Origin of the sequence: Aquimarina rhabdastrellae, assembly GCA_947387485.1 — a bacterium.
Classification (GTDB): domain Bacteria; phylum Bacteroidota; class Bacteroidia; order Flavobacteriales; family Flavobacteriaceae; genus Aquimarina.
Genome location: CANDNT010000022.1, coordinates 1 through 57,671, shown reverse-complemented (window position 1 = coordinate 57,671; position 57,671 = coordinate 1). Strand labels below are relative to the sequence as shown.

The following is a 57,671-nucleotide window of genomic DNA, read 5'->3' as shown; positions in this document are numbered from 1 at the left end:
TAGCAAAAGATATCAGCGAAGGTTTCGCTAGAAATGTAATATCTGCAAAATTCAACGATACAACCATTGAAACCTCTACCCAACTTACCACCGATGGTAATCTTGTTTTATATACATGGAAAGATGATGAGGGTAAAACTGCCTTCAGACATTCTTCATCTCATGTTTTGGCGCAAGCCCTTGAAGAATTATACCCTGGTGTTAAACTTACTATAGGCCCTGCAATTGAAAATGGTTTTTATTATGATGTAGATTTAGGTGAACACTCTATATCTGATAAAGATTTTAAGCGTATTGAGGATAAAATGTTAGAAATTGCTAGAGGAAAACATGATTTCAAAATGCGTTCTGTTACAAAAGCAGAGGCTTTACAATTATATAAAGATCAAGATAACGAGTTCAAAGTAGAACTTATTGAGAATCTAGAAGACGGCACTATTACTTTTTGTGATCACGATACTTTTACAGATTTATGTCGTGGTGGACATATCCCTAATACAGGCTTGATCAAAGCCGTTAAGATTATGAGTGTAGCAGGTGCATATTGGAGAGGAGACGAAAATAAGCCTCAATTAACTCGTATCTATGGTACTTCTTTTCCTAAACAGAAAGAATTAAAAGAATATTTAGCACTTCTAGAAGAGGCTAAAAAACGTGATCACAGAAAATTAGGTAAAGAACTAGGTCTTTTTACATTTTCTCAAAGAGTAGGTCAAGGACTTCCGTTATGGTTACCTAAAGGTGCTGCTTTACGTGATCGCTTAGAGCAATTTTTGAAAAAAGCTCAGAAAAAAGCTGGTTACGAAATGGTAGTAACGCCTCATATTGGTCAAAAAGAGTTATATGTTACTTCTGGTCATTATGCTAAGTATGGAGAAGATAGTTTCCAACCAATAAATACTCCTGCAGAAGGTGAAGAGTTTTTATTGAAACCTATGAACTGTCCTCATCACTGTGAAATATATAAGAGTGGGCCTTGGTCTTATCGAGATTTACCAAAACGTTTTGCCGAGTTTGGTACTGTTTATCGTTATGAGCAAAGTGGAGAGTTACACGGATTAACACGTGTAAGAGGTTTTACTCAAGATGACGCACATATTTTCTGTACTCCAGATCAATTAGACGAAGAATTTAAAAAGGTTATTGACCTTGTATTATATGTTTTTGGATCATTAGGGTTTGATAACTTTACAGCTCAAGTATCTGTTAGAGATCTATCTAAACCAGAAAAATATATTGGTGATGCTGAAAACTGGGAAAAAGCAGAAAATGCTATTATCAATGCTGCCAAAGAGAAAGGGTTAGATTATGTTATCGAATCTGGCGAAGCTGCTTTTTATGGTCCAAAACTTGATTTCATGGTGAAAGATGCTTTAGGAAGAAGTTGGCAATTAGGGACTATACAAGTAGATTACAATTTACCAGAACGTTTTGACCTTACTTATAAAGGCGCTGATAATGAGTCACACAGACCTGTAATGATTCACCGTGCACCTTTTGGAAGTATGGAGCGTTTTATAGCTATTTTACTAGAACATACAGGTGGTAATTTCCCGTTATGGTTAATGCCTGAGCAGGCTATTATTCTCTCTCTCAGCGAGAAATATGAAAAATACGCCGAAAAAGTTTTAAATTTGCTAGAAAATGACGAAATTCGCGCCCTTACAGATCATAGGAATGAGACTGTAGGTAAGAAGATTAGAGAGGCAGAAATCAATAAATTTCCTTATATTATAATTGTAGGGGAACAAGAAGAAAAAGATAACACTATCTCTGTACGTAAACACGGAGGTGAAAATATAGGATCGATTTCAGTGGAAGAGTTTTCAGAATTAATTAAAAACGAAATTAACAGTACACTTAAATCATTTAGATAATTAAATACGTTTAACTAAAATTTTATAGCCATAGCAATAAGAAGAAAAAAAAGCCGGAAACCTATAAGACAGGTAAAAGAAGATCCGCACAGAATTAATCAAAAAATTCGCGTAGACGAGGTGAGATTAGTAGGTGATAATATAGAAGTAGGTATTTACCCTACAAGAAAAGCATTAGCTCTTGCAGAAGAGCAAGAATTAGATTTAGTAGAGATCTCTCCTAAGGCGGTACCTCCTGTTTGTAAAATTATGGATTATAAAAAATTCCTTTACGAACAAAAAAAGAGAGAAAAAGTTCTTAAATCTAAAGCTAGTAAAGTAGTTGTTAAAGAAATTCGTTTTGGTCCTAATACAGATGATCATGATTATGAATTCAAAAAGAAACATGCTATTAAATTTTTGCAAGAAGGTGCAAAATTAAAAGCTTATGTTTTCTTTAAAGGTCGTTCTATAATTTATAAAGATCAAGGGCAAATTTTACTTCTTAGACTAGCACAAGAGCTAGAAGAATATGGTAAAGTTGAGCAAATGCCTAAACTAGAAGGTAAAAGGATGATTATGTTTATTGCACCTAAAAAGGTAAAATAGTATAATCACTAACAATAGATGAGTGAGATTTTTATCTAAATACAGAGCACACAATGCCTAAAATGAAAACTAAATCCAGTGCAAAGAAGCGTTTTAAGCTTACTGGTACTGGTAAAATTAAAAGAAAGCACGCTTTTAAAAGTCACATCTTAACAAAGAAGTCTAAGAAGCGTAAATTAGCTTTAACTCATGCTACATTAGTACATGAGAGTGATGAAAACAGTATCAAACAACAATTACGTTTAAAGTAATTCTATTTTTGATACCGATTTTCGGTTAAAATTATTGTAAACCCAGGAGTTAGGCTCAATTAAAGTATCTTAAATTAATTATAAGAGATCGCCTACTACTAAAAAATTTAAATTATGCCTAGATCAGTAAATTCTGTTGCAAAAAGAGCTAGAAGAAAAAAAGTTCTTAAGCAAGCTAAAGGTTACTTTGGACGTCGTAAAAACGTTTGGACAGTAGCAAAAAATGCGGTTGATAAAGCAATGTCATATGCTTATAGAGATCGTAGAAACAAAAAAAGAACTTTCCGTGCTTTATGGATCACTCGTATTAACGCAGGTGCTCGTTTACACGGTATGTCTTACTCTCAATTTATGGGAAAAGTTAAAGCTAATGACATCGAGTTAAACCGTAAGGTTCTTGCTGACTTAGCTATGAACAATCCTGAAGCTTTTAAAGCGATTGTAGAGAAAGTAAAGTAATTTTTTATAACAACAATAATTATCTCACTTATATAGAAATCCGCTCAATTGAGCGGATTTTTTATCTTTGCACCCTATGTATAAACAGATTAACAGTACTCAAAATTCTCACATAAAATTTCTTTCTACTTTAAAAGAAAAATCACGAATTAGAAAAAAAGAAGGATTATTTCTAATTGAAGGACAACGAGAATTAAGTTTAGCATTAAAAGGTGGTTATGAAATCACTCAACTATTTTTTTGCGATGATTTGATCTCGATCGAAGATCTTAATGCGCTCTTAGTAGATTCTCATTCTTCTATCGAGAAAGTTATAATTTCAAATGAAGTTTATCAAAAATTAGCTTTTAGAGGTACTACAGAGGGTATTTTGGCCGTTGCCAAAACTAAAGAACTTCATATTTCTTCGGTTGAATTATCAACTAAAAAGCCGTTAATTCTAGTTGCTGAAGCTCCAGAAAAACCTGGTAACATAGGAGCTTTATTACGTACTGCAGATGCAGCTAATGTCGATTTGGTATGTATCGCCAATCCTAAAACAGATATGTATAACCCTAATATTATACGTTCTAGTGTAGGTTGCTTGTTTACTACTCCAATTGCTGTAGGAACTACAGAAGAAATATTGGATTATTTAAAAGGTCATAATATTAATATTTACGGTGCTGCACTTCAAGCATCTGTAGCATATCATACTCTTGATTATACTAAACCTACCGCAATTGTCGTTGGTACAGAAGCTACTGGACTCAGTTCTAAATGGATAGACAACACTACTCAAAATATTATTATCCCAATGAGTGGTGCTATTGATTCTATGAATGTTTCTGTGGCTGCTGGGATTTTAATTTTTGAAGCCAAGCGACAACGTAATTTTACTTTTTAAAAACATCTAGACTAACATCCTATCATGAGCGCATCTACCCTTTTTTATATATTATTAATTATTATCATTATCGTTCATTTTATAGATTCTATTCTTGACGTTTTTAATGCTAAACATTTCTCTAAAAAAATTCCTCATGAACTCGCAGATGTATATCCAAAAGATGAATATCAAAAATCTATAGCTTATAAAAAGGTTAATTTTAAATTTAAATTAATCACTTCTTCTATTTCATTATTTACCATGTTGGCTTTTTTAGCTTTTGATGGTTTTGCCTTGCTCGACAATTTTGTACGAACTTTTTCTAATAATGATATTCTTGTAGGACTATTATTTTTTGGTTTTATCATAATCGGTGGTGAAATCATTTCTCTCCCCTCTTCTTATTATCAAATTTTTGTAATCGAAGAACAATTTGGTTTTAATAAAATGTCACTTAAAACCTTTTTTGTAGATAAACTAAAAAACCTTCTCATGCTAATGTTATTAGGAGGAAGTATTTTAGCAGCTATTATTTGGTTTTATAATTTTACAGGCCCTTCTTTTTGGTTGTATGCATGGGGACTTGTTATAATTTTTAGTTTATTAATGAATATGTTCTATGCCAGATTTATTGTTCCTTTATTCAACAAACAAACTCCTCTTGAGGAAGGTGAACTTAGAACTCATATTCAAGTTTATGCAGAAAAAGTTGGTTTTAAACTTAACAACATCTTTGTTATTGATGGTTCAAAACGCAGTACAAAAGCCAATGCTTATTTCTCTGGTCTAGGAAGTGAAAAACGTATTACATTATACGATACATTGATTAAAGATTTAGAAGTTGATGAAATAGTTGCTGTATTAGCTCATGAAGTTGGTCATTATAAGAAACGCCATATCATTTATAATTTAATACTTTCTATTTTATTGACTGGATTCACTTTGTGGTTATTATCCATATTTATTAATTCTCCTTTATTAGCTGAAGCTTTGGGAGTTTCTCAACCTTCATTTCATATTGGTTTAATTGCTTTTGGTATTTTATATACCCCTATTACAGAAATTACTGGCTTGTTTATGAATATGGTATCTAGAACATTTGAATATCAAGCAGACAACTATGCAAAAAACACTTTTAATGCTCCTGCATTAATTCGTAGTTTAAAAAAATTATCAAAAAATAGCTTAAGCAATTTAACTCCTCATCCAGCATATGTTTTTATGCATTACTCACACCCTACTCTGTTACAACGAATTAAAAATTTAGAACAATAACGAATAAGCCTATCACTTGTTTCTTACAATTCTTAATTGTATTTTTATTTGATGACGGAAACAGAAATAGAAGAAGAAAACAAAAAAATTGCGAAGGAATACAAAGAACTGCTTCGGATAAGTTATCGCGACCTAAGTACTGACGATAAAAAATTAATTCGTCAAGCTTTTGATGTTGCTGTTGACGCCCATAAAGAACAACGAAGAAAAAGTGGAGAAGCTTATATTTTCCACCCTATAGCTGTAGCTAAAATTGTAGCAAGCGAAATAGGTCTTGATGCCACTTCTATTGCTGCAGCTTTACTTCATGATGTTGTAGAAGATACTGATTATACTCTTGAGGACATTGAACAAATGTTTGGAGAGGTTATTGCCAGAATTGTTGATGGTTTAACAAAGATTTCTTATCTCAATAAGGATAAAGACATTTCATTACAGGCTGAGAACTTTAGAAAAATGTTACTCACGCTTAATGATGATGTACGAGTAATCATTATCAAAATTGCTGATCGTTTACACAATATGCAAACGATGGACTCAATGCGTCCTGATAAGCAGGTTAAAATTGCATCAGAAACACTTTATATCTACGCACCTCTGGCTCATCGTATTGGTTTATACAATATCAAAACAGAACTAGAAGATCTAGGATTAAAATACACCGAACCTGATGTATATAAAGATATTTTAGAAAAAATAAAAGATAGTAAAGAAGAGCAAGATGCCTATATCAAACGCTTTTCTGACAAAATATGTGAAGGTCTAGATAAAGAAGGCTTGTCATATGATATTAAAGGGAGACCTAAATCTATCTATTCTATACGCAGAAAAATGGTCAAACAGAATGTAAGCTTTGATGAAGTTTATGATAAGTTTGCCATTCGTATTATATATCGTAGTGACCGTGCTAATGAGAAATTTATTGCATGGAAAATTTATACTATAGTTACTGATTACTACCGTCCTAATCCGATTCGTTTACGTGATTGGATTTCACAACCCAAATCCACAGGATATGAAGCTTTACATATTACTGTAATAGGACCTGATGGCAAATGGGTAGAAGTACAAATACGTAGTGAACGTATGCATGAAATAGCAGAAAAAGGATATGCTGCTCACTATAAGTACAAAAATACTAACGAGAAACAAGATCAAGGTCTAGATGGATGGCTTAATCGTTTGCAAGAGGCTCTAGAAAACTCTGAAACAAATGCTGTTGATTTTGTTGAAGAATTTAAACTTAATCTATATGCAAAAGAGATTTTTGTCTTTACACCTAATGGTGATTTAAAATCATTACCTAAAGGCGCTACTGCTTTAGACTTTGGTTTTAGTGTACATACCGAGGTAGGTTTACGTACAAGAGGGGCACGCGTCAATGGTAAATTAGTCCCCTTAAGTCATGTTTTAAAAAGTGGTGATCAAGTAGAAATCATTACTTCAGATAAATCTAAGCCTACTTCAAACTGGTTAGATTATGCTACAACTGCTAGAGCTCGTGCAAAAATTAAATCTTCGTTAAAAGAAGAAAAGAAACAAATTGCCGAGGAAGGAAAAGTTATACTTAAACGTAAATTGCGTTCGCAAAAAATCACTCTTAATGAAAAAGTAGTAAACGAACTCGTTCTCTATTTTAAATTAAAAACTAGTCTAGACCTATTTTATCGTGTAGGTATTGGTACTATCGATAATCAAAAAATAAAGGAGTTTGCTACTACACGTAGTAATGTATTTATGAATTTTATCAAAAATAAAATTCGTAAAGGCAATACCGAAGAGGTTCATAAAGAAGAAATCACTTCAAAATACGATTTATTAGTATTTGGAAAAGAAAGTGAAAAATTAGAATATAAACTCGCTAATTGTTGTAATCCTATCCCTGGCGATGATGTTTTTGGTTTTATTACTGTAAACGAAGGTATTAAGGTTCATAAAAAGAACTGCCCTAATGCACTTCAACTACAAAGTAATTATGCTTATCGCATTATGAGTGCAAAATGGATAGATTCTACTCAAGAAGAGTTTAGAGCCGTAATTAAATTAAATGGTATTGATAATATTGGTGTTGTTAATGAAGTAACTCAAATTATTTCAAACAATATGCACCTTGCTATTTACAATATGAATTTTGATACTAATGATGGCGTATTTACTGGAAAAATCACTGTTGGGGTAAAAAATAATAACACCTTAAAAACTGTTATTCAAAATTTATCTAAAATAAACGGTATCGATAAAGTTACAAGACAATAAAAAATAATGTAAATTTGCTTTTTTAAGCGTATGAGCACACAGAACACTTCACAAGACGATCAAGAGATAGTAAAAGGAGTATTTACCAAATTCTTAGAAGAAAATGGTCATAGAAAAACTCCAGAACGTTATGCTATACTTCAAGAGATATATGATAGTGACGATCATTTTGATATAGAATCTTTATATATTAAAATGAAAAACAAAAATTATCGTGTAAGCCGTGCTACACTTTACAATACTATTGAATTATTAATGGATTGTAAACTAGTGCGTAAACATCAGTTTGGGCAAACTCAAGCACAATATGAAAAGTCATATTTTGACAGGCAACACGATCATTTAATTTTGACAGACACAGGAGAAGTAATGGAATTCTGTGATCCACGTATACAATCTATTAAGAAAACTATAGAAGAGATTTTTGATGTTGAAATCACTAATCACTCATTATATTTTTACGGAACCAAAAAGCAACCAACAAACTAAAACACACTAATGGCTGTAAATTTATTACTTGGTCTTCAATGGGGAGACGAAGGTAAAGGTAAGATTGTAGATGTTCTTACTCAAAATTATGACATCATTGCTCGATTTCAAGGTGGTCCTAATGCAGGGCATACTTTAGAATTTGACGGTATTAAGCATGTTTTACACACTATACCTAGCGGTATATTTCATGAAAAAGCAATTAATCTAGTAGGAAACGGAGTTGTAATCGATCCTGTGATTTTCAAGAAAGAATTAGACAATCTTGAAAAATACAATATTGATTATAAATCTAAATTATTGATTTCTAGAAAAGCACACTTAATACTTCCTACACATCGCATTCTTGATGCAGCTTCTGAAGCCTCAAAAGGTAAAGCAAAAATAGGATCAACACTTAAAGGTATAGGTCCTACTTATATGGATAAAACGGGTAGAAACGGTATTCGTATAGGTGACTTAGAACTTAGTGATTGGAAAGATCGCTATCGTTCTTTAGCAGATAAACATGAGGCTATGATTGATTTTTATAATGCTAAAATAGAATACAATTTAAAAGAACTAGAAGAAGAATTCTTTGAAGCTATTGAAACTTTAAAAACATTAACGTTTATCGATAGTGAGGAATATCTTTTTCAAGCTCAAAAAGAAGGTAAATCTATTCTTGCAGAAGGGGCTCAAGGTTCTTTATTAGATATCGATTTTGGGACATATCCATTTGTAACTTCGTCAAATACTACTGCAGCTGGAGCTTGTACTGGTTTAGGTATTGCTCCTAATAAAATCAAAGAGGTTTTTGGGATTTTTAAAGCTTACACTACTCGTGTTGGTAGTGGACCTTTCCCTACAGAGCTATTTGACAATGATGGAGAAACTATGGCTCGTGTAGGTCATGAGTTTGGAGCTACTACAGGTAGACCACGTAGATGTGGTTGGCTTGACCTTGTAGCTTTAAAATATGCTATTCAAGTAAATGGTGTTACTCAATTAATGATGATGAAAGGTGATGTTTTGAGTGGTTTTGAAACTATCAAAATATGTACTGCATATAATTACAATGGAGAGACAATTACTCATTTACCATATAATATAGAGCCTCAAAACCTTGAACCTATTTATACTGAGATGAAAGGTTGGAAAGAGGATCTTACACAAATGACTGAGGCTTCTCAATTACCTAAAGAAATGAATGATTATATAGCCTTTTTAGAAAAAGAGCTTGAAACTCCTATCACTATTGTTTCTGTAGGTCCAGATAGAAAACAAACTATTAAAAAATAATTTTTCTAGTTTTAAAATAGTAAAGGAGGTCTATCGACCTCCTTTTTTCTTATTCTTTAATAAACTTAATTGTTTGTTCTTCGTCTAATGTCATCAAATATATTCCGCTTTTTAAAAGTCCTAATTGGTGAGATATATCTATTTCATCATTATCCTGCTGATTTTCTTCTATATCAAATAACGTAATTAAGCGTCCTGAATAATCGTATATTTTGATTTGTTTAAAAACTTCTTGAGATACAAACTTCAAACTTGCTTTATTTTTTATTACTGTAGGATATAATATAGCTTTTTGTTGTTTTTTATCTTCTAATAAACTATTTCTCTGAGTAAAATCTTCCTTGTTTAACTGTCCTTTAGCAAAACCTGAGATTAATGATCTTTTAAAACTATTATCTTTTTCAGCATTTAAAAACATACTATAAACTCCATCTTCTAATTGGCTTATATCATAGCTATACTTTCCATTTTTCTCTTCAAATTCAACTCGTTTATAATTTTCTTCAACGTTTTCTCCTGTTAAAGTTGATTTTCTAATTAATATTGCTGAAACATTAACTGAAGTTATATCAAGGTTTTTCTCTTCTTTTTTGAAATCAATTTCTACTATTTCATTTATTTTATGCTCAAAAGTCATCTTGACATCATTGATTTGTTTCAATATTCCTAGATATCTAGTATCTCCTTCTATTCTAGACATACCTTTTTGAATAGGAATTACTGTTTCATTTAAACCTTTTCTATACTTTTTTTGATCTTCTATTTTCTCATTAAAATCATTATATACAGTAAAATCGGCTTGTTCGTTTTCGTGTAACAGATATAAAACTCCATTTTGGCTTTTCTCGTCCAAAACAATGTTCTTATTTTCGCCTGAAGAAGTTATTATATAATAATCACTTTCTATCTGTTTATGCTTTTGAGCTTTCTTATATTCTAGATTACTATTACTTCTATTATCGTTATCTAAAAATGTTTTAATATACGACCAACTAAACTGTCCCAAAGCTACATCTACATGATCATGAATTGCTCTTGAATCATTCTTACTATATACATAGGTTGCTCCTGGTCTTAATGTACTATCATATGGTGCAACACCATCATTAACTCCTTGAGCTGCTCTTAAAACACCTCCTGTAGCTAACATTATTGGAGCTGCTAATGTAGATCCGTTATAAAAACCTGAGGTTCCTAATACTACAAATTTCTCAGGTTCATTATCTGGATGATTATCAAAATATGGCCTAACTACATCTTCGCAATAGTATGTAGTAGATGTTCTAGATCCTTCACTCAAACCAGTAAGTCTCCATGCCCAATTTAGTAACGGAAATTCTGCAATATTAGCTAAATACGTTCCCCAAAAAGGAGTTCCTAACGCAAAAACCTTTTTCACTTTATCTTTCTTTCCATAATGATACATTGCTGCTTCGGCAGCTTTTCCTCCATTACTATGCGCTACAATATATACATCTGTAACATGGTATTTTGTTGTAATTCTATCTATAGATTCTGCTAGTAACTCTCCATTTTTCCAGAATCCTTCTCCTCTAGTTGTTGCTACAAATACTGCTTGATAACCTTCTTTATAGGTTTCTTCATAAAATGAATTATTAAATAAAAACTGTGTTTGATTAAGATCTATATATCCATGATTAAAAAGGATTACCTTCCCGTTATAATTAGGAGGTTTAGCTCCAAAATGAATTGTAGATTTTGTTATTGGCCCTATAAATAAAGAACTTACTCGCTCAGGTATGGGTAATTGGACTTCAACAAAAGATTGTGAATACGTAATGACACAACATAATAGTAGTATCAAGGTAAGTTTTAATTTCATATAAGTTGTATTTAGTTTGTGTTGTACTAAAACTAAATAATCAACTTCTTTTACTTGTTAAAAAAATACTGATTTATAGTTATTTTAACATTTCTAAAGTGTTTTACTTAAAAAATCTATTCTCCTAAATAAATAAAACTATTAATTACCAGAAATGGCTGATATCTTTCAAAAGCCTGATCACCTCCTCCACTATTGACAGTCACATTATGACTGTGATTTCCTGTTCTAGAAGTATTAGTATTTCCTCCTGATCTCATTACATTCAAAAAATTATCAGCTCTGTTAATCAACTGAAAGTTCTGGAAGATTCCACTTATTGAATGTCTATGATTTCCTCCAGTTGTAGTAGTCCCGTTAAAATTAATATCAGGTAAGTTCGCTCGTGTCAATGTTGTTGTTGCTTGCCCTCCAACATCACCTATAGTTTCTCCTCCTCTAGGATGTTTTAATACTCTATCACTAGCATTGGGCAGACTCGATGTAAATCCCAAATCTATAGCTGCTGTTCTTGCATTTGTGGGCAACGTATTTATCGCTCTACCATTTAAAACATACCAGCCATTATGATCTGTATTACGAACACTATATTTAATATCTCCTGTTATATCTCCAGATGAGCCATTTCCTATGGCTTCCCAAATAGTACCGTTCCATCTATAAACATTCTTATCATCTGTATTATAGACCACCGCTCCTTCATTAGCTCTTGTTACAGCTAGCATTTCTGCTGTCGTTGCAACAGGCAAGCCTAATACACTATTCTCATCTATCTGAGCATAACCTAATTGTCCACATACCAATATTAAAAAGAATAGTTTTTTTATCATCTTGTCTAAATATTTACAATCTTTCTGATAAGATTTACGGATACATTTTACGGTAAAACCATAATTCAAAAGCTAAAATACATCTTATTATATAATCACTTTTTAGAAACTCATCCAATAAATTATTTTATATCAAATTGACATTTTTTACTACTTTATTTACCATAATTGTCATTTTATAAAGCTATATACTCCTATTTTAAATCATTTTATAAATTAAAATTTTTATGTAGATCTAATTTGACAGTTATCATTTGTTAATGCATTTTTCTTTATAAATATTTTAATTTAAGCACTCTTATATTTCTATATACAACACAATCATTTGATACATTTTTCGTTATTTTGCACACAAATACAATTAGCTTGAAAAATATTTTTCTAATTATATGTGCCATATTCCTATTTCACAATTTAGGAATCGCTCAAGAAGTAAAAAAAATCAATATTACATCAGACAGGACTATCAAAGATGAAGAGAAATATCCTGGTGCGACTATCTTGGTTTCTATAGACAAACAAATTTATATGGAACATGATGGTGTTGAAATCTGGTGTGATCAAGCCATTTATTATGACCAAAGTAAATTTGTAAAAGCTTCTGGTAATGTAAAAATGAAACAAGGAGATACTATCTCTATGAAAAGTAAATATGCCGAGTATAACGGAAATACCAAATTTGCTTTTGCTAGTGATGATGTTTTTCTTGAGACACCTAATAATACTTTAAAAACTGACACCTTATTTTTTGATCGTATCAAACAACAGGCTTATTATAGAAGCGGTGGTATAGTTAAGGATTCAACAAAAACATTAACAAGTGTTATTGGTCGTTATTTTATGGATCGTAAACAATATTCTTTTTACTCAGATGTAGAAGTAATTGATCCAGAAAATAAAGTAAATTCTGATCGTTTAGATTATTTTTCAGAAAATGGTCATATCTATGTTTATGGACCTACAACTATTAAAGGTAAAGAAAGTACTGTTTATTGTGAAAGAGGATTTTATAACTCTAAAACTAGTATTGGCTATGCTATAAAAAAAGCTAGAATAGATTATGATAATAGAACTGTAAAAGGAGACAGCTTGTATTTTAACAGTACAACTAATTTTGCTTCTGCTACAAATAACATTAAAGTTATTGATACTGCTAACAATAGTATTATAACGGGGCATTATGCCGAAGTTTTTAAAGATAAAGATTCTGTCTTCATTACTAAAAGAGCTCTTGCAGCTACTTTACAAGAAAAAGATTCTATTTTTATACATAGTGATACTCTAATGGTTACAGGTAAACCTAACCAACGTATTATGAATGGTTTTAGAGATGTTCGTATCTATAAAAAGAATATGAGCGGAAAAAGTGACTCTATTAATGTAAATCAGATAACGGGATATACCAAGCTTTTAGGTAATCCGATATTATGGGCTCAGGGAAACCAAATGACCGGAGATACTATAACGCTTATATCTAATACAAAAACAGAAAAATTAGATTCTTTACATGTTTATCCTAATGCTTTTATTGCTCAAGAAGACACTCTAAAAGCGGGTTATAATCAAGTAAAAGGTCAAGCTCTATATGGACTCTTTAAAGACAATGAGTTATATCAAGTTGATATTGATAAAAATACCGAAACTATATTTTATCAACGTGAGAGTGAAGGTGATTTAAAACTAATTGGTATTAATAAAGTGTTATCCAGTTCAATAAAACTCTTACTTAAAAATAGAGATATCGAAGATATTTATTATTATCAAAATGTAGACGGAACACTTTATAGAGAGCAAGATTTACCTGAAAATGCCAGAGAACTTTCTGGGTTTCATTGGAGAGGGGATGAAGAAATTTTATCCAAAGCCGATTTATTTAAAGGTGAAGCACCTCCTAAATTAATTAAAATAAAAGGCTTACCGCTACCAAAAGATGAGGCAGATTTCTTTGATGAAGAAACCGTAAAACGATTAGAAGAAAATACTTCGGATAAATCGCGATTACAATCCAAGGATTATAAAGATGCTGATCAAAATTTAAAAAAGAAAGAGAAAAAACCACTCTCTTTAGATAAAAAATCACCTAAGAAGATTAACGAATAACTTATTGCTCTTTACCAATGCCCTTAAAAGACGATTTTTTTCAATATCAAGCGCAAACATCTCCTCATCCTCTTGCTATGGAAATTTCTCATGCAGAAGGTAGTTATATTTACGCAAAAGATGGTTCAAAATATTTAGATTTTGTAGCTGGTGTTTCTGCTTGCAGTTTAGGTCATAAACATCCTAGAGTTATACAAGCTGTAAAAGAGCAATTAGATAAATATTTGCATGTAATGGTTTATGGTGAATATATCCAAGAACCTGCAGTAGCACTAACAAAATTATTAGCTCAGCACTTACCTGCTCCTTTAGAAAAGACTTATTTAACCAATTCGGGAACAGAAGCGATTGAAGGTTCGCTAAAACTCGCTAGAAGAGTTACAGGAAGAAGCGAAATTATTGCTGCAAAATTAGCTTACCATGGTAATACTATGGGATCAATGAGTGTTATGGGGTATGAAGAACGTAAACAAGCTTTCAGACCTTTACTACCCGATGTTTCTTTTATTGAGTTTAATAATGAAGATGATTTAAATTTTATCACAGAAAAAACAGCTGGAGTTATTCTTGAAACTATCCAAGGTGGGGCTGGTTTTATAATACCTTCTGATAATTATTTACAAAAAGTACGTAAACGCTGTGACGAAGTTGGTGCTGTAATGATTTTGGATGAAATCCAACCTGGTTTTGGACGCATTGGAACTCTATTTGGTTTTCAAAAATACAATGTTGTTCCAGATATTGTAGTTATGGGTAAAGGTATGGGAGGAGGACTTCCTGTAGGTGCTTTTACTACTTCACCTCAATTAATGGATCAATTGCAAGATAATCCCAAGTTAGGTCATATTACAACTTTTGGTGGAAACCCTGTCATTGCTTCAGCTTGTCTGGCAACATTACAGGAAATTACAGAGAGTGACTTAATGGCAGCTACTCTGCAAAAAGAGCAATTATTTAGATCCTTATTAATTCACCCTTTAATTACAGAAATACGAGGTGAAGGATTAATGTTGGCCTTTATGACTCCTTCTGCCGAAATCACTAATCAAGTCATTTTGAAGTGTCAAGATCAAGGTTTAATCCTGTTTTGGTTACTTTTTGAACCTAAAGCAGTACGTATTACTCCTCCGTTAACTATCTCTGAAGAAGAAATAAAAGAAGGTTGCCGTATAATTTTATCCGTTTTGGATCAAATTGAGGCATAAAAACTACTCATGGTACATATTTTGTTAATTAGTTTGTTAACAACAATTGATTGCATAGGTTAACATTTCTAGTTTTCATTCGTAAATTTAGAATAGTAGAAATCAGTAATATCTAATTTATGTACTCGGGAAAGCGAATTAAAAATCCTGTTTTCTATTATTTATATTTACACTGGGTTGTGTTGTTCATAACTATATCTAGAAGGTGTAACATAAATGTCTATTTTTACTTCGCTCCAAAAACAATGTTTAATATCATAATCAAACGTGCATGAACTATAACCATGAAGAAGAAGAAGCAAGTCTTTCACTCAATCGTTTTGAATCCATGTTGAAGTCAAACGATGTGAAATTCTTTGATTCAAATGAGTTTGAATCGATTATTGATTATTACATCGAAAATGGAAAAATTGCTAAGGCAAAAAAAGCTTTATCTCTAGGATTATCTCAACATCCTTCCTCTATAAGTCTACGCTTATTACGTGTAGAAGTTATGGTTTTTGAAAATCAGCTTGATAAAGCCGATGATCTCTTGGCAGAATTACATGCTATTGAACCTAAAAACGAAGAAGTCTATATTCAAAAAGCAAATATACTTTCTAAACAGCACGATCATAAAAAAGCTATTCAATTATTAAAAATGGCTTTGGGTTATACCAAAGATCCAGCTGATGTTTATTCTTTATTAGGAATGGAATATTTGTTTCTTGATGATTATGAGCATGCAAAAATTAATTTTATGTATTGTCTAGAGAATGATCCTGAAGATTATTCTTCTCTTTACAATATTATTTATTGCTTTGATATATTAGAACAGCATACCGAAGCTATTAAATATTTAAATGCTTTCTTGGACAAAAATCCTTATTGTGAAGTTGCTTGGCATCAAGTAGGTAAACAATATTACGATCTTGAATTGTATAAAAAGGCACTTACTTCTTTTGATTTTGCTATCATAAGTGACGAATATTTTATTGGTGCTTATCTAGAAAAAGGTAAAGTATTAGAGAAATTAAAGCGTTATCCTGAAGCTATAGAAAATTATAAGATCACTCTAGAATTAGATGATCCTACTTCTTTTGCTTTGTTACGTATTGGTAAATGTTATGAGCAATTAGGTCAATATGACCTTGCTATTCAATATTTTTCACGCACAGTACATGAAGATCCTCTATTAGACAAAGGGTGGATTGCTATTACTGATTTTTATATGCGAAAGAAAAATTTTCAAAAAGCTTTATACTATATCAATAAAGCCATAAGCATTGATAGTGAAAACGTATTATACTGGAAACGTTATGCCACTATAAACAATCGTTTATCTTTTTTTGAAGAAGCAGAAAGAGGTTATAGAAAAGCTTTGGAACTAGGAAATTATGAATTAGAAACCTGGCTTTCTCGTTCAGATATCTTAAAATTTCTAGGTGAATATGAGGCCGCGAGACACAATCTTTTTCAAGCTATAGAATTTTATCCAGAAAATGTAGAGATACTCTATCGTCTTGCAGGTTTATTTTATGAAACTCAAAACTTTGAAAAAGGTGAGAATTTCTTAAAGCAAGCGCTATCTATAGACACTGAATATCATATTATTTTAGAAGAACTATTTCCTCGTGTGTATACCTTATCAATAGTACAGAATATCATTAAAACTTATCTTTAAATTTTAAGTTTATACATAACAAGATCGTCATCTTTTGCTTAGGTAATTCCATTTAAAATTACCTACATTTGTTATTAGTAATGACTTGGTGATATTAATATCTCGAATTTACTCATTTGTAAAAAACGATACTTATGCAAAAAAGTCTAAAGGACTATTTCTTTATTGCTATTAAAGGTTTAGCAATGGGAGCTGCAGATGTAGTTCCTGGTGTTTCAGGAGGTACTATTGCTTTTATTTCTGGTATTTATGAAGAACTAATAGAAACTATCAATAAACTTGATCTAGGCTTTTTTAAGGCTTGGAAAAAAGAAGGTTTTAAATCCGCATGGAATTCTTATAATCTATCTTTTCTTTTAGCTCTTTTCTGCGGAATTGCTATAAGCATCTTATCTCTAGCAAAAATTATTAAATGGTTATTATTTAATCAACCACTATTGCTATGGGCTTTTTTCTTTGGCTTAGTGTTAGCTAGTATTATTTATATAGGAAAACAGATAACTTCATGGAATATTAAAACTATTATTCCTTTATTAATAGCATCTGTCCTCTCCTATTTTATTACTATTGTAGAACCGATAGCTTCTCCAGATAGTAATCTCTATTTATTATTTTGCGGATTTATTGCTATTATTGCTATGATTCTACCAGGGGTGTCTGGTGCATTTATTCTTTTACTTCTAGGTGCTTATCAAACATTCATCGATATTCTTAATCAATTGAGAGATGGTATTTTTAAATTTGACCTAGACCTTTTATGGAATGCTATAGTTAAAGTTTTAATTATAGCTGTTGGTGCTGTTTTAGGTTTAAAACTTTTTTCAAAAGCATTAAACTGGATGTTTAAAAATCATAAAAATACGACCTTAGCCTTATTAACTGGATTTATGATTGGTTCACTTAACAAATTATGGCCATGGAAAAAAGTATTAAGCTGGAGGTTAAATTCCCATCAAGAAAAAGTTCCTTTATTAGAAAAAAGTATTTTCCCCGACCAATATAAAAATGACCCACAAATTATGATGGTTATTATATTTATCATTATTGGGTTCTTATTAATTTTTAGTTTAGAACGTATAGCTGCACAAAAAGGAAAATAATATATGCCACATAACACGAGAACGATAAGCGATAAACTTTTATTAATTATTAAAGGAATTGCTATGGGAGCTGCAAACAAAGTTCCTGGTGTTTCTGGTGGTGTTGTTGCTTTTGTTGCAGGCTTTTATGAAGAGTTTATCTATTCTCTTCAAAAAATGAATGGCAAGGCTTTTAAATTGTTGATTAATTTAAGGTTTTCTAGTTTTTGGAGATATATCAATGGTAAATTTCTAGGCTTTCTTATTCTAGGAATGCTTATTAGTTACTTTAGTGTTTCTAAACTACTGGATTATTTGATTATTCATTATGAACTTTATGTATGGTCTACTTTTTTTGGGATGATCATAGGTTCAATTTTATATATCTTAAAGGATTTTAATGATTGGAGCGTTCGCAATATCACTGTTCTCATATTAGGTATTCTTGCAGGTGTAAGCATAAGTTTATTAAATCCTGCCACAGAAAATGATAACCTATGGTTTGTATTTTTTTGTGGAATCATAAGTGTTTCAGGAATGACTTTACCTGGTCTATCAGGGTCTTTTATTCTTATTCTTTTAGGTAATTATGTTCTTTTATTAGTGGATTCTGTAAATGCTTTATACGATACTATTTCTAATTGTATTCAAGGAGATTATTCTTTTATCGATAATCCAGAACGTATTCGTTTATTAAAAGTATTAGTTGTATTTACTCTAGGATCTGCATCTGGTCTGGTAATCTTATCACATGCATTGGGCTATTTATTAAAACATTACAAAAACATTACTTTTGCTCTAATCATAGGTTTTATTGCAGGTTCATTGGGAGTCGTATGGCCCTGGAAAACTAAAGTTTTTAAATTAGATGTTTTAGGGAATACCTTATACGATACAAAAGGAAATCCTATTTTGGATAATTATGATCGTTTTTTTCCTGATTTAAGTTTAGGACAAACTTATATAGCAATACTTTATATAATTTTAGGGTTAGGAATTGTTTTAGGATTAGAATGGTACGGAAAAAGTAGGATAAAAAAGCCACATTAAATTCTTCTATATATTTATTATTAAAATACATACATTGTGAAAACATACGGATTAGTAGGTAAACAAATTAGTTATTCTTTCTCAAGAGGATATTTTTCAGATAAATTCTCTAAAGAAGCTATTGCTTCGACTTATGTAAATTTTGATATTCCTGTGATAGCTGATATTCAAACTGTTTTATCAAATACCGAAATAGGAGGATTAAATGTAACCATTCCGTATAAAGAACAGATTATTCCATATCTTGATAGTTTAGATCCAATTGCAAAGAAAATTGGAGCTGTAAATGTTATCAAGTTTGATCCTAATGGTAATCGAATTGGTTATAATAGTGATTATTATGGTTTTAAAAATTCACTAACACCTCATTTACATTCTAATATCAAAAAAGCTTTGATATTAGGAACTGGTGGAGCATCAAAGGCCATAGCCTATGCTTTAGAGTCTTTAGGTATACAATATACCTTTGTTTCTAGAAACCCAGATGAAGATCAATTAGCTTATCATCAACTAGATCAAGATATTATTCATGATTACAAATTAATTATTAATTGTACTCCTATAGGTACACATCCTAATACAGATCATTACCCAGATATTCCTTATGAATATCTCACTACCTCTCATATTCTATATGATTTAATTTATAATCCAGAAACCACTACATTTCTAAAAAAAGGAAAAGAAAAAGGAGCTACAATTATCAATGGGTTAAAAATGCTGATTTTACAAGCAGAAAAAGCTTGGGAGATTTGGAACTCATAAAAAACACATAATTTTCTTATATAAAATTAACATATTTTGATTAAATAATATATGTTAGCTTCAAAACTCATTATTCTCTTTTGAGTTTTTGTAAGATGTTAGTATCTTACGCATATATTAATTATCAGTAAACTAAAACATTTAATAAAATGTCAACACAGGATAACCTGCAACAAGCAGATGGAAACAGCAAGGAAAAAGAAGAAACAATCATAAATGCTACCACAGAAGAGCAAAACAATGCTACATCTGATCAAGATCATATCCAGAATCAGATGGACGAAGCTGTAGCAGAAGATAGTGAAGATGAAACTGCTGCCGAACGTTTTGACATTGAAAAGAAAGATTATCATGCCATGAGCAAAGATGCCTTGGTTTCTGAGTTCAAAAACTTACTGAATTCTCATAAAGTTCAAGCGATAAAAGAACATGTTGAAGAAATCAAATACGAATTCAATGCTAAGTTTAATGAAGAGCTTGAACAAAAAAAAGAAGAATTTCTTGCTGAAGGAGGAAATATTATAGATTTCTACTATTCAACTCCTATTAAAAAGGAATTCAACTCAGTTTACTTTGATTATAAAGAAAAAAGAAATAATTATTACCAGAATTTAAAGAAAGATCTACAATCTAATTTAAATAAGCGATTAGAGATTATTGAAGAGCTAAAAGGTTTATTAAATTTAGATGAAAACATTAGCTCTACATATAATCACTTTAAAGAAATTCAAGAGCGTTGGCGTAATGCTGGTCCTATACCTAGAGATCGTTACAATACTGTATGGAATACTTATCATCATCATACAGAAAACTTCTATGATTTCTTACATCTTAATAGAGATTTTAGAGATTTAGATTTTAAACATAATCTTGAACAAAAATTAAAGATCATTGATCGTGCTACAGAATTAGCTCAAGAAACAGATGTAAATCGTGCATTTAGAGAGTTACAATTACTTCATAAAATGTGGAAAGAGGATTTAGGTCCTGTTGCTAAAGAGCACAGAGAATTGATCTGGCAAAAATTTAGTGAATTAACAAAACAAATACACGATAATCGCCAGCAATACTATAAAGAAATTGATAAAGTTTATGAGCAAAATCTTGATGTAAAAAGAGGTATTATTGCTAATATTATAGAAGTTAGTAAAGACCAACCTAACAACCATAAAGACTGGCAAAACAAAATTAAAGAAATAGAAGCTTTAAGAGAATCTTTCTTTAATGCTGGAAAAGTACCTTCTAAAGTTAACGAACAAACATGGAGTGAATTTAAAACTGCAGTTCGTGATTTTAACCGCAATAAAAATGCGTTCTATAAAAATCTCAAAAAGGATCAGTTCGAAAATTTAAATAAAAAACTAGAGCTTATTCGCATCGCCGAAGAAAATAAAGACAGTGATGACTTTGAAGTTGTTACTCCATTAATGAAAAAAATTCAAGCAGATTGGAGAAAGATTGGTCACGTTCCTAGAAAAGAAAGTGATAAAATATGGAAACGTTTTAAAGATGCTTGTAATTCTTATTTTGATAAAATCCATGCACAACGCAATGAATTAAATAAAGAAGAAGAAGAAGCTTATACTAAAAAGCAAAATCATCTTAGCGCTTTAAAAGAGTTAGAATTAAGCGGTGATCCTAAAGTTGATATAGACGTTATTAAAAGTAATATCAATACATGGAAATCATTAGGAAGAGTACCTTATAATAAACGTTCTATCGAAACTGATTACAATAAAGTTCTTGATAGTTTATTTGAAAAACTTAACATGAGTCGTAAAGAAACTGAGATGGTTAAGTTTGAAAACAAGGTTAATTCTATGACTAACCAAGGTGATGATAGAGCATTGCGTAACGAACAAAATTTCATTCGTAAAAAGATTGATGAAGTTAAAGGTGAAATTCGTCAGTTAGAAAATAACTTATTATTCTTTAAAAATGCTAAAGATGATAATCCTCTAGTAAAAGAAGTACGTAAAAACATTGCTAAACATAATGATGCTTTGGATACGTGGAAAGATAAATTAAATAAATTAAAACAATTAATGTAGTCGCGTTACTATCATTAATTCAAAAAAAGCCTCTTGATTAATCATAATCAAGAGGCTTTTTAAATTTCTATTTAATATTATATCAATTGAGCATTCCTTATATATCGCATATATTCGCTAGGAGTCATATCATTTTCTTTCTTAAAAGATTTATTAAAAGTCACCTTATTATTAAATCCAACTTCGTAAGCTATTTCTATTATACTCAGTTTTTGAGTTTGATTATTCTTTATTATATCCATAGCTTCCTTTATTCTATAGCTATTTATGAGTTCAAAAAAATTAAGCCCAAAATGCTCATTAATAATCTGTGAAGTATTATGTCTACTTGTCCCCAATTTATCCGCTATTATAGCTAAGCTCACATTATTTAATCTATACACTTTATCTTCTTCTAAGAGCTTATTCAATTTTTCTTTTAGTTCTTTGGATAAATCTTCGGTTAACCCTGATTTTTGATATTTAATATTCTCTACATTCTCATTTTTTATGCTTGAAGCAATAACGACTTTATTTTCATTTTCTGAATTTTCACTATTTAAAAGCTTTCGTTTCTTGAATAGTATAGGATGAATATAAGAAGTACAGCCTACATAAAACACCAGTAATGCCATTGATGTCACCTGCACGTGAAACAAAAATCCACTAAAAACTCGTTGAACAATCAGTATTCCATAAATAGCATAAGAAATTACATAAATCACATTAAATATTAATATTCTTTTTTGCCAATTCTTATGTGCTAAATCATGTTTATATAACATAATACTTTCTTTTTTATATACGTTATAAACTAGATACATATAAAAAAACAATGATATAAACTTGGTTAATGTGATATAATACAAATATGGACTAGTATCTATATCACTGATACCTAACATAATTTCCATTTTTTCTTCCTTTGTCAACGTATATATAGGTATTAAACATATTGTAATAATTGCAGACGGGATTAAATGTAGAACATCGCTCCATTTAAATAAGTATTTCTCTTTAATTCTTTTAAAATAGAAATACAATAATGGTCCATATAAAAATGAAAATGATGTAGACATTAAGAAAGTATCTGGTGCTTTGAAATTTAAATTTGTTAATTGTACACAGATATGGGAAATAAAAAATGAATGTATAAAGACATATCCACTAATCAACAAAGTAGCTATTCTATCCACATCACTTTTAAGATTTAAAACTAATGCTATAAAGAAGCCTATAAATGCCGTATAGATATAAAATACAGTCCAAGAATCAACCTTAAAAAGGTATTTTTCTTTTAATTTTTGATACGCATCAGTATCATGAATACTTACAAACTTACTATGCTCAATAAATGTTATATCTAAACTTTTTTCAATATATTTTTGAATATAAAAAGTAGTTTTTTCAACATTATTTTCTGTTAAACTCTCGAAAGCTAATTTCTCGTATTTATGAATAGAATCTATTCGTTCTTTATTTAATGTTCTTTGTAATGATTTATTCAATCCAGAAGCTAAGTCCGATTGTAAAAATAAAGCACTACCAAAAGCATCAAAAGAAGAACAACATATTAAAATCACTATGTATTTTAATAGTATTTTCAAATGAAAAAAATTATAAATTATACAATTAAAAAATGATCCTCATAGATCCTAATAAGAAAGGAAATAATGATTGATGATGTTTATTGTTGAAAATTAAAATTACAAAAACAACAACAAAACACCTAAAAACAACAACATATTTCCACTGCTTAGTTTTAAAAAATAAAAAATCCATAAAATTTTAATTAAAATTTTATGGATTTTTTATTTAAAATATATCTTTTTACTGTTTTGTAAATCTATATGTAGTTTGAACTGGAGAACCACAATCACTATCTGAATCATCTGTAAAAGTCATCAAAAACTCAGAATCATCATTTAGATCATAAACTGCATTAACAGACGCTACATCAAAGAAATAATTTCCATCACAAGAACAATTTCCTTCTTGACGAGGCACAACTACCTCATTACAAACTAAATTAAGTGTAAAAGGATTATTTACAGAACAAAAATTTGGATAATTCAACGTATTAAACTTTCTAGCAGGTGTTGAACCCTCCTCTACAATTAGTTCAACAACAGTGCCCGAACTTAATGTAGGTCCTGCAATAAATGGTGTTATCTGTTCGATCAAATAATTACCAACAAACAATGTATCTTCTACTGGACATATTTGAAAAACATTTACTGTAGTAGTATTATTATTAGAAGTAGTAATAAAACTATCCTGTTCAATTATTCGTAATACTAAAGTTTCAGGAGTTATTTCAACATCATTATCAACTCCATTAATCGTTAAAATAGCATTATATTCATTCGCTGGAATTGTTACTGTTGAATTAAAACTGTATGAATCTGGATTAGCTGTACTTTCATCACTCAAAATTTCAACTTCAAATGTTCTATCTGATGATGATCTTGTAGTTACATCCAAAATAATTTCTACACTTCCTTCATCATCAATTACAATAGGTAAATCTTCAACTGTCTTTCTAAACGAAATCAAAGTCTGCCCATTATTTCCATCAAAAATAACTTCTTCTCCACCTTTATCACATGATATAAAAGAAATTATAGCTAAAGCACTTATAAATATTTTTTTAATTGTTTTCATAATTTTTTATTCTTTTAATAGCCAGGGTTCTGTTGACTTCTAATATCTTGATTTACATTAAGCTCACTTAATGGAATTGGTAAAGTAAATCTAAAATCTGTTGCACTTAATGAACATGCACCAGTAGCTTCACAATCTCTAGCTGCTCTTCTTATTGTTCTATTTCCTCTCGCACCTAATCTCTTCAAATCCAACCACCTATGCCCTTCATATATTAATTCTAGTCTTCTTTCATCTATAATTGCTCCAAAAGCTTCTTCTTGATTATTAAAAACTGGTAAAGATTGATCAGAACCAAATCGAGCATCTCTTAATTGTTTAATCAATGCAGCAGTAGAATTAGTAGCTCCATTAAAATCACCTGATGCGGCAAGTGCCTCAGCTCTAATCAACAACATCTCTGCTATTCTAAATATTTTTAAATCATTAAGTAAATCAACCCCTCCTGATCCTGAATATTTATTAATTGCTAAAACATCTGTATTTAAATAATCTGCACTTGATTGATAATCTGGATCAATTAAAGAATTAGGATGTACATTAACATCATACCTAATATCTGTAGGGTCTAATTGATTAAATACATCTCTTCCTATCTCGATAAATGGACCTCCTGCTGGAGAACTATTGGTAAAAGCAAATAAACTTCCAGCAGTTCCTCCCCCTCCTGTTCCTTGTCCATCATAAGCATCTCCAGGTTCTCTTTCTAGTTTAAAAATCACTTCTGTATTATTTGTATCTTGATACATACTAAAATACTGAGCTCTCGTTGCTATAGAATATCTAGATAAAATATCTGATGCATATGTATCTGCTTGAGTATATTGTTGTCTATATGCAGCCATTCTAGCTCTAAGTGCAGTAATAAAATCACTAGATACAAAAGTAGGGTCACTATTTCCTACTGGTAATAATCCTTCTGCTCTATCTAAATCTTCGTTTATAAAACTAAATACTTCTCCATTAGTACTCCTAGATCTTGTCTCTCCTAATACAGCCACAAAATCAAGTAATATAACTCCTAGAGCACTATCATCTGTATAATCTGTTGAAAAATAAGCTTGTAACGTAAAATGAGAATACGCTCTCAATGCATATAATTGTCCTAAAACAGAGTCATATAACTCAGTTTCGTCAATTCCAGTTTCAGGATCATCTACTCTTTCAATATTTTCTGCTGCAGCAAGTATTTTATTAATATTTGATATAGTTATATAATGCTGAACCCAAATAGCATTAGGTGTTCCTGACGCTGAATTTAAAATATGATTAAACAAATCTGAAGCTTGCCCTCCATTATCTTTACCTCTAGCTCCTTCATCTGTAAAAATAGCATTGAAACGTATTTCTACAGTAGTATCATAGCTAGCATAAATTCCAAATAAACCTGCTTCTAAATCATTTATTGTTTGAAATGTAACATCACTTATTAAACGTCCTGGTTGATCTATATCTATTGCATCTTGACATGATACTGTAATAAGTACTAGTAATACTATTACTCTTCTTATTATTATATTTATAATATTTTTCATTTTTATTCTCTTTTATAATTAAAAGCTAAACTCAAATCCTACAGAAAATGTTCTAGGGGTAGGATAGCCATTAGCATCATTAACTAATCTTTCTGCATCAAAACCTTCCCATTCAGATAAGGTGAATATGTTTTCTGCATTAACAAATGCTTTTATATTTGAAAAACCTGTGTTTTTTAAATATCTAGCAGGAACATTGTATCCAAGTGACGCAAATCGTAAACGTAAATAGTCTGAATCTCTCAAAAATCGATCACTAAAAATATCCTTATTTGTAGCTCTTAATGATGGCACATCAGTTATCCTATTATCTGGAGTCCAAGCCCTCAACAAATCTCTTGAAGTACTAAAATTACCTATAGAATCTGGATCTAAGAATCCTGCTGCCTGGTTGTCAAATCGATAAACGCCCAAAGTATAATTAAAGTTTGCTTGTAAAAAGAAATTTTTATAATCTATATTAAAACCAAAACTACCTTGAAAATCCGGATAAATATTCTTATCCAACCACACTGCATCTGTATCAGGATCAGGATTTTCTGTCAAATTACCATCTATATCATAAAATAATAAATTTCCATTAGCAGGGTTAACTCCAGCATATCGTACTGCTAGATATTCATTAATAATTCCTCCCTCTCTAAGTCCACTATCTCGATCTTCTCCATTAGGTGTAGGTATATCTACCACTTCTTGTTTATTATAATTAGTTACAAAATTTAATGTTACATTTAAGTCTTCACCATTCCCTTTTATTAAATCATAAGCTAAATTTAAATCAAATCCAGAGTTTCTTAATTCTCCAAAATTTGAGTCTATACTTGTAGTTCCTGTTATAGCTGATTGTCCAACTGGTTGGAAAAGAGCTGACGTATCTCTTATATAGTATTCTAAAGTACCTCTTAATCTTTTATTAAAGACTTCAAAATCTGCCCCTATATTAAAAGAAGTTAATGTTTCCCATTTTAAATTAGGATTGGCAATTTGTGTCAAAAATATAGAGTTTCGTCTACCATAACCACTTCCGAATTCATATAAATCTAAAGTTAAATCAGCAGCTGTAAAATATTGAAATAAATTACCTGCATCTCTAATCCTTTGATTTCCTGCAGTTCCATATGACATTCTCAATTTTAAGACATCAAAAACAGAATTTTCCATAAAACTTTCTTTATAAATATTCCATCTTGCTGCTACTGAATAGAATGTTCCCCAACGATTACTTGCCGCAAATCTATAGGATGCATCTCTTCTTATAGTTCCGGCTAATCCATACTTCTCATCATAATCATAATCTAACTGTCCAAAATATGAGAAAAGCCCTGCATTCAATACTTCTGCATTGGCTACATCTACAAAAAAGTCGTTATTTCCATTATCATCTACAAAACCATCTCCATCTCCTGGTACAAAAGTTCTAGGGTTAAGTCCACTTTGAAAAAAACCAAAATTGCGATAATGTGCTTTAAAATATTCTAAATATGCAGCAGCATCTATAGTATGTTTGTCCCAAAAGGTCTTATGATAATTTAATGATGTTAAAGAATTAAAAGAAAAAACTCTAGTCGATTGTTGGTTTTGACTTCCTGGAGTAGTTACTTGTCTACCTGGAGTATCTGGATCTTCATCATTTGCAAAACGGATAGCATTTCGCGACTCAGGTCCTTCGGCTGTTAAAAAGTCTTCATCTGTATAATCTGCTCCTAAAACTGAATTTATGATTAAATCATTTGTTAATTTATAACTAGTATTTAAACTTGCCAAAATTTTCAACTCCTCATCTACTCTTGTAAATGTTGCTAGTCTATCTATTAGATATAATGGAGTATTAGGGAAATTAAAATCTTGAGCTAGTTCTCGTCCACTCGTATAATCTTGAGGTGTTACATATGGCAATGACTGATATGCCCCAAAAACTAAGTTTCTATTTACAGCTCCAGAACCAATATTATTAGGTTCATCAGATCTTGAATAGTTAATACTAATGTTAGAAGCATATGTAAATTTCTCATTTTCAGACTTACCATTCAAATTATTTCTAACATTAAAACGCTTTAAACTACTTTGTTTTAAAATTCCTTCTTGATCAAAATATCCTAAAGAAGTAAAAGAACTTAAATTTTTACTACCACTACTTAATGTTAATGTATGGTTTTGTGTTATTGCTGTTCTAAAAAAGAAATTTAACCAGTCTGTATTCGCCGCCGCCGCTATTTCTGCATCTGTTAAAGGTCTAGTTTGCCCATTATCATCTATTCCACCAGAGAACCCTCTTCCTTGACCAAAACTTCTTTCTAGAGCTAATGCTTCTTGAGAATTCTGTAAATCATACGAAGCTCTTTGTAGCTTAGAAAAACTAGTTAATCCTGTATAATTAATCTTCAATTTAGAGTCGTATCCTCCTTTTTTCGTTTTAATTACAATAACACCATTTGCTCCTCTATTACCATAAATAGCTGTAGCTCCAATATCTTTTAAGGTTGTTACAGATTCAATTTCATTAGGGTTTAAACTACGAAAGTTATCTTCATCTACAGGTATTCCATCTATAACAAATAAAGGTTCTGTATTACCATTTAACGAAGAAACCCCCCTTAAATTAATCACACTATTGGCTCCTGGTTGTCCACTACTAGTAGTAATATTTAAACCAGCTACTTGCCCTTGTAATGTTTGAACAAAAGATGCATTAGGTCTTGCTTCTATATTTTGAGCGCCTATCGTTATAGAAGAAATATTAGATGTTGCCTTTTTCGTAGTTCTATAAGCTTCTACTACAACTTCTTCTAGTTCGGCTGCATCTGTTATCAATTGGACATTAATAGTTTTTCTATTACCAACTTTTATTTCTTGTGTTTTAAACCCTACATAACTAAATACTAGCACATCATTTGATTCAGCATTAATACTATAATTACCATCAAAATCAGTTTGATTTCCAATTGATGTTGATTTTACAATTACATTAACACCAGGCAAAGGTCCTCCAGTATCATCTGTTACTTTTCCAATTATTGTTTTTCCTTGAGCATTCATTGATACAATACCAAAAATGAAGACTAGAAATAACAAATACTTACAATAATTTGTTTTCATAGATCTAATTTTTCTAAAATTATTTTATTGATTGTTTATCAATCAAAAAGAGTCAAATGAGATTGTGAAGTATGGCTAATTAAATTATAAAATTGAGTTATTTAACGGTCAATTGCATTATTTCTTGTTATCTCACTTAACCTTTTTCGATTGAGTTTACGCATCACTAAATAACCCAAAACAATAGTGTTTAAAGGGAATCCCGATAATATCTTACGTTTCCCGATTAGTTTTTACTTAATTTTTACTATGTAAATAAGTTAGTTTTTTGAGAGTAGTAATATCTCATTAGACTCCTATTTCTTATTGTTATTTTATCCCATTTTCAATAATCAAAAAGTCACCTTTGATAAACACTTTTTATTATTATTTTAGTTTAATTCTAAAAATTTTCATCAATAAGAAAAGCTAGTATTAGTTCTTTTTAAGTTAATACCTATCATTTCTAAAAATATCATTTTTATGACAAAATCATTAGAAAAAAAATTACAATAGTATATCCAATATCGAAAGAGTTATTCCCAATCTCATAAATTCAGAAGGAAAAAGAAAGAGAATTGGATAATAATTGATTCTTTGTAGTAATTCGAAGATTTTAGGAATTAAAATATTATACTAGATATCTACAAAACTAAAAAGGGCATACTTTTACCTTAAGCTTTAGCAAGAGATTCTGTGCAGTTTTCTCTATAATATTTAATATATGCAGTGGGAGTTATATTATTTTCTTTTTTGAAAGATTTATTAAATGTAACCTTATTATTAAACCCTACTTCATAAGCTACATCTATAATATTAAGGTTTTTGTGATAATCATTCCTTAAAATATCCATTGCTTCATAAACCCTGTATTTATTAATCAGTTCAAAAAAGTTTAAACCAAAATGTTCATTAATAAGTTGTGACGCATTATGTCTACTAGTTTCTAGTTCTTCGGCTAGAATAGCTAGATTTAGATTATTATTTTTATATATTTTTTTCTCGTTTAACAAATACAATAATTTCTTTTTCAATTCTAAAGATAACCCTTCTGTTAACCCTGATTTTTTGTATTTAAATAGAATTTCTCTTTCAATAACACTTCCTTCTTTTTTATTGCTAGATGATATAGGTTGTGCTTTTGTTCCTAATACTTTAGGTTTTACATAGGCCATGTAACCTATATATAATACCAAAGAAGACATACATATCACTTGTATATGATATAAAAATCCACTGTACAATCCTTGAATTATCAACGTTCCATAAATAAAATAACTAACTATATAGATAATATTGAATATTAATATATTCTTAATCCACTTCATGGATGGTGTTTTCCAATAATTGAAATCTTTTTTTATTTGTTTTTTATAACTCTTAAAAATCAATATTCCATATATAACTAAGGAGATAAATTTGGTTATGGTTATTGCATTAATATAGATTTTTATATTAAAATCACTAACACCAAACATGATCTGAAGTTTTTCTAGATACGGTAATGAATATACAGGAATGAGTAAAATTGTAATACCTATGGACGGTAATAAATGTAAACCATCTTTTAATTTAAATTGATATTCTTCTGAGACTCTTCTAAAATAAAAATACAATAATGGTCCATATAAAAATGAAAATGACGTAGACATTAATAGTGAATCTGGAATATCATAATTATAATTTGTTACTTCTATACAGTTATGAATAATAAATACCGAATGGATAAATACATATAAGCTTATTAAAAAATTTGCTTTTCTATCCGATTCTTTTGTCATATTAATGACAAATGCTATAAAGAATCCTACAAAAGCTGCATAAAGATAAAATAGTCCCCAAGGATTAATATTATATAAATATTGTTTCTTTAATTCCAAATAATATGTCGTATTCTTAATTCTATTTAAACCTTTATCATTTAAAATTGACCTGTCTAGAGTAATTTTTATATACTTTTTTAAAAACTGAGAAGCTACTTCGGGATTGCCTAATTCTGCATGATGTATAGCCATGTCTTTATACAACGTAATAGAATCTTTTTTGATTTGATCTTTTACGTCAATTCTATTTGTATATTTTGATATAGCAAGCATAGGCAAGCTAGCTATTAACACAAAATATAGTATTAATAATCGCTTATTATTTGATAAAAAATTAGCCATAATCCTTACATTAAAAGTACGATTTGTTTATCATAATTTCAATGGGTTTATAGCTAACAAGCGTTATCGTTTTAAGGTCATTTGATGTTAAGGAAATCTAAAAAAGTCTTTACACCCCCAATTAAATAAGGAAAAACCTTAATTCGTCTCTTTTAAGTTTACAAATAAAGTTTAACACTTTTTCACATTTTTAACACATTATTTAAAACAATTCCAATTTAACAAGAATAATATAGTATTATTTATAACATAAAAAAGCATTACTTTTTTGCTTCATCCCAGTAAACATTGAGTTCGTCAAGAGACATTTTGTCAATTTTTGTATTATTTTCTCTTGCCTTTTGTTCTATGTACTGAAATCTTTTTATGAATTTTTTATTAGTCCTTTCTAATGCATTTTCTGGATTAACATTCAAAAATCTCGCATAATTTATCATTGAAAATAATACATCTCCAAACTCTGCTTCAATTTTATCTTTGTCATTATTTTCTACCTCATCTTGAAGTTCTTCTAGCTCTTCTTTAACCTTATTAAAAACCTGATAAGGTTCTTCCCAATCAAATCCTACAGCAGCTACTTTATCTTGAATACGGTTTGCTTTAACCAATGCTGGTAAAGATTTTGGAACTCCTTGTAAAACACTTTTATTGCCTTCTTTTAACTTTAGGTTTTCCCAGTTTTGTTTTACATCTTCTTCACTAGCCACTTTTATATCTCCATAAACATGCGGATGTCTATGTATTAATTTGTCGCAAATAGTATTTGCGACATCTGCAATGTCAAAATCTCCTGTTTCGCTTCCTATTTTTGAATAAAAAACAATATGTAATAAAATGTCACCTAATTCTTTCTTTATTTCGTTAATATCATTATCCAAAATAGCATCTCCTAACTCATAAGTCTCTTCGATAGTTAAATGTCTTAACGATTGTAGTGTTTGCTTCTTATCCCAAGGACATTGTTCCCTAAGTTCGTCCATTATAGTTAATAAGCGATCAAAGGCTTTTAATTGTTCTTCTCTTGAATTCATTACAAGTTTTTTATACTATTTTATTTATTGATATTAGTCTTTAAACCATTTTTCTAGTTTTTTAGACAATATTTTTATGGTAAGAGGTTTGGTTAAATAATCATCAAGATAATTTTGGTTTTCTTGATGTTCTTCTGGAGTCATTACATTTGCACTCAATCCTATAACTATCGGAGCATTTTCTTTATGTTCTTTAATTAATTTAGCCGCTTCATAACCATTTAATCTAGGCATATTAATATCCATAAACACCATATCAAAATCTTCTGTTTTGACTTTATTAAATGCTTCAACTCCATCGCTTGCCAAAATAACAGTACATCCTAATTTTTGTAGTAATAAACCAATCACTTTTTGATTAATCTTACTATCATCCACTAGTAATACTCGTTTGTTAAAGTCAAAAATATCATCCTCATTCTCAATAGACCCTTCTGGACAAATCAATTTTTGAGCTTTAAATCTAAATGAAAAAGTACTTCCTTTTTCTAATATACTTTTCACTTCTATCGCACCTCCCATTAATCGTGCTAATTTTTGAGAGATGGTCAAGCCTAATCCTGTTCCTTGAATCGTATTAAAGTTACTTTTAGCTTGTTTAAACGAATCAAAGATATATTTCTGGTCTTGTTCACTAATTCCTTTTCCTTCATCTTTAACATCTATTCTTATGTTAAGATCTGGCTCACTTTTATGTAAAACAACATCTAATGCTATTTCACCTTTTTCTGTAAACTTAACTGCATTTCCCACTAGATTACTAATAATCTGAGTAATTCTCAATGGATCCGCTATAATATTTTGAGGAATTTTGTCATCGTAATTCATTATAAATGTGATTCCCTTTTGCTTCATTATAGCAGAAAACAATCTATGAATCTTTAATAATGTATTTTTTAAATTCATAGGTTTATTATAGATACGCATTTGATCTGCTTCAAGTTTAGACAAGTCCAAAATATCATTTAGGATTGCTAATAAATCTTTAGAAGATTGTTCTATGGTTTGAATATATTGTTTTTGATCACTATTTAAATTCTCATCTTTTATCAATATGTCTATCATTCCAATAATACCCTGCATAGGAGTTCTTATTTCATGACTCATATTAGTAAAGAAAATTTCTTTGTACTTAGAAGCCTTTTTAAGCTTATCATTTGAATCTTCTACTTTATCCAAATGATATCCTGCTATATAAGCAAAGAGCCCCAAAAAAAATGGGGCTGTATCTATAATATAATGAACCGGAATCGTTTTATGTATAAAAACATAACTTTCTAAAGAGAAGTTAAGTCCTAATCGTACTACTTCTATCGCATAAGCTAGTAATGGAAACATGAATCCAAAAATAATCCCATAAATCATATATAATTTACGGTTAGTCATTTTATTAAACATGTTTCTCTTTGTATCCACAATCTTATATTCTTACTAAAATAGTGTTGTACTCATTTGAGTTTTTGTCTCACTAAACTCTTCTACTATTTGTTGCACTATAGTAGCTGCTGGTTTTATATCATGAATTAATCCTGATACTTGTCCTATTTCTAATTCTCCTTCTACTAAATCGCCTTCAAACATTCCTCTTTTTGCTCTCGCTCTACCTAACAATTCTTTTAATTCGTCAATAGTTGGTCCTTTTGTATATAATTGAGTTACATCGTCATAGAATTTGTTCTTTAATAGACGTACAGGTGCTAATTCTTTCAACGTTAAATGCGTATCTCCCTCTCCTGCTTCAACTACTTTTTGCTTAAAATCAGGATGAGAAGAAGCTTCTTCACTAGCTACAAATCTACTTCCCATTTGTACTCCATCTGCTCCCAAAGCCATCACAGCATACATGGCATTTCCTGTTGCAATCCCTCCTGCTGCTATTAACGGAATTGAGATTTTTTCTCTTACCATAGGTATTAGAGTTAATGTAGTCGTCTCATCCCTTCCGTTATGTCCTCCAGCTTCAAATCCTTCAGCTACTACAGCATCTACTCCTGCTTGTTCTGCTTTTAGTGCAAACTTCACACTACTTACTACATGCACTACAGTGATTCCTTGTTCTTTTAAGTGTGTAGTCCATGTTTTAGGATTACCTGCCGAAGTAAATACTATTTTCACCCCTTCTTCGACCACTATTTTCATGATCTCTTCTATATTAGGATATAGCATCGGAATGTTTACTCCAAATGGCTTTGTTGTAGCTTTTTTACATTTTTGGATATGTTCTCTTAACACTTCTGGATACATAGATCCTGCTCCAATCAAACCTAATCCTCCTGCATTACTTACTGCACTAGCAAGTTTCCATCCACTTGCCCATATCATCCCACCTTGAACAATAGGATATTTTATTTTAAATAGCTCAGTTATTTTGTTCACGTAAATCGTTTTATATTATCCTTTACAAGATACAGCTTTTATGAGATAACCCCAGAGCCTATTAACTCTTCATTTTTATACCACGCTACAAATTGTCCTTCTGTAATTGCACTTTGAGGTTTTTCAAATTGAACATATGCTCCGTTTTCTACCTGATATACAGTAGCTTTTTCTAATTGTTGACGGTATCTAATTCTCGCTTCTACTTCTAAAGATGCTCCTATTTCTAGTTTTAAATCCTCTCTCACCCAATGTACCTCATCATTTTGGATAAATAAGGTTGTTCTATTTAAACCTGGATGATCTTTTCCCTGTCCTGTATATATGGTATTTGTTTCTACATCTGTTTCAATTACAAAAAGTGGTTCTGGTGTACCTCCAACAGCTAAACCTTTACGTTGTCCTTTTGTAAAATAGTGTGCTCCTTGATGTTCTCCTACAACTTTTCCTTGTGTAGGTTCATAAGTATATTTTGAAGCCATAAAAACCAGTTCATCTTCTTTTGAAGCAAACTCTGGTATTTCTCTTTGGTAACTATGATCACCTTTAGCTATTTCTACTATTTTTCCTTGTTTAGGTTTTAATTTTTGTTGTAAAAATTCTGGTAATCTCACTTTACCGATAAAACATAATCCTTGAGAGTCTTTTTTATCTGCAGTAATCAAATCTTGCTCTTTTGCAATTTCCCTTACTTCAGGTTTTAATAATTCTCCTACAGGAAATAACGTTTTTGCCAGTTGTTCTTGTGATAATTGACATAAGAAATAGGATTGATCTTTATTAGGATCTTTTCCTGCTAATAATCTATGTACTTCTTTACCATTTTCTACAATGGTTTCTTTACGACAATAATGTCCTGTAGCCACATAATCTGCACCTAAAGACATTGCTATTTTCATAAATACATCAAACTTAATTTCTCTATTACAAAGTACATCTGGATTAGGAGTTCTTCCTCTTTCGTACTCATTAAACATATAATCGACAATACGCTCTTTATATTGCTCACTTAAATCAACTGTTTGAAATGGTATTCCTAATTTTTCTGCAACCAAAAGTGCATCATTACTATCATCTAACCATGGGCATTCATTAGAGATAGTTACCGAGTCGTCATGCCAGTTTTTCATAAACAACCCTATCACTTCATATCCTTGTTCTTTTAAAAGGTAAGCTGCTACACTTGAATCTACTCCTCCTGATAAACCAACTATTACTCTTTTCATGTTTATTTTATTTCCCTAGTGCTTTTAGTTTTCTTTTTCTTTTTTTTAATGATTCTCCTTATGAGAATATATTACTGTATTCAAGTAATTAATATGCAAAAGTATAAAATAAAAAAGCAATGTTTGAACATTGCTTTTAGGATTTATCTATACTGTAATTTTCTAATCTTATTGCTTTAATGTCCTTTCTTCTTTAACGGAAAAAGTTTCTGTTCTGTAAGCTTTCCGTTTTTATAGTAATTCCAAATTCCATGTTTTTTATCATTTCTATACGTTCCCTCTATAGTTACTACTCCTTCAGAATTATAATACTTGGTAATTCCGTTTAACTTATCGCTTTCATAAGTAAATTCTTTTAATACTACTCCCTCATCAGAATAAATATATTTCTTTCCTTCTCGTTTACCATTTATATATGTTACTTTTTCTGTAGGTTTTCCATTTGTAAAAAAGGTTTCTTGTGGACCGTTAAGTTTTCCTTCTTTATAAATTTCTGTCATCATCACTTTTTTTCCGCCTAAATGATAATACGTCCATAGTCCTTCTCTATTCTTCGCTATCATTTTACCTTTACTTATTACTACACCTTTTTGTGTATAATACGTTACCGTTACAGAATCTGTATTCTTGCTAAAAATTTTAATTGCGGTAGGCTGTTTTCCACTTTTGGGTTTATAAAACTTAAATTCCCCTATTTCTTTTCCATGTTCAAAAGTTCCTTCATATCTTATTTGAGGACTATTATCATATCGTTTCATCCATTTACCATGACGCTCACCATTTTCATCAAATTGATTGATTTTTTGCGCTTGAGAAACTATTGTTAATAATAAAGTTGTTAACATTAATACTGCTTTCATCTGCACTATATATTTTCTTAGTTTATGTTTTTTAATTCTCTTTAATACAACTATCACGCCGTAAAAATATTATTTATATTCTTCATAATCTGATTTTACAATGCAAAAAGCCGATGAAAATATTTTCATCGGCTTTTAATTTATCTTTAGTATTATTACTTACTAAGTTTATTTACTATATTTTTTACTGTATCGCTTCCATAATTTAGTTTGATGACTTTCTAAACTAATTGCTCTACCTTGTATAAATGCTTCGCTTAGTAAATTAGTTCGCATATCTAAGGCATCACCTTCACTAATAAATAAAGTTGCATCCTTACCCACTGCCAATGTTCCTACTTGATCTGCAACACCTAAAATCTTTGCAGCATTTCCTGTTATCAATTGTACAGCTTTTTCTTTGTCTAAGCCATGTGCTGCAACAGTTCCTGCTTGAAATGGAAGGTTTCTTGCATTTGCTCTTTCCATATCTCCACTATTTTGTAATGCTACTAATACTCCTGCATCTACTAATAATTTTGCATTTTTATACGGTTGATCATAATCTTCGTCTTCAAAGTCAGGTAGACTATGTGTTCTATTTACTAAAACACCAATATTGTTTTCTTTTAGTGTTTTTGCAACTTTATAAGCTTCACTTCCTCCTACAATTACCATCTTATTAACCTTATGTTTTGAAGCAAATCGAATAGCATCCAAAATTCCTTTTTCGGTATCCACATGAACAAATAATGTTTGTTTTCCATTAAATAGTCCTTTCATAGCATGATATGGTAAATTTTGAATTGTCGCTGCATCAGAATTATTTGCTACTGCATTAACAAAAAACTCATCTAATTTACTTATTTGCTCAGCATACTTTTTGTTAGCTTTATAACCAGGATCTTCTCCTAACCACCAGCGTCCTCGTGTAAATGTACTTGGCCAGTTAAGGTGAATTCCATCATCTCCTTTTATAGTAGCATCTTCCCAATTCCATGCATCTAATTGTACGATTGATGAAGTTCCAGAAATACGTCCACCTCTAGGCGTAATCTGACTCATCAACACTCCGTTTGGTCTCATGCTTTCTACAATTTTACTCTCTGCATTATATGCTATGATACTACGGATATGTGGATTAAAGCTTCCTATTTCCTCTTCGTCGTTTGAAGCTCTTACTGCTCCTATTTCTACTAATCCTAATGTTGAATTAGGAGCTATAAATCCTGGATATACGTGTTTTCCTATTGCTTTGATTACTTTCCCTTTTGGAGTAACGCTACCTTGCTTAGCAACGGCAGTAATTTTTCCATTTTCAAAAATAATCACACTATTTTCTATTACTTCACCATTTCCTATATGTGCTGTAGCACCTTCTATGGTTACCGCTTCTTTTTGAGTATCTGCGGGAGTTTGTTGTGCATTGATGTGTATAGAAACAAACAACATCAATATGATTACTATTATATTTTTCATCTATAAATCTTTTTATTGGTGTACAGATTCTAGTGTTTCACACTCAAAATGTTGTTTTTCTTTCTTCTTAGCTGGTTGTGTTTTTAAGCCTTTATTTTTAGCCTTTAACATCATTGCTATTAACTTGTTTTTCTCTGCTTTGATATCTTTTCTTTTTTGAATATCCTTTTCGATATCAAAATACACTTTTCCTTCAATGATCGTTTTTTCTGCCTTGGTATAAATTGATAATGGATGATCAGACCATAATACTACATCTGCATCTTTACCTACTTTAATACTTCCTACTCGATCATCTATATGTAACAATTTTGCTGGATTAAGTGTTACAAATTTCCATGCGTCTTCTTCACTTACTCCTCCGTACTTAACAGATTTTGCTGCTTCTTGATTTAATCTTCTAGACATCTCTGCATCATCACTATTGATCGCTACAGTTACTCCTTGATTATGCATTATAGCTGCATTATACGGAATCGCATCATTAACTTCATACTTATATGCCCACCAATCTGAGAATGTTGAACCACCTACACCATGTGCAGCCATTTTATCTGCCACTTTATATCCTTCAAGAATATGTGTAAATGTATTTACTCTGAAATCAAACTTTTCTGCCACTTTCATCAACATATTAATCTCACTTTGAACATATGAGTGACAACTAATAAAACGTTCTCCATTTAAAATCTCAGCCAAAGTTTCCATTTCATCATCTCTACGATAAGGTTTCCCACTTTTTTTAAGTTGGTCATATTCTTTTGCTCTAGTAAAATAATCCATGTATAGTTGTTCTACTCCCATACGTGTTTGAGGAAAACGACTATAACTAGGCCAGTTACTTTGTTTTACATTTTCTCCTAATGCAAACTTGATAAACTTAGGTGTTTTATCATAAATTAAGTGTTCTGCACTCTCTCCCCATTTTAATTTTAAAATAGCTGATCGCCCTCCTATAGGATTAGCAGAACCATGTAAAATCTGAATAGAAGTTACCCCTCCTGCTAAGTTTCTATAAATATCTATATCATCTGGAGAAACTACATCTTCTATCGTAACCTCTGCTGATGAGTTATGTCCTGCTTCATTTATTGCAGCTGCTGCAATATGTGAATGTTCATCAATAATTCCAGAAGTAAGATGTTTACCTGTTGCATCTATAACCTTTGCTCCTCTAGGACTTAAATTCTTTCCTATTGCAACAATTTTGCCTCCTTTAATTAATACATCTGTTGTTGATAATACTCCTTCTGCTTCATTTGTCCATACCGTTGCATTCTTAAACAAGATATCTTCTTGCTTTGGTAAACTCTCATTACCATAAGCGATATTAGGATAACTTACATCTACAATTTCTGGAGTTTCTTTTTTATCTTTTTTCTTAGTTTCTTTTTCCTTCTTCTTTGCTTCTTTAAATCTCGCTGTAAAAGTAGTTTCTGTACCATCTGGCAAAATAGCTTTACCTGTGATATTTTTATCAGGAGTAACTGCAGCTATAAGGCGTGTATATTTTGATATTGCTGCATCTTTATCTGTAAATAAAATTGATACCCATCCTTCTTTATAAGTAATTTTGCTTCCCAAAGTAATTTCTCCAGATTTAACTGCTACTTTAGGAGCTTCACTTTTTCCAGATATATCTAAGTTATAAGTTGTTCCTTCTATTGCTAAATCATAAATTCCGCTTATATCCTTAATTCCCATTTCTTTTACTGTATGCTTTTTACCTTGCACCCAGTTTTCATAGATAATATTATCATCTGCAAATAACTCTCCGCTAGTAATTAAAAAGTTTGCATATGCTCCTGTTTTAATTTCTCCTAAATCTTTAGTACGTCCTAAAATTTTTGCAGGAACTGTTGTTAAAGCAGCCAAAGCAGTTTCTTTATCTAATCCATATTGGATTGCTTTTTTTACTTTAGCCAAAAAGCTATTTGCCTTTTTAAGTTTAATTGTACTTAAGGAGAATGGTACTCCGTTCTTTTTTAATACTGCAGGGTTGGTTGGTGCTTGATTCCAATGGCGCATATCTCCCAAACTTACTAATCCTGCTTGATATGGATCTGATACATCATATGCATCTGGAAAGTTTAGTGGTAATACATAGGTAGCATTAGTTGCTTTTACATTAGCAATTCTAGCGTATTCGTCCCCTCCACCTACAAGAACATATTGAATATTAAATTGATCTCCTACCTTATCGGCTCTAAATGTGTTAATTCGACTACCTGCTTCAAAAATTTGTGGTAAGGATTTATTTCTATTTAAAGCTTCTAGAGCTAAATCTTTTGTAGCTGCATTTCCGCTTTCATACCATGAAACATCGTGATACATTTGTCTTAATAACGCAATAGAACCCATTAATGAAGTTGGGTATAATTGTCTACTTTTTTTACTCTTTTCAAATGAGAAAAATTGTGCAGAACGGTCGCTTAATAAACGTTCGCTTTCTTTAGCTTCATTATTTAAAGCTACCAAAAGCCCTGTACCTCTAGCTATTCCATCAGGTACATGTGTATTAACTACACCAAATCCTTGTCCAAGAAGTTCTTTTGCTTTTTTATTATCATACTTAAAAGAAGCCAAAGCATTGGTCTCCGGTCTTATATGATCATTCCAATAATATCCTTCTCTTGATGCTCCATATTGAGGATTCCCACCAAAAGGACTTCCTCCTTTACCTTTAGGTTTTTCTATCCCAAAACTTGTGTATACATCTATGAATGATGGATATATATGTTTTCCTTCTACATCTATTACCACACTATTTTTTGGTATAGTTACAGATGTTCCTACCGCAGTAATTTTTCCTTTATGAATTACTACTGTTCCTTTTTTTATCTTTTTGCCTGGAGTTGTATGTACTACGGCATTTTTTAATACAGTATAATTAGAATTCACTGTGTGTACTCCATCATTTTTAGGAAAGTATTCTTGTGCATTTGCCAAATAACCGCCCCAAAATACTGCTAGAGATAAGAGTATTTTCTTCATTGATTTGTTTATATAAGTTGTTCGTTTTAAAATTATAGGTTGTTAGGCTGATGTTCTTACCTATTGTGAATTATTTAACACATATTTTATGTTTATTTTAAATAATTCACCAAAAGAGCAACTACATAGCTATACGTTTCTATGCCTTTGGGTTGGTTATTTGCTTTGAGGTAACTATCATATGTAGATTTAAAAATAGGTTCTAATGGGTTTTGATATTGTTCCCAGAATGCAGTAACCTCCCAATAGTTTTTTCGTATACCTAAGTTTAATTTTTCTAGTAAACATATAGCTTTTTCTTCGTCTCTAAAATAGAGGTCATTGAGGCAAAATTTTAAAGCAAAGGTTGTTCCGCTATATTTATAATATATATCATCATATTGCATAGTTGCTATAGCTGCAATAAAATTAGCTTCATTTTCTTTTGCAAATCCTAATTGATGAGCCTCTTCATGACATATGGTTGTAGGACTTTTATAATCTAAAATCAAACCATTTACCTGAGCTTCATTTGTTATTGGATTTAAGTATCCACTGAATCCCATATACGTTAACGGTAAACTCAATAATGATTTCTTCACACTTTTAGGTCTATATGTTAACTCTGGATATGTTTTTGATAGGTTTTGATATACTCTAGGTGTTTCTTCAAATATTGTTGATTTGGTATATGGAAATACTACAGCTAAAGTATCATGCACAGCAATTTCTTTATGGTATTTATTTGCTTTGGCAACCAATACTTCTGTAACTTTTATTAGTTCTTCTGTAGTATACTCATCTTCTATTTGTAATACTTTATGTAATGGCTGTCGATAATAATTGAATCCCCAAAAAATATGAAAACAAGCATATACTATACTTATGGTACTTGTTATATCTAAACCTATACTTTTCCAGTTTTTATTTTTAATACTCTTAACTATAAATCGTATTAATAGTCCAATCAAACAGACATATCCAATATCTCCTACCGAAAACGGAAGTACTCCAAAAACAAAACGTAATGCTTTGGAACTATATTGATAAAATCCATTACTATAATAGTATTCAATTATTTCGGGGAAATACGATAGTACTTTTACCACAACAATCTGTATGGGTAATAGATAAGTAAGGTATACTTTTGTTTTCTTTTTCACATCGTAAAAATACAAGTTTATTGATTTAAAAAAAATAACTCAATTTCATGCTAATCTCTATAAGCTAAAAAGGGTTGGATTTCTTATCTTCGTTTGCAAAATAAAGATACGTTTATGAGTGCCGAAATAAGAGAATTAGAGCCTAAAGCATTATGGAATAAATTTGCCGATCTTAATGCTGTTCCTAGACCTTCAAAAAAAGAAGAACGTGTAATTGCGTTTATGAAAGATTTTGGAGCTTCTCTAGGATTAACAACAGAGATTGATGCTGTAGGGAATGTATTGATCAAAAAACCTGCAACTCCAGGTCACGAAAATAAAAAAACTGTGGTTATGCAATCACATCTGGATATGGTTCATCAAAAAAATGCTGACACTGATTTTGATTTTGATTCTCAAGGAATTGAAATGTATATTGATGGTGATTGGGTACGTGCCAAAGGTACTACACTAGGTGCTGATAATGGTTTAGGAGTTGCTACTATTATGGCTATTCTTGAATCAGATACTATTGCTCATCCAGCTATTGAAGCATTATTTACTATAGATGAAGAAACTGGTATGACTGGTGCTATGGGACTTAAAGGTGGATGGCTAGAAGGAAACATCTTATTAAACCTTGATACCGAAGAAGATGATGAGATAGGTATAGGTTGTGCTGGAGGAATCGATATTACTGCAACTCGTTCTTATATAGAAGAACAAACTCCTGAAGGAAAAACAGCTTATCAAATTGCGATTACAGGGCTTAATGGAGGTCATTCTGGTATGGATATCGACAAGGGATTAGGTAATGCTAATAAGTTAATGAATCGTTTATTATTTGATGGATTCGAAAACTTTGGTCTTCGTATTGCTACTATCAATGGAGGTAGTTTAAGAAATGCTATCCCTAGAGAAAGTTTTGCTTCTATAGTTATTGATAGTGTGCATCAAGAAGCTTTTGAATACGAAATTAACGAATTGATTGCTACTATAAAAAAAGAACTTGCTGTAACAGAACCTCACCTTTCTATAGCTGTTACTACCACTATACTTCCTGAAACTGTAATGGAATTAGGAGTGCAAGAAGGTATCATAAAAGCACTATATGCAGCACATAATGGCGTTTATACGATGAGTGCTTCTATTCCTGATCTGGTAGAAACTTCAAATAATATCGCAAAAATTACTATTGCTAACGGTTCTTTAACTGTACAGTGTTTAACTCGTAGTAGTGTTGAGTCTTCAAAAATGGATCTCACTAATAAACTAAGAGCTACGTTTGAGTTGATTGGTTGTGATGTTGAAGCCAGTGGATCGTACCCTGGATGGACACCTAATACAGATTCTGAAATTTTACGTGTTCTAGATAATTTATACCAACAAATGAATAATGGCGAAAAGGCTAATGTAGCTGCTTGTCATGCTGGTTTAGAATGTGGTATTTTAGGACAAAACTATCCTAATATGGATATGATTTCTTTTGGCCCTACAATCAAAGGAGCACATTCTCCAGATGAGCGTGCTAGTATTTCTTCTGCTCAAAAATACTGGGATTTTGTTTTAGAAATTCTTAAGAATATACCTAATAAATAAAATACTATACCAAAGCCGAAGTAATTATGATTTACTTCGGCTTTTAGTTTATTTATTACCTGTTTATTAATATTCTTAAATACTTATCTTACATACTATTCAAGCTATTTTTATTAAACTGTTCTATAACTTCTTTTATCTTATCGTTTTTAGCTATCCATTTAGAAATTCTATTATCTATAATAATATTCAAAGTTTCCCCTCTTAAAAACATTCTTCCTAAACTTGTTTTATTTTCACTTTTCCGCAAAATTATTGGTTTATTTATTTCAATAAATTTATCTGAAAAACCCAAAAATAATTGCTCTAATGCTTTTATTTGTTTTGGGTCCAACTCTAAATCATTAGCATATGTATATAATAAAACAACAGATGCTAGTGAACATAATTCTACAGCGTATTTTTCTTCTAATTTTAAGACTTCTATATTTTTCACTGCTATATCTTTAAAACAGTGATTAAAAATTCCATCTATTTCTAAACGATCTTTTGCTTCTTTATATTTAGGAAAATCATCTTTCTCTATATCTTGAGCATTTAAAAAAAGAACACTAAGTAGAAATGTTATTATGAATATAATTCTCATTTATTCATTTTCTTGATACAGCTATTAACATGAGAGTTATCAATTCAAAAAAAGAGTTTAACTATAGCTCTTAAAAACCCGAATACGTATTTTCATTAAATTTATCTATTAAAACCTGAATCCTTGTATTTTTCTTTATTTTACTGTTAATTCTTTTATCTAATATAGTTGTCAAGGTCATACCTCTTAAAAATACTTTTATAATTTTAGCTCCTTTACTATTTCTTTTTCTTCCTCCAATAATTATTGGTTTATCTATTTCTATAAATTTATCTGAAAAGCCTATAAACATTTTCTCCAGTGCTTCTAATTCTTCTTCTTTTAATGTCAAATCTCTCGAATAAGTATATAGCAATAATACTGATGCTATAGAACATAATTTTATGGAATACTTTTGTTCTATTTCTTGTATTATTTTATTGTAAGTATTCATGTTATCAAAACATCTTTGAAATATTTTATCTATATCATAGAGATTTTTACTTTCTTTATATTTAGAAAAGTTACTTTTTTTAAAATTTTGAGCATTTATATTAATTGTCAGAATAAAAAATAAAAGCCATTTATAATTCATAATGAATTTCTTTTTTTCTAATCTAATGATATAAAGTTTCTCCTATAATGTTAAAATAAAATATAAATCACATATTTGCTTATAGCGTATTACCACTTACCATCTAATATTAACTCTTCCTTTATACTGTCATAAAGAAAATCGTCATATCGTATATGAAAAGAATTCCAAACATTTCTATCTATAAGAATCCATTTTCCAAAAATATTTTTCTTAAATACAAGGTGTGCTATTATTCCTTTATAACGTTCCATATATTTTATGTAAGCTATATTAGTATCTATATCTATTAAAAAGAAATCTATAAAATCTCTAACCTTATTTTGATATATTTCTTTTTCTCTTAAAACCTTTATTTTTCTTTTTGACTTATGAGAATTAAATATCGTTTTTAAAGAAACAGCTGCCGCTACATTATTAAGACGAATTATCACACTATCCTGAGTTATTTCTTTTATTGATAACGATTGATTTATGATTTCAATTATATCATTTTTATCTATTGTAATATGATATTGAGCAAAACTATTTATACAGCAAAAACTCATTATTGTATATATAAGGATTTTTTTCATAAAATCAATTTTGTCTTTGTATTTTATCTAAATAAAAACTATCATAAATGATCATTACATACTATTCATACTGTTTTTATTAAACTGTTCTATAACTTCTTTTATCTTATCGTTTTTAGCTATCCATTCTGGAACTCTATTGTCCACTATAGTCCAAGAAATAACCCCTCTTAAATATACTCTAATAATTTTTGTTCCTCTTGAACTATTGCTAATAATTATTGGTTTACCTATTTCTATAAATTTATCTGAAAAGCCTAAAAATAATTGTTCTAATGCTTTTATTTGTTTTGGGTCTAACTCTAAATCGTTAGCATAAGTATATAATAAAACAACAGATGCTAGTGAGCATAGTTCTATAGCATATTTTTCTTCTAATTTTAAGACTTCTATATTTTTTACTGCTATATCTTTAAAACAGTGATTAAAAATCCTATCTATTTCTAAACGCTCTTTTGCTTCTTTATATCTAGGCAAATCATCTTTTTCTATATCTTGAGCATTTAAAAAAAGAACACTAAATAGAAAAATTATTATATAAATGATTCTCATAAATTAGAGTTTTGAGGTATACCATAATATCTTAGTCCAATAAAACTATATCAACTACTTAACTACTCTCTTTTTTTAGTAAAAAAAATCATATTCCAAACATTTATCTATAATTTTATCTGGATATAAAATGGCATATAATAAACAATGTTCTTTGGTTCTTCTTATATTATATATAGCCTTAGGTTTATGTAATAAATTCTTTGTTTCCAATATCCATTGATCTTCCTTTTTTTTAAATTTTGCATCAACGATATATTTTTCTTTTCTAAATGCATATATCAAATGAATTATATCTTCTTTTTGATTTAATTCAATAAATTCTAGAAAAAATGGGTCATTTGCTTTATATAATTCTTTATGGTTTTTGAATTTAATTTCTTTATTAAACATTTTTAAAGAAAGCTTTTTATAATATGGTTTTATTGATTCATTAATAACAATACTCATCCCATTTTGCTTTTCTTCTTCATTAAGAAAATATCCAATATGATTTAAGCTTAAAGCTTCAGTAAAAAACACATTTAATATATCTACCGGTAGATTCTCCTTTTTTATTTCTTTTTCTTGAGCATTTATATTAATTGTCAGAATAAAAAATAAAAGCCATTTATAATTCATAATGAATTTCTTTTTTTTCTAATCTAATGCTGTAAAGTTTCTCCTATAATGTTAAAATAAAATATAAATCACATATTTGTTTATAGCGTATTACCACTTACCATCTAATATTAACTCTTCTTTTATGCTGTCATAAAGAAAATCGTCAAACTTAAATTTCATTTCACTCCATATATTTTTATCTACTATTTCCCATCCGCCTGTTATTTTTTTATGAAATACTAAATGAATAGCCAACACCTTGGATCTTTTTATATATTTAATATAAGCTATATTAGGAGAGACTTGAATTAAATTAAAATCTACATAATCGTATATAGTATTTTTATATAAATCACTATCTCTCATAAAGCGTATATTAGATTTTTTGAAACTTTGTTTATTCTTTATTGGAGATGTAATAGCATTCAATCTTACAGTAACAATAGAATCTTTTATTTCATCAATTTGCAAAGATTTTAATAAGACCGTATAGATATCTTTATCTTTTATAGTGGTATTATACTGTGAATAACTAGATACATTAATAATATAAAAGATAGAAAAAAATATTATGTGTTTCATCAAATTAATTTCTCTTTTTTTCCTTCTTTTTTCTAATCAAATGCCATAAATAATCATTATTCATTAAACGAGATATAAATATTTTTTTTTCTAATAATTTCCATTCTCCTGATATTTTTCTCGTATATAAAAACTGATAGACTTTATTCTTTTTTCGGTTTATATACTGTAATCTCGCTATATTATAATCAATAAAGAAATAAGTGATATCATAATAATCATCTATAAGCTTATTATATAGCTGTTTTTGATTAATAAACATTATCTCTTGTTTATCTTTTTTTAAATTACTTCTGTTTATTCCATAACTAAAGTTACTCGATATATCATCTATTTTAAGGTATAAAGTATCTTCTTTATTTTCTTTAATAAAGAATGATTCATTTAAAATCTTTTCAATTGAGCTATAATCTCTATTGCCATCTGTATACCAATTTTGAGTATATCCTTTTAAATAAAAAAAGAAACTTAGAATTATTAGTAATCTCATAATATTTTGATTTAATTTCTCCGTCTTAAAATATATGTCTGATATAAATCTCCTCCTGTATCAGGATCTTGCATAGTTTCTCCTATAACTTCCATATCAAAATCATACCCTTCGGCATCGGCATCTCCACTATCAGAAATATACATATTACCATTATAATGATAATCTCCATAATGGGTTAACTCATGTAAAACAGTAATTGCAATAAAAAATTTTAAAGCATCTTTACTTACATCAGGATAAACATTAAAGATTTCTTCTAAATCCCAGTGCAAACTAATAATATTTGTATCAGAATCATCTTCGCCATTACTAAACTTACCCCAACCTGGATTAGTATTACCTAATTCAATAATTGGTCCTTTTCCCCATGTTAAAGCATCTTTTATTTGTTCTTCTGTTAAACTTCCATATTCCATTAGCGCATTAACAAGAAATTGATCATTAGCCATATTAGGTAATTCGTCTCTCAAAACACTCGTAATTAACGGATAATCATCTTCTCCTTCGGATTCTCCAGTTTCTGCATTTATAGGATATTTTATCTTAACAAAAGGAGCTAAGCTAATTGCTGTACCATCTATACTAGCTTCAAGCATTTCTCGTATTTGAGTCAAAGCTTCAGCACTCCAGTTGTTTCTTACCCCAAACAAATATATCTGGGTCATCTTTGTATAATTAGCTGTATTTGATAACCAATTTGCCTCTGCTGTACCAGTACGTATCTGTAAATTTAAACGAATAGCCGTAATAGCATTTAATGGATTAATCACTATAACCTCATCTTCTGTGCCATCACATAAATTTCTGTTTGCAGATTTTGAATCATTATCTACACAATTAATGACATAAGTCACTACTTCACACCCTCCATTATCAAATCTTGGTGGTATAGGTCTATCTGTCGATGGACATTCTACTTCTACATGGATAACACAATTAGCAAATCCTCCGTCTCCAGGACCATCATTTCCCCCTATATCTATTCCTCCTCCATTGATAACATCTCCAGTAGATCCTCCTCCAGATATATTATCATCTGGATCATTATTTGTATCTTCTAAATCTTCTACTACTTGTTCTAAACAAGGTGCTGAACTGCTATTTCGTTGTAATACAAAATCTAACTCATAACGCTGAATCTTACCCGAGAAATTTTTTATAGGTTTAATTCCTCTATAATAATCATCTGCAAATTCAGGAGTCATTTCATAACGCATTACTGCACTAGATTGTTCTCCATCTTGATCGATATTTACTATTAAATTATAAAAAGTGTTCTCTTCTGATTCAAAAGCTTACAATGGGAATGTATAGGATTGAAATCCTTGTGGAGAAGTACTTTCTACCACATTAAATAATTCTACTACTCCAAATTCTGTTTCTAAAAAAGATGAATTACCTCCTTGATCTTTAGTAATGTTTTTTCCTGTAGTTTTCGATACATACTCAATTGCTTTTAAAACACTTTCTGAACTAGCCATTGCTAATTGCACATTCTTATCAATTATTGATTCTTCTACTACCGAAGTAGTAACTTCTTCTCTTTGACAACTCATTATAATAAGTCCTGTTGCAATGATTAAAAAGTATAGCCATACTCTAGATTTGTTCTTCATAAAATATACTTGTTTTTTTTATTAATGAATTTCTGGCTCAAAAGTAGAGTTTCTTGCCTGAATTATACATATGGTAAAACCGTACTTTTCTGTCTTTTCAGTATTTTTTTTAATCTTGTATATAATTTCTTTTTTCTACTACTAATATAAAAAAGCCTCTCAAACTATGTTTGAGAGGCTTTTTTATGAATATTTATACTATTATATTCTCTTTTATTTTGCAGCTTCTTTTCCTTGAATATGAGTTAACTCAACTTCAAAGATAAGATCAGCATTTGCAGGTATTGGTCCTACTTGACGCTCTCCATATCCTAAGTGAGCTGGGATAAATAATACTGCTTTTTCTCCAACTTTTAATTGTTGTACTCCTTCTTTAAATCCTGGAATCATTTGCGCTTCTGGAGAGTAAGGCATTACTAAAGGTGCATATCCATTAGCTGCTGCTCTTCTTGCATTATATGTACCTGTCTTTTTTGCTAATGCTTCTATACTCGTATCAAAAATAGTTCCATCTGCTAAGAATCCTGCGTAATGTACTCCTACCATATCGCTTACTTTTGGCTTTTCTCCATCACCTTCGTTAAGCATTACGATTTCTAATCCGCTATCCAGTTTTTTAGCTTTAGATTTCATATCTGCATATTTCTTAGCAGTTTGCTCTTTAAGTTCTTTTGCTTTACGAGCAGCTTCAGCTTTCTTTTCTTCTTCTTCTTTTAATTTTCCTTCAAAGGCAGCAACTGCGTCAAAAGCTTTTGCTTCTTTCCCTTTACGAATAATATTCACCTCAGTCATTGTAATAGGAGATTTTGGCTTACTCCCATCAACTTCAGCTACACCTATACTATCTACTACATCTTGTCCTAAAACTACTTCTCCAAATACAGTATGCTTACCATTTAACCATGGTGTTTCTTTTAAAGTAATAAAGAACTGACTTCCATTAGTACCTGGTCCAGCATTAGCCATAGATAATACTCCTTTTGATTTATGCGTCAAAGAATCCACGATTTCATCTGGAAATTTATATCCTGGTCCTCCAGCTCCATTACCTTTAGGATCTCCTGTTTGAATCATAAAGTCTTTGATAACTCTATGAAATGTAATTCCGTTATAATATTTTTTCCCTTTATAGATACTATCTACCATAGTATTTGTTCCCTCTGCAAGCGATACAAAGTTTGCAATAGTCATTGGGGTTTGCTTATAAAATAATTCTGCTACAACAGTTCCTTTATTTGTTATAATTTCTGCATATATACCATCTTTAAGATCTGGGTATTTATCATTACAACTGCTTAAAACAGTGGCTACAATAGCTAGTAATAAAAAGCTTAGTTTTCTCATTTTTTTATTAATTAATCTACTTTCTTTATGTTATTTAGTTTTACGTTCACTTTTATCGGCACATTTGTACCTATTTTATCGTTATCTCCATAATATCCAAATGCTAAATACGATGGAAATATAAACGTTATTTCTTCTCCTATTTGCATCAACTTTAACCCTTCTCTTAATCCGTGAAATAACTCGTCTTTATCAATTGGGTAATTTTGATTCTTTAATTCTTCTTTTGTATAAATCACCTGATCTCTTAATGAAGAAATATCGTAATCAAAATTCACTATATCTCCAAACTTAGGTTTTGCACTACTTATTGTATCCTTTGTTGTATAATAATACCAAAAACCTCCTTCAGAAGTTATATATTGATGTAACGTATCCTTTTTTATCAGTCCTTCTATATAAGTCTGTTCTTTTGTCAATAACTCTTTATTACGCTTAGCCGAATCTTTTATAAAAGATCCTGAGAAAACGTCAATAGGTTTTCTTGCTTTTGGCGTTTGACACGCTCCATTTGTTACAGCTATAAAAAGTATGATTAGGATACCAAAATGTCTCATTTGCTCAGTTGTGTTTTATAGGTCGGTAAGATACTAATAAATTTATCAACGGTCTCTTCTATAGATAACTCACTTTTTCCACCAGCAGCGTTGTTATGTCCACCACCAGAAAAATGTGCTCTAGAAAATTCATTTACAGAAAAATCACCTTTTGATCTCAATGAAATTTTAATAATACCTTCTCCTTTATTTTCAATGAAAATTGCAGCAAAAATAATTCCTTCTAGCGACAACCCAAAATTGACAAAACCTTCTGTATCTCCTTTTTTAAAGTCGTGACTATCTAATTCTTCTTGAGATAATGTAATATAGGCTGTTCTATACTCTGGTAGCACTTTTAAGTTCTTTAATGCTACTCCTTGTAATTGTAATCTAGAGTATGTATTTGTATCGTATATATTTTGATGTATCTGCGTATTATCTGCTCCTCTATCTATTAAATCTGCAATCACTCTATGTGTTGTACTTGTTGTTGATCTAAATCTAAAAGAACCTGTATCGGTCATTATTCCTACATAAATACTCGTAGCCATCTCTGGAGTAATACATGCTAAATCATCTAATTTCTCAATAAAATGATATACCATTTGACATGTTGAACTCATTGAAGTATCACTATATGTATATGCTGCATAATCATCTGGTGCTTGATGATGATCTATCATAATATACATTCCTTTAGCTTCTTTTAATGCTTCTTCCATCATTCCTGTTCTAGAAAAATGGTTAAAATCCAAAGTGAAAATAATATCTGCTGCTGCTATAATTTCTTTAGCCTTCTCAACTTCATTTTCATACTTGATAATTGAAGATTCTGTAGGTATCCATTTTAAAAAATTAGGATAATCATTAGGTGCTATAATAACTGATTCATGCCCTAATCCTGTCAAATATTGGTGTAATGCTGTTGTTGATCCTATCGCATCTCCATCTGGATTTCTATGCGGAACAATCACTATCTTCTTAGGAGTTTTAAGTAACTCTTTTATCTCTCTTATTTCAGATGTACTCATAAGGTCACGAATATACAACTTAATACTATTTTAGCTCATCTTATTATTGTAATTTTATGGTTCATCAAATCATCTTTATCATGAAATTCGTTTTTTGGAAACTTATAACTATTATTTTCTTTTCTTCTTGTTTAGTTTCTCCTATTTATGCTCAAGAAGCTTCTTATGATTTTACTATTGCGTTTGGAAGCTGCAATAAACAATATCGACCTCAACCTTTCTGGAAAGAGATTATAGCTCTTAATCCTGACGTTTTTATTTGGGGAGGAGACAATATTTATGCAGATACTGATAATATGCGAAAATTAGCCGATGATTATGCTTCTCAAAAAAACAATCCACACTATCAATCACTTATTCAACAAACTCCTATTTTGGCTACATGGGATGACCATGACTATGGTAAAAATGATGCTGGATCCGAATGGAAAATGAAAGAAGAAAGTCAGCAATTATTTCTTGATTTTATCGATATTCCAAAAGAGCACCCTAGAAGGTATCAAAAAGGTATTTATACTTCTCAAACTTTTAATACTAAAACAGGTGATATAAAAATTATCATATTAGATACGCGTTATTTTAGAAGTCCTCTTCAAAAAAGTGATTCTCCTAATAAACGATATACAACTAGTGCTACTGGAACCATTCTTGGAGAACAACAATGGTCATGGCTAGAAAACGAACTACAGACTAGTACTGCTGATTTTAATATTATTGTAAGTAGTATTCAATTTTTATCTGCCGAACATGGTTTTGAATCTTGGGGGAATTTCCCCAACGAAGTACTTAAATTACAGGAACTCATTATAGCTTCTAAAGCAAAACGAGTTATTTTATTAAGCGGTGATCGACATATTTCTGAGTTTTCACAAATCACCCTTAAACAATTAGATAATCCTTTAATAGATTTTACCTCTAGCGGTTTGACTCACGCCTATACAAAATTCAAAAAAGAACCTAATGTTTATCGTTTTGGAAATGTTGTTGCTAAACCTAGTTTTGGTATTTTACGATTTAATTTAAAAGAAAAAAATGTTCTTTTTGAAATGAGAGGAGAAAATGGTTTAATCTTTCAAAATCATCTTCAAAACTACATTAAAAAATAGCTTGTATTGAAGGCTATTTAAGAGATTCTAAATACTTTCTTAGAGTAATGCTTGTTTTTGATTTGATTATATATACTTTTGCACAAAATTTAACACTAATTATTATCTGAGTGTAATACTCTTTATTAATTATAATATCTTAAAAATGGCAACAAATAGAACATTTACTATGCTTAAGCCTGATGCTGTAAAAGATGGACACATCGGTGCTATACTTGAACAAATCACAGCTTCTGGTTTTAGAATCGTAGCAATGAAATTAACGCAATTAACTACTGCTGATGCTAAAGCTTTTTATGCTGTACACAGTGAGCGTCCATTCTACGGAGAATTAGTTGAATATATGACTAGTGGTCCTATCGTAGCTGCTATCCTTGAAAAGGAAAATGCTGTTGAGGATTTCAGAACTTTAATTGGAGCTACTAACCCAGAAGAAGCTGCTGAAGGAACTATCCGTAAAAAATATGCTAAATCTATTGGTGAAAACGCTATTCACGGAAGTGATAGTGATGAAAACGCTGCTATAGAAGGAGCATTTCATTTTGCTGGAAGAGAGCAATTCTAATTACAATTGCATTTCATATATAAAAAATCCCAGTCTGTTTAGACTGGGATTTTTTATATGCTTAATTGAGAATCTAATTATGAATCTAATCTAGATCCTGTATCGTCAGTATCTAAATAATTAGGTATTCCATCCCCATCAGTATCATCATTAGTAGGATCTCCATCTCCTATATCATTAGTAGGGTCTCCGTCTCCATCTCTATCTACAGTCAAATCTGTATCTGGCTCTAAATCTTCGTTTATTGTTGCTACACCATCATTATCATCATCTACATCAAGATAATTAACAATACCATCATCATCTGTATCATCATCATTAAGATCTTGATTGTTATTTACATCTTCAAGTAATGATAAAACTCCGTCCCTATCATGATCAGTTTCATCATTAACATCATATACTTCAAAAAGAAATATTAATGGATCATATGGATCAATAACACCTAATGGTGAATTTGCAAAATAACCTAATCCACTAGGCATAAAAACAGCTCCAATACCATAATCATCATCATATGTTAACGTACCATCAACACCTATCCCTGTTGCTGTTCCTCCTTTAAATTCTACCATTGCTTGAGAAAAACCATCTACTGTTGCTGGTAAATCAAACCATAAAGGAGTAATTGCACTATCAAAAGGCTCATTATCGATCAAATAACCTCTATATGTTACAAAAGTTGAATCAGCAAACGTGATATCTTCACGCTCTCCTTCTCTTACTTTTAAAATATATAAGTTTTGATCTACACCTTCTCTATTTACTACCTTAGTTTCAACTTGATTCAATAATGGTGTTTTATTTTCATTAGCACCTTCTATTGTATCAATTACAATTTTATAATCAAAATCAGCAGGTGGATTAGCAAACTCTTCATAGTTATAAAAATGCGTCTCTAGATATTCTCGTAAAGTAGCATCATCTTCTATTGCTTGCTCCCCGCGATCTCTTAATGGAACTGCTATAATATCATTATCATCATTATTTTTACAAGCATATAATGCCAATAAACCAGCGCCTGCTATAAGGATATACTTTTTAAAATTCATCTAATTGCTTTTTTAAGTGCTGCAAGATACGATTTTCTTGTACTTTTGTTTTATAATTATTTAATATAAACTCATTTTTTTAAGTTATCATATATGCGTATTGACAAATATCTATGGTGTATTCGTTATTTTAAAACTAGAAGTATAGCTACAGCTGCTTGTAAACAAGGTAAAGTTCGTGTTAACGGAGACCTTATTAAGCCTTCTCGTGATGTATATCCTACAGATACCGTTCAAGTACGCAAAAATCAAATAGATTATGAGCTTGTCGTCTTAGATCTTCCTCCAAGTCGAGTAGGTGCAAAACTAGTTGATCTCTATCGTAAAGACGTTACTCCACAAGAAGCGTTGCAAAAACTTGATTTACTCAAATATTCTAAAGATTATTATCGTAAAAAAGGAACGGGTCGCCCTACTAAAAAGGATAGACGCGATATTGATGAATGGTTTGAAGTTGAGAAAAACTTTGAAGAAGAATAATTAGATGGATAAAGACTATTGGAACTATAGATATGTAAACCATCAAACAAAATGGGATATCGGTCATGTATCACCTCCTATAGCTGCTTATATAGATCAATTACCCCATCAAGAATTACGTATTTTAATTCCTGGTAGTGGAAACAGTTATGAAGCTGAATATTTATTAAAAAATGGCTTTCAGCATGTTGATGTGTTAGATTTTGTTCCCGAAGCATTACATACTCTAAAATCGAGAGTTCCTTTATATCCAGATAAACATCTTTTGTGTAAAGATTTTTTTTCTCATACAGGTGCTTATGATCTTATATTTGAGCAAACATTCTTTTGTGCTTTAGCTCCTCATCGACGTGAAGATTATGTTTTAAAAATAAAGTCTCTGTTAAAACCTAATGGTAAACTAGTCGGGCTACTGTTTAATAAAGTTTTTGAACAAACTGGTCCTCCTTTTGGAGGAACTAAAGAGGAATATCTTTCTTTATTTGCTCCATTTTTTAAAATAAAAACTTTAGCTCTTTGTTATAATTCAATTTCGCCAAGGCATCATAATGAACTCTTTTTTATATTTGAAAATCTAAAATAGTATCTTTTTATTTTCACCTAACGATATATCCTTATGACAATGCAACAGCAATTAACAAACATTATACTCACACATCAACAAATTCAAGATAAGATAAGAAGAATTGCGTATCAAATTTATGAAACCAATGTCGATGAAAAAGAACTTGTTATTGCTGGTATTGCTGATAACGGTTATATTTTTGCGCAACGTCTTTGTGATATGCTAACTTCTATTTCAGATTTATCAGTTTCTTTATGTAAAGTAATCATCGATAAAGAGTCACCTCAAAATACTGTTCAAACCTCTATTCCTTTGTCAGAACTAGAAAATAAATCTTTAGTTTTAACAGATGATGTTCTCAATTCTGGTACTACGTTAATTTATGGTGTTAAGCATTTTTTAGATGTTCCTCTTTCTCGATTTAAAACTGCTGTTTTAGTAAATAGAAATCATAAGAAATATCCTGTTAAAGCCGATTTTAAAGGAATTTCTCTTTCTACATCCTTACATGAGCATGTAAAAGTTACTTTTTCGGCTACAGAAGATATCGCTATTTTACAATAGCGATATAATTTCTTCGGTAATTTCTTCAATATTTTTATTATCTGTTTTAATATTATGATCTGCTTGATTATAATAATATGACCTTTCAAACAAATGTTTTCTAATAAAATCTTCTAATGCTGTTTCAGATTCTAAATGTGCTATTAGAGGTCTTTTCGATTTTTCTAGAATCAATCTTTTGGTTAATCCACCTACAGTAGTATTAAGATATATTGTAATTGTATTGGTAGCATCTTTTATTATTGCTAGATTATTTCCAAAGCATGGTGTTCCTCCTCCTAATGAAATTATAGCGTTCTCCTGTGTTTTTAAACATTCTTTTAAATATTCGCTTTCTTTTTTTCTAAAATAAATTTCTCCTTTGGTAGAAAAAATTTCTGCAATTGTCTTTTCTTCTTTTGCTTCTATATAATCGTCTAAATCTATTGCAGACTTATTTATTTTTTGGGATAAAGCTTTACTTATATGTGATTTTCCACTTCCCATATAACCAATTAAAACTATATTCATTATTATATCTATTTGGTTTATAAACTGTTCTAAATAATTTTAAAATAAAATGTAAATTTATATGTTTTTTCTCTTGTATAATTAAAAATAGGTAGTATATTTGCACCCGCAATAAGGAAATATCTTATTGACCGAGTAGCTCAGTTGGTAGAGCATCTCCCTTTTAAGGAGAGGGTCCTGGGTTCGAGCCCCAGCTCGGTCACAAAAGTTCTTAAAAATATTTAATTTATTATAACAGTATAAAAGACCGAGTAGCTCAGTTGGTAGAGCATCTCCCTTTTAAGGAGAGGGTCCTGGGTTCGAGCCCCAGCTCGGTCACTT

Annotated in this window: 51 protein-coding genes and 2 tRNA genes (1 of these 53 running past the window's edge); 24 read left to right on the top strand and 29 right to left on the bottom strand. The window is 30.4% G+C overall.

Translation table 11 applies throughout. From position 1 onward, the window contains the following. The 9 genes from thrS to ACYEKI_RS19605 form a co-directional block, all read left to right on the top strand. Positions 1 to 1,877, top strand: partial view of a threonine--tRNA ligase gene (gene thrS / locus ACYEKI_RS19645; RefSeq protein WP_459212915.1) — the 3' portion only. Its footprint begins 67 nt before the window's first position; 1,877 of the gene's 1,944 nt are visible here — the last part of the coding sequence; the start codon falls outside the window, past its left edge; the stop codon is at positions 1,875 to 1,877. A 63-nt stretch (positions 1,878 to 1,940) separates the two neighbouring features. Further along, a complete protein-coding gene (gene infC / locus ACYEKI_RS19640) occupies positions 1,941 to 2,465 on the top strand; it encodes a translation initiation factor IF-3 (RefSeq protein WP_459212918.1) in 525 nt (174 codons plus the stop codon). Between the two features lie 53 nt (positions 2,466 to 2,518). Beyond that, on the top strand, positions 2,519 to 2,716 hold the full coding sequence (gene rpmI, locus ACYEKI_RS19635) for a 50S ribosomal protein L35 (protein ID WP_459212914.1): 198 nt from the start codon (positions 2,519 to 2,521) through the stop codon (positions 2,714 to 2,716). Positions 2,717 to 2,830: 114 nt separating this feature from the next. Next, entirely contained in the window at positions 2,831 to 3,175 is a 345-nt protein-coding gene (gene rplT, locus ACYEKI_RS19630) for a 50S ribosomal protein L20 (RefSeq protein ID WP_459212913.1), read from the top strand. A gap of 76 nt (positions 3,176 to 3,251) precedes the next feature. Then, entirely contained in the window at positions 3,252 to 4,061 is an 810-nt protein-coding gene (locus tag ACYEKI_RS19625) for a TrmH family RNA methyltransferase (RefSeq protein ID WP_459212912.1), read from the top strand. Between the two features lie 24 nt (positions 4,062 to 4,085). After that, positions 4,086 to 5,318 (top strand): M48 family metallopeptidase, encoded by a 1,233-nt coding sequence (locus tag ACYEKI_RS19620; RefSeq protein ID WP_459212911.1) that lies wholly within the window; start codon positions 4,086 to 4,088, stop codon positions 5,316 to 5,318. Positions 5,319 to 5,369: 51 nt separating this feature from the next. After that, a complete protein-coding gene (locus ACYEKI_RS19615; RefSeq protein ID WP_459212910.1) occupies positions 5,370 to 7,574 on the top strand; it encodes a RelA/SpoT family protein in 2,205 nt (734 codons plus the stop codon). A gap of 30 nt (positions 7,575 to 7,604) precedes the next feature. Beyond that, positions 7,605 to 8,063, top strand: coding sequence for a Fur family transcriptional regulator (locus tag ACYEKI_RS19610; protein WP_459212909.1), 459 nt, complete (start codon positions 7,605 to 7,607; stop codon positions 8,061 to 8,063). Between the two features lie 9 nt (positions 8,064 to 8,072). Continuing rightward, complete coding sequence (locus ACYEKI_RS19605; RefSeq protein WP_459212908.1) at positions 8,073 to 9,344, top strand: adenylosuccinate synthase; 1,272 nt, start codon at positions 8,073 to 8,075, stop codon at positions 9,342 to 9,344. 49 nt (positions 9,345 to 9,393) lie between these two features. Here ACYEKI_RS19605 and ACYEKI_RS19600 read toward each other — a convergent pair whose 3' ends face one another. Together ACYEKI_RS19600 and ACYEKI_RS19595 are read right to left on the bottom strand one after the other, a co-directional pair. After that, positions 9,394 to 11,187, bottom strand: a complete 1,794-nt coding sequence (locus ACYEKI_RS19600) for a PGAP1-like alpha/beta domain-containing protein (RefSeq protein ID WP_459212907.1) — start codon at positions 11,185 to 11,187, stop codon at positions 9,394 to 9,396. A 116-nt stretch (positions 11,188 to 11,303) separates the two neighbouring features. After that, the gene (locus ACYEKI_RS19595) at positions 11,304 to 12,017 is read right to left on the bottom strand and encodes a hypothetical protein (protein ID WP_459212906.1); all 714 of its coding nucleotides are present in this window, start codon (positions 12,015 to 12,017) and stop codon (positions 11,304 to 11,306) included. 366 nt (positions 12,018 to 12,383) lie between these two features. Between ACYEKI_RS19595 and ACYEKI_RS19590 the strand changes: the two genes are divergently transcribed. From ACYEKI_RS19590 to ACYEKI_RS19560, 7 genes are all read left to right on the top strand, one after another. Further along, positions 12,384 to 14,117, top strand: a complete 1,734-nt coding sequence (locus ACYEKI_RS19590; RefSeq protein ID WP_459212905.1) for an OstA-like protein — start codon at positions 12,384 to 12,386, stop codon at positions 14,115 to 14,117. 17 nt (positions 14,118 to 14,134) lie between these two features. Next, entirely contained in the window at positions 14,135 to 15,322 is a 1,188-nt protein-coding gene (locus tag ACYEKI_RS19585; protein WP_459212904.1) for an aspartate aminotransferase family protein, read from the top strand. 271 nt (positions 15,323 to 15,593) lie between these two features. Then, on the top strand, positions 15,594 to 16,985 hold the full coding sequence (locus ACYEKI_RS19580; protein WP_459212903.1) for a tetratricopeptide repeat protein: 1,392 nt from the start codon (positions 15,594 to 15,596) through the stop codon (positions 16,983 to 16,985). Positions 16,986 to 17,119: 134 nt separating this feature from the next. Beyond that, positions 17,120 to 18,085, top strand: coding sequence for a DUF368 domain-containing protein (locus ACYEKI_RS19575; RefSeq protein ID WP_459212902.1), 966 nt, complete (start codon positions 17,120 to 17,122; stop codon positions 18,083 to 18,085). A gap of 3 nt (positions 18,086 to 18,088) precedes the next feature. Further along, positions 18,089 to 19,114, top strand: coding sequence for a DUF368 domain-containing protein (locus ACYEKI_RS19570; protein WP_459212901.1), 1,026 nt, complete (start codon positions 18,089 to 18,091; stop codon positions 19,112 to 19,114). 33 nt (positions 19,115 to 19,147) lie between these two features. Beyond that, positions 19,148 to 19,879, top strand: coding sequence for a shikimate dehydrogenase family protein (locus ACYEKI_RS19565; RefSeq protein WP_459212917.1), 732 nt, complete (start codon positions 19,148 to 19,150; stop codon positions 19,877 to 19,879). Positions 19,880 to 20,028: 149 nt separating this feature from the next. Next, positions 20,029 to 21,930 carry a DUF349 domain-containing protein gene (locus tag ACYEKI_RS19560; protein WP_459212900.1) on the top strand — a complete coding sequence of 634 codons (1,902 nt, stop codon included), beginning with the start codon at positions 20,029 to 20,031 and terminating at the stop codon, positions 21,928 to 21,930. Between the two features lie 77 nt (positions 21,931 to 22,007). Here ACYEKI_RS19560 and ACYEKI_RS19555 read toward each other — a convergent pair whose 3' ends face one another. The 13 genes from ACYEKI_RS19555 to ACYEKI_RS19495 form a co-directional block, all read right to left on the bottom strand. Then, entirely contained in the window at positions 22,008 to 23,516 is a 1,509-nt protein-coding gene (locus ACYEKI_RS19555) for a helix-turn-helix domain-containing protein (RefSeq protein ID WP_459212899.1), read from the bottom strand. 223 nt (positions 23,517 to 23,739) lie between these two features. After that, on the bottom strand, positions 23,740 to 24,573 hold the full coding sequence (locus ACYEKI_RS19550; RefSeq protein ID WP_459212898.1) for a hypothetical protein: 834 nt from the start codon (positions 24,571 to 24,573) through the stop codon (positions 23,740 to 23,742). Between the two features lie 14 nt (positions 24,574 to 24,587). Continuing rightward, the gene (locus ACYEKI_RS19545) at positions 24,588 to 26,108 is read right to left on the bottom strand and encodes a RagB/SusD family nutrient uptake outer membrane protein (RefSeq protein WP_459212897.1); all 1,521 of its coding nucleotides are present in this window, start codon (positions 26,106 to 26,108) and stop codon (positions 24,588 to 24,590) included. 18 nt (positions 26,109 to 26,126) lie between these two features. Beyond that, positions 26,127 to 29,204, bottom strand: coding sequence for a SusC/RagA family TonB-linked outer membrane protein (locus ACYEKI_RS19540; RefSeq protein WP_459212896.1), 3,078 nt, complete (start codon positions 29,202 to 29,204; stop codon positions 26,127 to 26,129). A gap of 653 nt (positions 29,205 to 29,857) precedes the next feature. Further along, complete coding sequence (locus tag ACYEKI_RS19535; RefSeq protein WP_459212895.1) at positions 29,858 to 31,348, bottom strand: helix-turn-helix domain-containing protein; 1,491 nt, start codon at positions 31,346 to 31,348, stop codon at positions 29,858 to 29,860. A 260-nt stretch (positions 31,349 to 31,608) separates the two neighbouring features. Further along, entirely contained in the window at positions 31,609 to 32,379 is a 771-nt protein-coding gene (gene mazG / locus ACYEKI_RS19530; protein WP_459212894.1) for a nucleoside triphosphate pyrophosphohydrolase, read from the bottom strand. 33 nt (positions 32,380 to 32,412) lie between these two features. Then, a complete protein-coding gene (locus ACYEKI_RS19525; protein ID WP_459212893.1) occupies positions 32,413 to 33,795 on the bottom strand; it encodes an ATP-binding protein in 1,383 nt (460 codons plus the stop codon). Between the two features lie 15 nt (positions 33,796 to 33,810). After that, positions 33,811 to 34,755 (bottom strand): NAD(P)H-dependent flavin oxidoreductase, encoded by a 945-nt coding sequence (locus tag ACYEKI_RS19520; RefSeq protein WP_459212892.1) that lies wholly within the window; start codon positions 34,753 to 34,755, stop codon positions 33,811 to 33,813. 38 nt (positions 34,756 to 34,793) lie between these two features. Next, complete coding sequence (mnmA, locus tag ACYEKI_RS19515) at positions 34,794 to 35,981, bottom strand: tRNA 2-thiouridine(34) synthase MnmA (RefSeq protein ID WP_459212891.1); 1,188 nt, start codon at positions 35,979 to 35,981, stop codon at positions 34,794 to 34,796. A 176-nt stretch (positions 35,982 to 36,157) separates the two neighbouring features. Further along, complete coding sequence (locus ACYEKI_RS19510) at positions 36,158 to 36,841, bottom strand: toxin-antitoxin system YwqK family antitoxin (protein WP_459212890.1); 684 nt, start codon at positions 36,839 to 36,841, stop codon at positions 36,158 to 36,160. A 168-nt stretch (positions 36,842 to 37,009) separates the two neighbouring features. After that, on the bottom strand, positions 37,010 to 38,299 hold the full coding sequence (locus tag ACYEKI_RS19505) for an amidohydrolase family protein (RefSeq protein WP_459212889.1): 1,290 nt from the start codon (positions 38,297 to 38,299) through the stop codon (positions 37,010 to 37,012). Between the two features lie 12 nt (positions 38,300 to 38,311). Next, positions 38,312 to 41,293: an amidohydrolase family protein gene (locus tag ACYEKI_RS19500; protein WP_459212888.1), complete on the bottom strand. Its 2,982-nt coding sequence runs from the start codon at positions 41,291 to 41,293 to the stop codon at positions 38,312 to 38,314. A gap of 92 nt (positions 41,294 to 41,385) precedes the next feature. Next, positions 41,386 to 42,435 carry a DUF3810 domain-containing protein gene (locus ACYEKI_RS19495; RefSeq protein WP_459212887.1) on the bottom strand — a complete coding sequence of 350 codons (1,050 nt, stop codon included), beginning with the start codon at positions 42,433 to 42,435 and terminating at the stop codon, positions 41,386 to 41,388. Between the two features lie 114 nt (positions 42,436 to 42,549). On the opposite strand from ACYEKI_RS19495, the gene ACYEKI_RS19490 reads away from it, so the two are divergent. After that, positions 42,550 to 44,013, top strand: coding sequence for an aminoacyl-histidine dipeptidase (locus ACYEKI_RS19490; protein ID WP_459212886.1), 1,464 nt, complete (start codon positions 42,550 to 42,552; stop codon positions 44,011 to 44,013). Positions 44,014 to 44,101: 88 nt separating this feature from the next. Here the strand turns inward: ACYEKI_RS19490 and ACYEKI_RS19485 are convergent, their stop codons facing one another. The 12 genes from ACYEKI_RS19485 to ACYEKI_RS19430 form a co-directional block, all read right to left on the bottom strand. Next, a complete protein-coding gene (locus ACYEKI_RS19485; RefSeq protein WP_459212885.1) occupies positions 44,102 to 44,599 on the bottom strand; it encodes a hypothetical protein in 498 nt (165 codons plus the stop codon). Between the two features lie 70 nt (positions 44,600 to 44,669). Then, a complete protein-coding gene (locus ACYEKI_RS19480; protein WP_459212884.1) occupies positions 44,670 to 45,173 on the bottom strand; it encodes a hypothetical protein in 504 nt (167 codons plus the stop codon). A gap of 89 nt (positions 45,174 to 45,262) precedes the next feature. Beyond that, positions 45,263 to 45,748, bottom strand: a complete 486-nt coding sequence (locus ACYEKI_RS19475) for a hypothetical protein (protein WP_459212883.1) — start codon at positions 45,746 to 45,748, stop codon at positions 45,263 to 45,265. Between the two features lie 54 nt (positions 45,749 to 45,802). After that, the gene (locus tag ACYEKI_RS19470; protein ID WP_459212882.1) at positions 45,803 to 46,300 is read right to left on the bottom strand and encodes a hypothetical protein; all 498 of its coding nucleotides are present in this window, start codon (positions 46,298 to 46,300) and stop codon (positions 45,803 to 45,805) included. 75 nt (positions 46,301 to 46,375) lie between these two features. Beyond that, positions 46,376 to 46,921, bottom strand: a complete 546-nt coding sequence (locus ACYEKI_RS19465; RefSeq protein WP_459212881.1) for a hypothetical protein — start codon at positions 46,919 to 46,921, stop codon at positions 46,376 to 46,378. Positions 46,922 to 47,011: 90 nt separating this feature from the next. Then, positions 47,012 to 47,485, bottom strand: a complete 474-nt coding sequence (locus tag ACYEKI_RS19460; RefSeq protein ID WP_459212880.1) for a hypothetical protein — start codon at positions 47,483 to 47,485, stop codon at positions 47,012 to 47,014. A gap of 4 nt (positions 47,486 to 47,489) precedes the next feature. After that, positions 47,490 to 47,975, bottom strand: coding sequence for a hypothetical protein (locus ACYEKI_RS19455; RefSeq protein WP_459212879.1), 486 nt, complete (start codon positions 47,973 to 47,975; stop codon positions 47,490 to 47,492). 11 nt (positions 47,976 to 47,986) lie between these two features. Continuing rightward, positions 47,987 to 49,195 (bottom strand): hypothetical protein, encoded by a 1,209-nt coding sequence (locus ACYEKI_RS19450; RefSeq protein WP_459212878.1) that lies wholly within the window; start codon positions 49,193 to 49,195, stop codon positions 47,987 to 47,989. A 78-nt stretch (positions 49,196 to 49,273) separates the two neighbouring features. Further along, positions 49,274 to 49,594, bottom strand: coding sequence for a hypothetical protein (locus tag ACYEKI_RS19445; RefSeq protein WP_459212877.1), 321 nt, complete (start codon positions 49,592 to 49,594; stop codon positions 49,274 to 49,276). A gap of 213 nt (positions 49,595 to 49,807) precedes the next feature. After that, entirely contained in the window at positions 49,808 to 50,938 is a 1,131-nt protein-coding gene (locus tag ACYEKI_RS19440) for a peptidylprolyl isomerase (RefSeq protein WP_459212876.1), read from the bottom strand. An 11-nt stretch (positions 50,939 to 50,949) separates the two neighbouring features. Continuing rightward, entirely contained in the window at positions 50,950 to 51,495 is a 546-nt protein-coding gene (gene gldI / locus ACYEKI_RS19435; protein WP_459212875.1) for a gliding motility-associated peptidyl-prolyl isomerase GldI, read from the bottom strand. Beyond that, positions 51,492 to 52,508, bottom strand: coding sequence for a DHH family phosphoesterase (locus ACYEKI_RS19430; protein ID WP_459212874.1), 1,017 nt, complete (start codon positions 52,506 to 52,508; stop codon positions 51,492 to 51,494). Before ACYEKI_RS19430 ends, gldI begins: the two co-directional genes overlap by 4 nt. Before the next feature lie 80 nt (positions 52,509 to 52,588). Here ACYEKI_RS19430 and ACYEKI_RS19425 point away from each other — a divergent pair, with 80 nt between their 5' ends. Together ACYEKI_RS19425 and ACYEKI_RS19420 are read left to right on the top strand one after the other, a co-directional pair. Continuing rightward, entirely contained in the window at positions 52,589 to 53,614 is a 1,026-nt protein-coding gene (locus ACYEKI_RS19425; RefSeq protein ID WP_459212873.1) for an alkaline phosphatase D family protein, read from the top strand. A 145-nt stretch (positions 53,615 to 53,759) separates the two neighbouring features. Next, positions 53,760 to 54,179, top strand: coding sequence for a nucleoside-diphosphate kinase (locus ACYEKI_RS19420; protein WP_459212872.1), 420 nt, complete (start codon positions 53,760 to 53,762; stop codon positions 54,177 to 54,179). Between the two features lie 77 nt (positions 54,180 to 54,256). On the opposite strand, the gene ACYEKI_RS19415 is transcribed toward ACYEKI_RS19420, so the two are convergent. Next, the gene (locus tag ACYEKI_RS19415) at positions 54,257 to 55,231 is read right to left on the bottom strand and encodes an FKBP-type peptidyl-prolyl cis-trans isomerase (protein WP_459212871.1); all 975 of its coding nucleotides are present in this window, start codon (positions 55,229 to 55,231) and stop codon (positions 54,257 to 54,259) included. Positions 55,232 to 55,324: 93 nt separating this feature from the next. On the opposite strand from ACYEKI_RS19415, the gene ACYEKI_RS19410 reads away from it, so the two are divergent. The 3 genes from ACYEKI_RS19410 to ACYEKI_RS19400 are packed head-to-tail and all read left to right on the top strand — an operon-like array spanning position 55,325 to position 56,840. Next, positions 55,325 to 55,711: an RNA-binding S4 domain-containing protein gene (locus tag ACYEKI_RS19410; RefSeq protein ID WP_459212870.1), complete on the top strand. Its 387-nt coding sequence runs from the start codon at positions 55,325 to 55,327 to the stop codon at positions 55,709 to 55,711. A gap of 4 nt (positions 55,712 to 55,715) precedes the next feature. Then, positions 55,716 to 56,294, top strand: a complete 579-nt coding sequence (locus tag ACYEKI_RS19405) for a methyltransferase domain-containing protein (RefSeq protein ID WP_459212869.1) — start codon at positions 55,716 to 55,718, stop codon at positions 56,292 to 56,294. A gap of 39 nt (positions 56,295 to 56,333) precedes the next feature. Further along, positions 56,334 to 56,840 carry a phosphoribosyltransferase family protein gene (locus ACYEKI_RS19400; protein ID WP_459212868.1) on the top strand — a complete coding sequence of 169 codons (507 nt, stop codon included), beginning with the start codon at positions 56,334 to 56,336 and terminating at the stop codon, positions 56,838 to 56,840. Here the strand turns inward: ACYEKI_RS19400 and ACYEKI_RS19395 are convergent. Next, positions 56,832 to 57,350, bottom strand: a complete 519-nt coding sequence (locus ACYEKI_RS19395) for a shikimate kinase (protein ID WP_459212867.1) — start codon at positions 57,348 to 57,350, stop codon at positions 56,832 to 56,834. The genes ACYEKI_RS19400 and ACYEKI_RS19395 overlap by 9 nt on opposite strands. A 129-nt stretch (positions 57,351 to 57,479) precedes the next feature. On the opposite strand from ACYEKI_RS19395, the gene ACYEKI_RS19390 reads away from it, so the two are divergent. Beyond that, positions 57,480 to 57,552: transfer RNA gene (locus tag ACYEKI_RS19390), tRNA-Lys, on the top strand. 43 nt (positions 57,553 to 57,595) lie between these two features. Continuing rightward, positions 57,596 to 57,668, top strand: a tRNA-Lys gene (locus ACYEKI_RS19385). Positions 57,669 to 57,671 lie beyond the last annotated feature (3 nt).

Coding starts and splice junctions, on each gene's coding strand:
- rpmI (WP_459212914.1), top strand. CDS start 2,519: ATGCCTAAAATGAAAACTAAATCCAGTGCAAAGAAGCGTTTTAAGCTT.
- rplT (WP_459212913.1), top strand. CDS start 2,831: ATGCCTAGATCAGTAAATTCTGTTGCAAAAAGAGCTAGAAGAAAAAAA.
- ACYEKI_RS19625 (WP_459212912.1), top strand. CDS start 3,252: ATGTATAAACAGATTAACAGTACTCAAAATTCTCACATAAAATTTCTT.
- ACYEKI_RS19620 (WP_459212911.1), top strand. CDS start 4,086: ATGAGCGCATCTACCCTTTTTTATATATTATTAATTATTATCATTATC.
- ACYEKI_RS19615 (WP_459212910.1), top strand. CDS start 5,370: ATGACGGAAACAGAAATAGAAGAAGAAAACAAAAAAATTGCGAAGGAA.
- ACYEKI_RS19610 (WP_459212909.1), top strand. CDS start 7,605: ATGAGCACACAGAACACTTCACAAGACGATCAAGAGATAGTAAAAGGA.
- ACYEKI_RS19605 (WP_459212908.1), top strand. CDS start 8,073: ATGGCTGTAAATTTATTACTTGGTCTTCAATGGGGAGACGAAGGTAAA.
- ACYEKI_RS19600 (WP_459212907.1), bottom strand. CDS start 11,187: ATGAAATTAAAACTTACCTTGATACTACTATTATGTTGTGTCATTACG.
- ACYEKI_RS19595 (WP_459212906.1), bottom strand. CDS start 12,017: ATGATAAAAAAACTATTCTTTTTAATATTGGTATGTGGACAATTAGGT.
- ACYEKI_RS19585 (WP_459212904.1), top strand. CDS start 14,135: ATGCCCTTAAAAGACGATTTTTTTCAATATCAAGCGCAAACATCTCCT.
- ACYEKI_RS19580 (WP_459212903.1), top strand. CDS start 15,594: ATGAACTATAACCATGAAGAAGAAGAAGCAAGTCTTTCACTCAATCGT.
- ACYEKI_RS19575 (WP_459212902.1), top strand. CDS start 17,120: ATGCAAAAAAGTCTAAAGGACTATTTCTTTATTGCTATTAAAGGTTTA.
- ACYEKI_RS19570 (WP_459212901.1), top strand. CDS start 18,089: ATGCCACATAACACGAGAACGATAAGCGATAAACTTTTATTAATTATT.
- ACYEKI_RS19560 (WP_459212900.1), top strand. CDS start 20,029: ATGTCAACACAGGATAACCTGCAACAAGCAGATGGAAACAGCAAGGAA.
- ACYEKI_RS19550 (WP_459212898.1), bottom strand. CDS start 24,573: ATGAAAACAATTAAAAAAATATTTATAAGTGCTTTAGCTATAATTTCT.
- ACYEKI_RS19545 (WP_459212897.1), bottom strand. CDS start 26,108: ATGAAAAATATTATAAATATAATAATAAGAAGAGTAATAGTATTACTA.
- ACYEKI_RS19540 (WP_459212896.1), bottom strand. CDS start 29,204: ATGAAAACAAATTATTGTAAGTATTTGTTATTTCTAGTCTTCATTTTT.
- ACYEKI_RS19535 (WP_459212895.1), bottom strand. CDS start 31,348: ATGGCTAATTTTTTATCAAATAATAAGCGATTATTAATACTATATTTT.
- mazG (WP_459212894.1), bottom strand. CDS start 32,379: ATGAATTCAAGAGAAGAACAATTAAAAGCCTTTGATCGCTTATTAACT.
- mnmA (WP_459212891.1), bottom strand. CDS start 35,981: ATGAAAAGAGTAATAGTTGGTTTATCAGGAGGAGTAGATTCAAGTGTA.
- ACYEKI_RS19510 (WP_459212890.1), bottom strand. CDS start 36,841: ATGAAAGCAGTATTAATGTTAACAACTTTATTATTAACAATAGTTTCT.
- ACYEKI_RS19505 (WP_459212889.1), bottom strand. CDS start 38,299: ATGAAAAATATAATAGTAATCATATTGATGTTGTTTGTTTCTATACAC.
- ACYEKI_RS19500 (WP_459212888.1), bottom strand. CDS start 41,293: ATGAAGAAAATACTCTTATCTCTAGCAGTATTTTGGGGCGGTTATTTG.
- ACYEKI_RS19490 (WP_459212886.1), top strand. CDS start 42,550: ATGAGTGCCGAAATAAGAGAATTAGAGCCTAAAGCATTATGGAATAAA.
- ACYEKI_RS19485 (WP_459212885.1), bottom strand. CDS start 44,599: ATGAGAATTATATTCATAATAACATTTCTACTTAGTGTTCTTTTTTTA.
- ACYEKI_RS19480 (WP_459212884.1), bottom strand. CDS start 45,173: ATGAATTATAAATGGCTTTTATTTTTTATTCTGACAATTAATATAAAT.
- ACYEKI_RS19475 (WP_459212883.1), bottom strand. CDS start 45,748: ATGAAAAAAATCCTTATATATACAATAATGAGTTTTTGCTGTATAAAT.
- ACYEKI_RS19470 (WP_459212882.1), bottom strand. CDS start 46,300: ATGAGAATCATTTATATAATAATTTTTCTATTTAGTGTTCTTTTTTTA.
- ACYEKI_RS19465 (WP_459212881.1), bottom strand. CDS start 46,921: ATGAATTATAAATGGCTTTTATTTTTTATTCTGACAATTAATATAAAT.
- ACYEKI_RS19460 (WP_459212880.1), bottom strand. CDS start 47,485: ATGAAACACATAATATTTTTTTCTATCTTTTATATTATTAATGTATCT.
- ACYEKI_RS19455 (WP_459212879.1), bottom strand. CDS start 47,975: ATGAGATTACTAATAATTCTAAGTTTCTTTTTTTATTTAAAAGGATAT.
- ACYEKI_RS19450 (WP_459212878.1), bottom strand. CDS start 49,195: ATGCGTTATGAAATGACTCCTGAATTTGCAGATGATTATTATAGAGGA.
- ACYEKI_RS19445 (WP_459212877.1), bottom strand. CDS start 49,594: ATGAAGAACAAATCTAGAGTATGGCTATACTTTTTAATCATTGCAACA.
- ACYEKI_RS19440 (WP_459212876.1), bottom strand. CDS start 50,938: ATGAGAAAACTAAGCTTTTTATTACTAGCTATTGTAGCCACTGTTTTA.
- gldI (WP_459212875.1), bottom strand. CDS start 51,495: ATGAGACATTTTGGTATCCTAATCATACTTTTTATAGCTGTAACAAAT.
- ACYEKI_RS19430 (WP_459212874.1), bottom strand. CDS start 52,508: ATGAGTACATCTGAAATAAGAGAGATAAAAGAGTTACTTAAAACTCCT.
- ACYEKI_RS19425 (WP_459212873.1), top strand. CDS start 52,589: ATGAAATTCGTTTTTTGGAAACTTATAACTATTATTTTCTTTTCTTCT.
- ACYEKI_RS19420 (WP_459212872.1), top strand. CDS start 53,760: ATGGCAACAAATAGAACATTTACTATGCTTAAGCCTGATGCTGTAAAA.
- ACYEKI_RS19415 (WP_459212871.1), bottom strand. CDS start 55,231: ATGAATTTTAAAAAGTATATCCTTATAGCAGGCGCTGGTTTATTGGCA.
- ACYEKI_RS19410 (WP_459212870.1), top strand. CDS start 55,325: ATGCGTATTGACAAATATCTATGGTGTATTCGTTATTTTAAAACTAGA.
- ACYEKI_RS19405 (WP_459212869.1), top strand. CDS start 55,716: ATGGATAAAGACTATTGGAACTATAGATATGTAAACCATCAAACAAAA.
- ACYEKI_RS19400 (WP_459212868.1), top strand. CDS start 56,334: ATGCAACAGCAATTAACAAACATTATACTCACACATCAACAAATTCAA.
- ACYEKI_RS19395 (WP_459212867.1), bottom strand. CDS start 57,350: ATGAATATAGTTTTAATTGGTTATATGGGAAGTGGAAAATCACATATA.